General features: G+C 29.3%; 46 protein-coding genes and 1 tRNA gene (1 of these 47 running past the window's edge). 30 read left to right on the forward strand and 17 right to left on the reverse strand.

Annotation, left to right across the window (positions count from 1 at the left end; genetic code table 11):
• The 10 genes from mnmG to glmU all read left to right on the forward strand — a co-directional run bounded on the left by mnmG (position 1) and on the right by glmU (position 10,689).
• Entirely contained in the window at positions 1-1,899 is a 1,899-nt protein-coding gene (gene mnmG, locus Bamer462_RS00005) for a tRNA uridine-5-carboxymethylaminomethyl(34) synthesis enzyme MnmG (RefSeq protein WP_500837675.1), read from the forward strand.
• 696 nt (positions 1,900-2,595) lie between these two features.
• Positions 2,596-3,408: a F0F1 ATP synthase subunit A gene (gene atpB, locus Bamer462_RS00010; protein ID WP_500837676.1), complete on the forward strand. Its 813-nt coding sequence runs from the start codon at positions 2,596-2,598 to the stop codon at positions 3,406-3,408.
• A gap of 52 nt (positions 3,409-3,460) precedes the next feature.
• Positions 3,461-3,700 carry a F0F1 ATP synthase subunit C gene (gene atpE, locus Bamer462_RS00015; RefSeq protein WP_500837677.1) on the forward strand — a complete coding sequence of 80 codons (240 nt, stop codon included), beginning with the start codon at positions 3,461-3,463 and terminating at the stop codon, positions 3,698-3,700.
• Between the two features lie 59 nt (positions 3,701-3,759).
• On the forward strand, positions 3,760-4,242 hold the full coding sequence (gene atpF, locus Bamer462_RS00020) for a F0F1 ATP synthase subunit B (protein WP_500837678.1): 483 nt from the start codon (positions 3,760-3,762) through the stop codon (positions 4,240-4,242).
• Entirely contained in the window at positions 4,243-4,788 is a 546-nt protein-coding gene (gene atpH, locus Bamer462_RS00025) for an ATP synthase F1 subunit delta (RefSeq protein ID WP_500837679.1), read from the forward strand.
• Positions 4,789-4,837: 49 nt separating this feature from the next.
• Positions 4,838-6,379 (forward strand): F0F1 ATP synthase subunit alpha, encoded by a 1,542-nt coding sequence (gene atpA, locus Bamer462_RS00030; protein ID WP_500837680.1) that lies wholly within the window; start codon positions 4,838-4,840, stop codon positions 6,377-6,379.
• 33 nt (positions 6,380-6,412) lie between these two features.
• A complete protein-coding gene (gene atpG, locus Bamer462_RS00035) occupies positions 6,413-7,279 on the forward strand; it encodes a F0F1 ATP synthase subunit gamma (RefSeq protein WP_500837681.1) in 867 nt (288 codons plus the stop codon).
• A gap of 32 nt (positions 7,280-7,311) precedes the next feature.
• Positions 7,312-8,703 carry a F0F1 ATP synthase subunit beta gene (gene atpD, locus Bamer462_RS00040; RefSeq protein WP_500837682.1) on the forward strand — a complete coding sequence of 464 codons (1,392 nt, stop codon included), beginning with the start codon at positions 7,312-7,314 and terminating at the stop codon, positions 8,701-8,703.
• A 35-nt stretch (positions 8,704-8,738) separates the two neighbouring features.
• Positions 8,739-9,179 (forward strand): F0F1 ATP synthase subunit epsilon, encoded by a 441-nt coding sequence (locus tag Bamer462_RS00045; RefSeq protein WP_500837683.1) that lies wholly within the window; start codon positions 8,739-8,741, stop codon positions 9,177-9,179.
• 121 nt (positions 9,180-9,300) lie between these two features.
• Positions 9,301-10,689: a bifunctional UDP-N-acetylglucosamine diphosphorylase/glucosamine-1-phosphate N-acetyltransferase GlmU gene (gene glmU, locus Bamer462_RS00050; RefSeq protein WP_500837684.1), complete on the forward strand. Its 1,389-nt coding sequence runs from the start codon at positions 9,301-9,303 to the stop codon at positions 10,687-10,689.
• A gap of 236 nt (positions 10,690-10,925) precedes the next feature.
• Here the strand turns inward: glmU and mnmE are convergent, their stop codons facing one another.
• From mnmE to rpmH, 4 genes are all read right to left on the reverse strand, one after another.
• On the reverse strand, positions 10,926-12,353 hold the full coding sequence (gene mnmE, locus Bamer462_RS00055) for a tRNA uridine-5-carboxymethylaminomethyl(34) synthesis GTPase MnmE (RefSeq protein WP_500837685.1): 1,428 nt from the start codon (positions 12,351-12,353) through the stop codon (positions 10,926-10,928).
• 77 nt (positions 12,354-12,430) lie between these two features.
• Positions 12,431-14,350, reverse strand: coding sequence for a membrane protein insertase YidC (yidC, locus tag Bamer462_RS00060; protein ID WP_500837686.1), 1,920 nt, complete (start codon positions 14,348-14,350; stop codon positions 12,431-12,433).
• On the reverse strand, positions 14,329-14,676 hold the full coding sequence (gene rnpA / locus Bamer462_RS00065) for a ribonuclease P protein component (RefSeq protein WP_500837687.1): 348 nt from the start codon (positions 14,674-14,676) through the stop codon (positions 14,329-14,331). Before rnpA ends, yidC begins: the two co-directional genes overlap by 22 nt.
• 31 nt (positions 14,677-14,707) lie before the next feature.
• Positions 14,708-14,848 (reverse strand): 50S ribosomal protein L34, encoded by a 141-nt coding sequence (gene rpmH, locus Bamer462_RS00070; protein WP_500837688.1) that lies wholly within the window; start codon positions 14,846-14,848, stop codon positions 14,708-14,710.
• Positions 14,849-15,151: 303 nt separating this feature from the next.
• Between rpmH and dnaN the strand changes: the two genes are divergently transcribed.
• The 3 genes from dnaN to Bamer462_RS00085 all read left to right on the forward strand — a co-directional run bounded on the left by dnaN (position 15,152) and on the right by Bamer462_RS00085 (position 19,563).
• The gene (gene dnaN, locus Bamer462_RS00075; RefSeq protein WP_500837689.1) at positions 15,152-16,261 is read left to right on the forward strand and encodes a DNA polymerase III subunit beta; all 1,110 of its coding nucleotides are present in this window, start codon (positions 15,152-15,154) and stop codon (positions 16,259-16,261) included.
• A gap of 293 nt (positions 16,262-16,554) precedes the next feature.
• Positions 16,555-18,969, forward strand: a complete 2,415-nt coding sequence (gyrB, locus tag Bamer462_RS00080; protein ID WP_500837690.1) for a DNA topoisomerase (ATP-hydrolyzing) subunit B — start codon at positions 16,555-16,557, stop codon at positions 18,967-18,969.
• Positions 18,970-19,152: 183 nt separating this feature from the next.
• On the forward strand, positions 19,153-19,563 hold the full coding sequence (locus Bamer462_RS00085; RefSeq protein ID WP_500837691.1) for an Hsp20 family protein: 411 nt from the start codon (positions 19,153-19,155) through the stop codon (positions 19,561-19,563).
• 164 nt (positions 19,564-19,727) lie between these two features.
• On the opposite strand, the gene Bamer462_RS00090 is transcribed toward Bamer462_RS00085, so the two are convergent.
• Positions 19,728-20,735 carry an AI-2E family transporter gene (locus Bamer462_RS00090; RefSeq protein ID WP_500837692.1) on the reverse strand — a complete coding sequence of 336 codons (1,008 nt, stop codon included), beginning with the start codon at positions 20,733-20,735 and terminating at the stop codon, positions 19,728-19,730.
• Between the two features lie 419 nt (positions 20,736-21,154).
• Here Bamer462_RS00090 and glyQ point away from each other — a divergent pair, with 419 nt between their 5' ends.
• On the forward strand, positions 21,155-22,069 hold the full coding sequence (glyQ, locus tag Bamer462_RS00095; protein ID WP_500837693.1) for a glycine--tRNA ligase subunit alpha: 915 nt from the start codon (positions 21,155-21,157) through the stop codon (positions 22,067-22,069).
• On the forward strand, positions 22,051-24,174 hold the full coding sequence (gene glyS / locus Bamer462_RS00100) for a glycine--tRNA ligase subunit beta (protein WP_500837694.1): 2,124 nt from the start codon (positions 22,051-22,053) through the stop codon (positions 24,172-24,174). The genes glyQ and glyS overlap by 19 nt, the downstream gene beginning before the upstream one ends.
• A 210-nt stretch (positions 24,175-24,384) precedes the next feature.
• Here glyS and Bamer462_RS00105 read toward each other — a convergent pair whose 3' ends face one another.
• Positions 24,385-25,002, reverse strand: a complete 618-nt coding sequence (locus Bamer462_RS00105) for a Fe-Mn family superoxide dismutase (protein WP_500837695.1) — start codon at positions 25,000-25,002, stop codon at positions 24,385-24,387.
• Positions 25,003-25,467: 465 nt separating this feature from the next.
• Here Bamer462_RS00105 and Bamer462_RS00110 point away from each other — a divergent pair, with 465 nt between their 5' ends.
• Together Bamer462_RS00110 and Bamer462_RS00115 are read left to right on the forward strand one after the other, a co-directional pair.
• Positions 25,468-25,596 carry a hypothetical protein gene (locus Bamer462_RS00110; RefSeq protein WP_500837696.1) on the forward strand — a complete coding sequence of 43 codons (129 nt, stop codon included), beginning with the start codon at positions 25,468-25,470 and terminating at the stop codon, positions 25,594-25,596.
• 122 nt (positions 25,597-25,718) lie between these two features.
• Positions 25,719-27,794, forward strand: coding sequence for a M3 family metallopeptidase (locus tag Bamer462_RS00115; protein WP_500837697.1), 2,076 nt, complete (start codon positions 25,719-25,721; stop codon positions 27,792-27,794).
• 436 nt (positions 27,795-28,230) lie between these two features.
• On the opposite strand, the gene Bamer462_RS00120 is transcribed toward Bamer462_RS00115, so the two are convergent.
• Positions 28,231-29,859, reverse strand: coding sequence for an inorganic phosphate transporter (locus tag Bamer462_RS00120; protein WP_500837698.1), 1,629 nt, complete (start codon positions 29,857-29,859; stop codon positions 28,231-28,233).
• Positions 29,860-30,211: 352 nt separating this feature from the next.
• Between Bamer462_RS00120 and ubiA the strand changes: the two genes are divergently transcribed.
• The gene (gene ubiA, locus Bamer462_RS00125) at positions 30,212-31,084 is read left to right on the forward strand and encodes a 4-hydroxybenzoate octaprenyltransferase (RefSeq protein WP_500837699.1); all 873 of its coding nucleotides are present in this window, start codon (positions 30,212-30,214) and stop codon (positions 31,082-31,084) included.
• Positions 31,085-31,396: 312 nt separating this feature from the next.
• On the opposite strand, the gene zur is transcribed toward ubiA, so the two are convergent.
• A complete protein-coding gene (zur, locus tag Bamer462_RS00130) occupies positions 31,397-31,870 on the reverse strand; it encodes a zinc uptake transcriptional repressor Zur (protein ID WP_500837700.1) in 474 nt (157 codons plus the stop codon).
• Between the two features lie 531 nt (positions 31,871-32,401).
• Between zur and dnaB the strand changes: the two genes are divergently transcribed.
• The 4 genes from dnaB (at position 32,402) to gltP (ending at position 38,874) form a co-directional block, all read left to right on the forward strand.
• On the forward strand, positions 32,402-33,802 hold the full coding sequence (gene dnaB, locus Bamer462_RS00135; protein WP_500837701.1) for a replicative DNA helicase: 1,401 nt from the start codon (positions 32,402-32,404) through the stop codon (positions 33,800-33,802).
• A gap of 397 nt (positions 33,803-34,199) precedes the next feature.
• On the forward strand, positions 34,200-34,661 hold the full coding sequence (ssb, locus tag Bamer462_RS00140; protein ID WP_500837702.1) for a single-stranded DNA-binding protein: 462 nt from the start codon (positions 34,200-34,202) through the stop codon (positions 34,659-34,661).
• A gap of 508 nt (positions 34,662-35,169) precedes the next feature.
• A complete protein-coding gene (locus Bamer462_RS00145) occupies positions 35,170-36,816 on the forward strand; it encodes a Na+/H+ antiporter (RefSeq protein WP_500837703.1) in 1,647 nt (548 codons plus the stop codon).
• A 765-nt stretch (positions 36,817-37,581) separates the two neighbouring features.
• Positions 37,582-38,874 carry a glutamate/aspartate:proton symporter GltP gene (gene gltP, locus Bamer462_RS00150; RefSeq protein ID WP_500837704.1) on the forward strand — a complete coding sequence of 431 codons (1,293 nt, stop codon included), beginning with the start codon at positions 37,582-37,584 and terminating at the stop codon, positions 38,872-38,874.
• A 248-nt stretch (positions 38,875-39,122) separates the two neighbouring features.
• On the opposite strand, the gene Bamer462_RS00155 is transcribed toward gltP, so the two are convergent.
• From Bamer462_RS00155 to Bamer462_RS00175, 5 genes are all read right to left on the reverse strand, one after another.
• Positions 39,123-39,527, reverse strand: a complete 405-nt coding sequence (locus tag Bamer462_RS00155; RefSeq protein WP_500837705.1) for a Rid family detoxifying hydrolase — start codon at positions 39,525-39,527, stop codon at positions 39,123-39,125.
• An 88-nt stretch (positions 39,528-39,615) separates the two neighbouring features.
• A complete protein-coding gene (gene argF / locus Bamer462_RS00160) occupies positions 39,616-40,638 on the reverse strand; it encodes an ornithine carbamoyltransferase (protein ID WP_500837706.1) in 1,023 nt (340 codons plus the stop codon).
• Positions 40,639-40,930: 292 nt separating this feature from the next.
• Complete coding sequence (locus Bamer462_RS00165) at positions 40,931-43,786, reverse strand: valine--tRNA ligase (RefSeq protein WP_500837707.1); 2,856 nt, start codon at positions 43,784-43,786, stop codon at positions 40,931-40,933.
• Between the two features lie 7 nt (positions 43,787-43,793).
• Positions 43,794-44,249, reverse strand: a complete 456-nt coding sequence (locus tag Bamer462_RS00170) for a DNA polymerase III subunit chi (RefSeq protein ID WP_500837708.1) — start codon at positions 44,247-44,249, stop codon at positions 43,794-43,796.
• A 115-nt stretch (positions 44,250-44,364) separates the two neighbouring features.
• Positions 44,365-45,879, reverse strand: coding sequence for a leucyl aminopeptidase (locus Bamer462_RS00175; RefSeq protein ID WP_500837709.1), 1,515 nt, complete (start codon positions 45,877-45,879; stop codon positions 44,365-44,367).
• Positions 45,880-46,125: 246 nt separating this feature from the next.
• Between Bamer462_RS00175 and lptF the strand changes: the two genes are divergently transcribed.
• The gene (lptF, locus tag Bamer462_RS00180; protein ID WP_500837710.1) at positions 46,126-47,247 is read left to right on the forward strand and encodes an LPS export ABC transporter permease LptF; all 1,122 of its coding nucleotides are present in this window, start codon (positions 46,126-46,128) and stop codon (positions 47,245-47,247) included.
• A gap of 5 nt (positions 47,248-47,252) precedes the next feature.
• On the forward strand, positions 47,253-48,326 hold the full coding sequence (gene lptG / locus Bamer462_RS00185) for an LPS export ABC transporter permease LptG (protein WP_500837711.1): 1,074 nt from the start codon (positions 47,253-47,255) through the stop codon (positions 48,324-48,326).
• A gap of 29 nt (positions 48,327-48,355) precedes the next feature.
• On the opposite strand, the gene Bamer462_RS00190 is transcribed toward lptG, so the two are convergent.
• Positions 48,356-49,255 carry a LysR family transcriptional regulator gene (locus tag Bamer462_RS00190; RefSeq protein WP_500837712.1) on the reverse strand — a complete coding sequence of 300 codons (900 nt, stop codon included), beginning with the start codon at positions 49,253-49,255 and terminating at the stop codon, positions 48,356-48,358.
• A 475-nt stretch (positions 49,256-49,730) separates the two neighbouring features.
• On the opposite strand from Bamer462_RS00190, the gene Bamer462_RS00195 reads away from it, so the two are divergent.
• The 4 genes from Bamer462_RS00195 to Bamer462_RS00210 all read left to right on the forward strand — a co-directional run bounded on the left by Bamer462_RS00195 (position 49,731) and on the right by Bamer462_RS00210 (position 51,834).
• Positions 49,731-49,813: transfer RNA gene (locus tag Bamer462_RS00195), tRNA-Leu, on the forward strand.
• A gap of 273 nt (positions 49,814-50,086) precedes the next feature.
• Positions 50,087-50,227, forward strand: a complete 141-nt coding sequence (locus Bamer462_RS00200; RefSeq protein ID WP_500837713.1) for a hypothetical protein — start codon at positions 50,087-50,089, stop codon at positions 50,225-50,227.
• A 17-nt stretch (positions 50,228-50,244) separates the two neighbouring features.
• Positions 50,245-50,889 carry a metal ABC transporter ATP-binding protein gene (locus Bamer462_RS00205; protein ID WP_500837714.1) on the forward strand — a complete coding sequence of 215 codons (645 nt, stop codon included), beginning with the start codon at positions 50,245-50,247 and terminating at the stop codon, positions 50,887-50,889.
• Positions 50,890-50,973: 84 nt separating this feature from the next.
• Positions 50,974-51,834: a metal ABC transporter permease gene (locus Bamer462_RS00210; RefSeq protein WP_500837715.1), complete on the forward strand. Its 861-nt coding sequence runs from the start codon at positions 50,974-50,976 to the stop codon at positions 51,832-51,834.
• 423 nt (positions 51,835-52,257) lie between these two features.
• On the opposite strand, the gene lptB is transcribed toward Bamer462_RS00210, so the two are convergent.
• From lptB to lptC, 3 genes are read right to left on the reverse strand one after another with little or no spacing between them, the layout of a single operon-like run.
• Positions 52,258-52,983, reverse strand: a complete 726-nt coding sequence (gene lptB, locus Bamer462_RS00215) for an LPS export ABC transporter ATP-binding protein (protein WP_500837716.1) — start codon at positions 52,981-52,983, stop codon at positions 52,258-52,260.
• Between the two features lie 48 nt (positions 52,984-53,031).
• Positions 53,032-53,484 carry a lipopolysaccharide transport periplasmic protein LptA gene (gene lptA, locus Bamer462_RS00220; protein WP_500837717.1) on the reverse strand — a complete coding sequence of 151 codons (453 nt, stop codon included), beginning with the start codon at positions 53,482-53,484 and terminating at the stop codon, positions 53,032-53,034.
• Between the two features lie 34 nt (positions 53,485-53,518).
• On the reverse strand, positions 53,519-54,070 hold the full coding sequence (gene lptC / locus Bamer462_RS00225; protein ID WP_500837718.1) for an LPS export ABC transporter periplasmic protein LptC: 552 nt from the start codon (positions 54,068-54,070) through the stop codon (positions 53,519-53,521).
• A gap of 2,154 nt (positions 54,071-56,224) precedes the next feature.
• On the opposite strand from lptC, the gene Bamer462_RS00230 reads away from it, so the two are divergent.
• Both Bamer462_RS00230 and murA read left to right on the forward strand, forming a co-directional pair.
• On the forward strand, positions 56,225-56,479 hold the full coding sequence (locus Bamer462_RS00230) for a BolA family protein (protein WP_500837719.1): 255 nt from the start codon (positions 56,225-56,227) through the stop codon (positions 56,477-56,479).
• A 48-nt stretch (positions 56,480-56,527) separates the two neighbouring features.
• Positions 56,528-57,671, forward strand: partial view of a UDP-N-acetylglucosamine 1-carboxyvinyltransferase gene (gene murA, locus Bamer462_RS00235; protein ID WP_500838014.1) — the 5' portion only. The gene runs 143 nt beyond the window's last position; only the first 1,144 of its 1,287 coding nucleotides appear in the window; it begins with the start codon at positions 56,528-56,530; its stop codon lies beyond the right edge, outside the window.

Genomic DNA, 57,671 nt, shown 5'->3' on the forward strand with positions numbered 1-57,671 from the left:
ATGTTTTATTCTGCTCATTTTGATGTTATTGTTGTTGGTGGAGGGCATGCTGGAACAGAAGCGGCGTTAGCTTCTGCTAGGATGCAATGTAATACGTTATTGATTACTCATAATGTTGATACTCTTGGGCAAATGTCTTGTAATCCAGCTGTTGGCGGGATAGGAAAAGGTCATTTAGTAAAAGAAATTGATGCGATGGGTGGAGTTATGGCTTATGCTGCAGACAAAGCAGGGATTCAATTTAGAATACTTAATAGTAGTAAAGGAGCTGCTGTTAGGGCAACACGCGCTCAGGCAGATAAAATATTATACCGCCAAGTAATACGTAGCGTTCTTGAATATCAAAAATTTTTATCGATTATTCAGGCTTCAGTTGAAGACTTAATAATCGATAAAAATAAGATTATTGGAGTTGTTGTTCCAAAAATAGGAATGAAATTTAGTTCTACATCTGTTGTGTTAACGACAGGGACTTTTCTTAACGGTAAAATCCACATTGGAATGAAAAATTTTATCGGAGGTCGTGCTGGAGATGTAGAGTCGTCATCGTTGTTATCAGAACGATTGAAAGGATTATCTTTGAGAGTTAATCGTTTAAAAACAGGTACTTCTCCTCGTGTTCATGCTAATGGAATAAATTTTGGTTCTTTAATTGCGCAGTATAGCGATAATCCTATTCCTGTGTTTTCTTTTATGGGGTCTACGGAGCAACATCCTGCACAGGTTCCTTGTTATATTACCCATACTAATGATAATACACATGAAATAGTTAGGTCAAATTTGTATCAGAGCCCTATGTATACAGGTTTAATAAAAGGAAGATCTCCTCGTTATTGTCCATCAATAGAAGATAAAATAACACGTTTTTCGGATCGTGATGCTCATCAAATTTTTTTAGAACCTGAAGGTTTAACGACTCCTGAAATATATCTTAATGGTATTTCTACTAGCTTACCGTTTTATGTGCAAATACAGATGATTCGATCAATTCGGGGATTAGAGAATGTTCATATAATCAGACCAGGTTATGCTATTGAATATGATTTTTTTGATCCTCGTGACTTAAAGTTAACATTAGAGAGTAAATTTGTTTCCGGATTGTTCTTTTCTGGTCAAATTAATGGTACTACTGGTTATGAAGAAGCAGCTGCTCAAGGATTATTAGCCGGAATCAATGCTGCCAGATTTTCTCAAAATAAAGAGGGATGGTACCCTAGAAGGGATCAAGCATACTTAGGGGTACTTGTAGATGATTTATGTACGCATGGCGCTGAAGAACCTTATCGTATGTTTACTTCACGTGCTGAATACCGTCTGTCTTTGCGCGAGGACAATGCGGATTTAAGATTGACTGCAATTGCGCAACAGTTGGGTTTAATAGATAAGACAAGATGGAAAGCTTTTTGCTTAAAAAGAGAAAATATTGAAAAAGAACGTCAAAGATTACGTGATACTTATATTTTTCCATATAGTTCAGATGTTGTGCAATTAAATAATTTTTTGAAGACGCCTTTAATGCGTGAAGCAAATGGTGAGGAATTATTAAGAAGACCAGAAATTGATTATACAAAATTGTCTCAATTAAGTACTTTTGGTCCGTGTATGTTGGATCGTCAGATATTTGAGCAAATTGAAATTCAAATAAAATACGAAGGTTATATTCGTCATCAACAAGAAGAAATAGAAAAATATATTTGTAACGAAAATACATTGTTACCAACTGATATAGATTTTAAAGTTGTTTCTGGATTGTCTAAAGAAGTAATTGATAAACTTAATAATTGTCGGCCTTATTCAATTGGACAAGCTTCTAGAATTTCTGGTATAACTCCTGCGGCTATTTCCAATTTGTTAGTTTGGTTAAAAAAACAAGGTTTATTGGGTTATAGTGTATGTTAGTGATGTTAAATATTGAGCTTTTTAATATAATTAACATTGCCGATTGTACTGCAGTATTGAGTGTTTTTTATGGATTATATTCAAATATATGTTTAGTGATGTGTTTGTATTTTATTGATAAATCATGACATAGAGGTATGAATTTCATATGCTTGTAAGTTTGTTATATGTGGAAGTTAATGGATACATGTAAATGGTGTTTTTATGTTCATACAATTATGTTTAAATGAGTTTAAAAAAGTAGAATTTTAGGAATTTTTTACTTCGGTTGTATTTAGGTGTGGTTCATGCGTAATCTTTATCAAATTTGTGTTGTGTTAAATTTGTTAATTGGAAAACTTAACTATTAGTTAATCAATTAGACATGTATGTGTATGATGTATATTTATTTTTACAATGCGCAATTATTATATAAAAATTCATTAATTTATGGCATCATTCACAATTTACTGTATTGTGATGATATGTAAATTATATGAAAAAAGGGAGTGGTCTTTTTATTTGTATTGGTTTTAGTCTTTTTACAAAAATTAATTGAGGTTATTAAATTATAAATGAACATATCATTTTGATCCGTGTGTATCGGAGTATGTTAAATAACATGATATGTTATATGTTACAAAATGTACTATTAATTGCAGCAATGGATGTTATGTTATCTTAATATATTGCAAGTAATGTTTTTGAAGGACGGTAATGTCAGTAATTAAGAATACGACTCAGGGGTATATTGAACACCATTTATCTCATCTACAGTTTGATTTGAGTACTTTTTCGTGGGTAGGGTTAAAAAGTGTTTCTTCTTTTTGGGTATTGAATGTGGATTCGATGTTTTTTTCAACATTACTAGCCATTTTATTTTTATTAATTTTTGGTAAAGCAGCTAAACTGGCGATTTACGGAGTACCCACAAAATTACAAGCATTTATTGAATTGGTGATATTGTTTGTTGATAGTAATGTGAAAGATATTTTTCATGGTAAAAATAAATTAATCGCACCGTTAGCTATAACAGTTTTTGTTTGGATTTTTTTAATGAATTCTATGGATTTATTCCCTATAGACTTATTCCCTGTGTTAGCTCACTATGTGTTAGGATTGCCTGTTTTACGTGTTGTGCCTACTGCTGATATAAATATCACGTCTTCGATAGCTTTAAATGTGTTTGTGCTGATTATATATTACGATATCCATACCAATGGTATCTTTAGATTTATCAAAAGGTTAGCATATCATCCATTTCATCATCCAATGTGTATTCCGGTCAATTTTGTACTTGAAGTGATCGGGTTGCTATCTAAGCCAGTATCGCTTAGCCTTAGATTGTTTGGTAACATGTATTCTGGTGAGCTAATTTTTATTCTGATATCTGGTTTATTACCGTGGTGGGGACAATGGGTTTTAAATTTGCCATGGGCTATTTTTCATATTTTAATCGTTGTATTACAAGCTTTTATTTTTATGGTTTTAACAATAATTTATTTGTCTACAGTCCATGATTCAAGTTAAAATGAAAAATATGATATAGAGCACTAAATACTATAGATAGAGGAAGGGTATTATGGAACATTTAAATTTTGATATGTTGTATATAGCTGCAGCGATAATGATGGGTTTAGCAGCAATTGGCGCAGCTGTTGGTATTGGTATTTTAGGGAGTAAATTTTTAGAGGGGGCTGCTCGACAGCCAGATCTTATTCCTATTCTTCGTACTCAGTTTTTTATTGTTATGGGATTAGTTGATGCGATACCAATGATTACTGTAGGTCTTGCGTTATATGTGATGTTTTCTGCGGTTTAACGATTAAAATTAATAAAAAATGTATTTATTATTGATTATTAGATGTCAGGATTTGTACTGTGAGTCTTAATGCGACAATATTAGGCCAAACTATTTCGTTTATTTTGTTTGTTTGGTTTTGTATGAAATATGTATGGTATCCATTTATGTCAATTATTGAGAAGCGTCAAAAAGAAATTTCTGATGATTTAGCTTCTGCTGCACATGCTAAAATAGAATCGGAACGTGTTAATGCTGAGGCTTTACTTTGTTTGACAAAGGCTCGGCTTAAAGCTCAAGAAATTATAAGTCAAGCAAATCAATGTAAAATTCAAATAATTAATGAAGCGAAGTATGCAGCAGAAAGGGAGCAGAATAGAATTCTGTCTCAAGCACGAGAACAAATTGTTTGTGAAAGAAAATATGTGACTGATGAATTAAGAAAACAAATTAGTAAGCTTATAATTGAGGGTTCAGAGAAAATTATAGAACGTTCTATCAATGAAATAATTGATGTAGATCTGATAAATAATATCATTAATACGTTGTCGTATGAGGACTAAATGTTTAATATTTTTGCAGTGGCTCGGACATATGCTCAAGCTATATTTGATGTAGCAATAGAACAGCAAAATATAGGTAAGTGGCAATCAGTTCTCAGTTTATTTTCTAAGATAAGCGAACAGAGCTTAGTACGGTCTTTATTTTTTAGATATTTGGCTCCGGAAAGATTATCAGATATATTTATCACTATTTGTGAAGATTATCAAAAAAAGAATATTGATATGTATAGTAAAAATATAATTCATATTATGGCAGAAAATAATCGTTTATTATTATTACCAATGGTTTTTAAAGAGTTTATTCATCTGTGTTCTATACATGGGTGTACTGTGAAAGTAGAAGTTATCTCTGCTTGGCCTTTGAATCATAGACAATTAAGAAAAATTACTGATATGATGGCTAAGCGTTTATCTAAAACAGTGACTTTAGTACACAAAATCAATACAGATATACTAGCTGGTATAATTATTCGTTTTGGAGATACCGTGATTGACGGAAGTATACGTGGACGTATTTTGCGTTTAAATAATATATTACAATCTTAAAATTTTGATGTTAGCAGCTTAGCTGAGTTTCTTAGGTGCAAATAAGATTATGCAATTAAATTCGAACGAAATTAGCAAATTAATTAAACGACGTATTGCTCAATTTGATATACAGTGTGAGATTCGTAATGAAGGTACTATTACTTCTGTAGGAGATGGGGTCATCCATATACATGGATTAACAAATGTCATGCAAGGTGAGATGATTGCTTTGCCATCGGATCAGTTTGCTGTAGCTCTAAATTTGGAACGTGATTCTGTTGGTGCCGTAGTTATGGGCTCATATTTAAATTTATCTGAAGGAATGGTGGTAAAATGCACAGGAAATGTATTACGTGTTCCTGTTGGAAGAGCATTGTTGGGAAGAGTAGTGAATCCATTAGGTATTCCGGTAGATAACAAAGGAACATTGCAATGTTCCTGTTATCTACCGGTAGAAGCCATTGCCCCTAGTGTAATCGATCGTAAGTCTATAGATGAGCCAATTCAAACAGGATATAAGTCTGTTGATTCCATGGTACCTATTGGACGTGGTCAACGTGAATTAATTATAGGAGATAGGCAAACTGGTAAATCTGCATTAGCAATTGATACCATTATTAATCAACGTTACAGCGGAGTTAAATGTATTTATGTTGCTATTGGTCAAAAAGCAACAACTGTAGCTAATGTTGTAAAAAAATTAGAGGAACATTATGCATTGACTAATACTATTGTAGTGCTTGCATCTGCTTCTGAGTCTGCTGTATTGCAATACTTAGCGCCTTATGCTGGGTGTGCTATGGGGGAATATTTTAGGGATCTTGGAGAAGATGCTTTAATTGTATATGATGATCTTTCTAAACAAGCAGTAGCTTATCGCCAAATTTCCTTATTACTACGTCGCCCTCCTGGAAGAGAAGCGTACCCAGGAGATATATTTTATTTGCATTCTCGTTTGTTAGAACGAGCTTCCAGAGTTAGTTCTGACTATGTGTCACAGCGTACTCATGGCAAGGTAACAGGGAGAACTGGTTCTTTGACCGCAATGCCTATTATTGAAACTCAAGCCGGGGATGTTTCTTCGTTTATTCCAACTAATGTTATTTCTATTACTGATGGACAGATTTTTTTAGAATCTCATTTATTTAATTCTGGAATTCGTCCTGCAGTAAATCCAGGAATTTCAGTATCTCGAGTTGGCGGAGCGGCTCAAACTAATATTATGAAGGTGTTGTCTGGTGGCATTCGTACTGCTTTAGCTCAATATCGTGAATTAGCTGCTTTTTCTCAATTTGCTTCAGAATTAGATGAGGTTACGCAGAAACAATTGAAACATGGTCAAAAGGTCACTGAATTATTAAAACAGAAACAATATGCTCCTATGTCTATTTCGTATCAATCTATTATTCTGTTTGCAGCGATACATGGGTATTTAGAAGATGTTGAAGTTTCAAAAATAAGTGATTTTGAGTCTGCATTAATATTATATATGGCTTATGCGGAAAAAGAACTAATTAAAATAATTGATCGCGATGGTATGTATGATATTAATATTGAAAATAAATTTAAAAGTATTTTAGAAACTTTCAAATTAAACCAATCTTGGTAACTTAAGCGCTTTTGTTATTAATGGAATTAAAATATGTCTAGTTCAAAAGAAATACGCGAGAAAATGGATAGTATTCGTAATATACAAAAAATTGCTAAGGCTATGGAAATGATTTCTGCTTCTAAAATCCATAAAACTCAGAGACGAATGTTAATAAGTAAACCGTATGCAGAAACTATTCGTAAAGTAATTAATCATATTTCTTCAGGAACATTGGAATATAAACACCCTTATTTTTCAGAACGAAAAATTAAATCTGTTGGGTATTGGGTGATCTCAACAGATAGAGGGTTAACAGGAGGGTTAAATATTAATTTATTTAGAACGTTATTGTGTGATTTTAGTAAATGGCATAATACAGGAGTAGTTATTAAATTAGCTGTTATTGGATCAAAAGCTGCTTCTTTTTTACGTTATATAAGTCAAACAAAGATAGTAAGCTGTGTGTATGGAATCGGAGATACTCCTAAGATGTCGGCATTAATTGGTTCAGTGAGAGTGATGTTGCAATTATATAATGATAGTCAGATAGACAAATTATATTTGGCATATAATAGATTTGTTAACACCTTATCTCAAATTCCTCAAATTTTGCAGATCTTACCGATTACTGCTATAAATAACACTAATTTTAGAACTAAATATTGGGATTATTTATATGAACCGGATTCTAAAGTATTATTAAATAGTTTATTACAGAGATATATTGAATCGCAAGTTTATCAAGGAGTAGTGGAAAATTTAGCGAGTGAGCAATCTGCTAGAATGATGGCGATGAAGACGGCTGCAGATAATGGAGAAATTATTATTAATGATTTAAAGTTATTTTATAATAAAGTTAGACAAACTAAAATTACAGAAGAACTTACAGAAATTGTTTCAGGAGCTTCTGTGATATAAATGAAAAGATAGTTAGTAGAGGTATAATTAATATGAGTTCTGGAAAAATTATCCAGGTTATTGGCGCAGTGGTTGATGTAGCGTTTCCTCAAGATATAGTGCCTACTGTGTATCATGCGCTTGAAGTACACACTGATGATAATTTTAATAAAAAATTGATATTAGAAGTAGCACAGCAATTAGGTGGAGGTGTAGTGCGTTGCATTGCTATGGGAAATACAGATGGATTACGTCGTGGATTAACAGTAATTAACTTAAGACATTCTATTGAAGTTCCAGTAGGACAAGAGACTTTAGGGCGTGTAGTGAATGTGTTGGGCGAGCCAATTGATATGAAAGGACCGATTAAAGAAAAAGAAAAGTGGGCTATTCATAGACCTGCTCCGCGTTATTCTGAATTGTCTACTAGCCAAGATCTTTTAGTGACTGGTATTAAAGTTATTGATTTAATGTGTCCATTTTCTAAAGGAGGGAAAATTGGTCTTTTTGGAGGGGCAGGGGTTGGAAAGACTGTAAATATGATGGAACTCATTCGTAATATTGCCGTAGAACATTCTGGTTACTCAGTATTTATTGGGGTTGGTGAACGTACTCGTGAAGGTAATGATTTTTATCATGAAATGATGCACTCTGATGTGATAAGCAAAGTTGCTTTGGTATATGGTCAAATGAATGAACCGCCTGGTAATAGATTACGAGTTGCTTTAACTGGTCTCACTATGGCTGAAAAATTTAGAGATGAAGGACATGATGTGTTATTGTTTATAGATAACATATATCGTTATACTCTTGCTGGAACTGAAGTTTCTGCATTATTGGGTCGTATTCCATCGGCGGTTGGATATCAATCTACATTATCAGAAGAAATGGGTATGTTACAAGAACGCATTACTTCTACAAAATTAGGTTCAATCACTTCTGTGCAAGCAGTGTATGTTCCTGCAGACGATCTGACAGATCCATCTCCTGCTACTACTTTTTCTCATTTAGACGCAACTATAGTTTTAAGTAGGCAAATTGCCGCTCTTGGTATTTATCCTGCGGTAGATCCATTAGATTCTAATAGTCAACAATTAAACCCACTTATTGTAGGACAAGAACATTACGATGTGGCTCGTGATGTTAAATCTATTCTACAACGTTATCAAGAACTTAAAGATATCATTGCAATTTTAGGTATGGATGAATTATCTGAAGAAGATAAATTAATAGTATTACGTTCAAGAAAAATTCAGCGGTTTTTATCACAGCCTTTTTTTGTTGCTGAAGTATTTACTGGATTTTCTGGTTCATATGTTTCCTTAGAAGATACCATTCGAGGATTTAAAGAGATCATAGAGGGTAAATATGATCATATTCCAGAGCAAGCGTTTTATATGGTAGGTGCTATTGAAGAAGTTGTAGAAAAAAATAAAACACTTTAAGTTTTTATTTTATTAATATAGATCAAGGTATATTAATGTCAGTGCGTACTTATTATTTAACTGTTGTTTCTGTTGAAAGGCAGATATTTTCTGATGTGGTACAAAAAATCCAAGTAGCAGGCATTGAAGGTGAGATGGGGATTTTTCCAGCTCATGCCCCGTTGCTTACATCTATTAAGCCAGGGGTTTTGCGCATAGTGAAATCATGCGGTAATGAAGAATATGTGTATATATCTGGGGGTATAATTGAGGTTCAAGGAAATATAGTGACAATATTAGCAGATACAGCTATTCGTGCGGAAGAATTAGATGAAAAAAGAGCTAAAGAAGCTCAATATGAAGCTGAAGAACATATTAGGAACTTACATCATCATAGTGATGACGATATAGATTATATAAAAATAGCTGCAGATATATCTAAGGCTATTGCGAAACTTAGATTAATTGAATTAGCAAAAAAAAATAAACATTTGTAATAAATGAATACATATTTACATATTTTATATAAAAATTATTTATATAAAATATGTAAATATGTATTGTGATGTGATAAATAAAATACGTTAAAATAAAAAATAAAAAAGAGATATATAGGTTATGTCGCATATTAATTTTAGTGCAATTATTCTTGCTGCTGGTAGAGGTAACAGAATGTTGTCAGATACCCCGAAGGTATTATATAAAATTGGTGGTAAGTTTATATTGCAACATTTAATTGATTCTGCAATACAGGCAGGTGTTGGGTCCGTGTATGTGGTTTATGGTCATAAAGGAGATATGTTAATGAAACAAATCAATACGGATCAGTATAAAACTCCTGTGCATTGGGTATTACAACATGAGCTTATTGGGACTGGAAACGCTGCGCAAAGAGCTTTGCTTGGTATCAACGATAGCGCAGTAGTTCTTATCTTGTATGGTGATGTCCCGCTTGTTTCATATCAAACATTACAACGATTGTATGCCATTAAATCGCAGTGTGATATTAGCATGCTGACAGCCATATTACCTAATCCAAATGGATATGGACGTATTATTAGGAATCAAGCAGGTAATGTTATTAGTATAATAGAACATGATGATATCATTAATAATGATGCTCAAAAAAAAATTAAAGAAATTAATACTGGTATTTTTATTGCAATTTCTGGGAAATTAAAACATTGGTTAAGTGCATTAAAACCTCATAGGTCACAAAATGAACTTTATTTAACAGATATAATTCATATAGCCCATCAATCTGGTTGTATTATTCATACTATGTATCCTGATGATATATTTGAAATAATAGGGGTAAACAGTAAATTAGATTTAGTTTATTTAAATAAACAATATCAACAAAGACAAATACAATATTTGTTATCGTCAGGAGTTATGATAACCGATCCGAATAGGTTTGATTTAAGAGGAACATTAGTACATGGAAAAGATGTATCAATCGATGTAAATGTAATCATTGAAGGAGATGTGGTTTTAGGAAATAGAGTAACGATAGGAGCGGGTTGTATATTGAAAGATACAGTGATTGAAGACGATGTCGTAATATATCCATTTTCAATTATTGAAAATACAAAAATAAATTTTCAAAGTACAGTTGGGCCATTTGGGCGATTAAGACCGGGAACTGAGTTAAAAGAAAAAAGTCATGTAGGAAATTTTGTTGAAATAAAAAATACTTCGTTGGGTGCACAATCTAAAGTCAGGCATCTTAGTTATTTAGGTGATGCAAAAATTGGAGAACAAGTAAATATTGGAGCTGGTACTATTATTTGTAATTATGATGGCATTAATAAACATAATACTATTATTGGTGACGACGTATTTATTGGGGCTGATAGTCAACTGGTAGCTCCAATAACTATTGGAAAAAACGTAATTATTGGAGCTGGAACTACAGTAACTAGAGATGTACCAGCTGGTGAAACCATTATTAGTAGAATACGACAATTTTCTATTTTAAATAAGAAGCGAAAAAATATAAAATAATCCTATGTTATATTTTTATATAAGAATTCAATTTCATATTGAAAGATAATTTTTTTGTTGTGGTTGTACGTGATAATTAATTTAATATATCTCTCTACATGAGATGTCTTTGTTTATTTAAATACATGATACCGTTTGCATTAGGTTTTTATATCGGTTAAATATATTATTATCAATATAAAAGTGAATTTTTTATAGTTCATGTTAATAAGATTTTTTTTTGCAATTATAAATAATTATTTTCCAATACAAAATGTGGAAAATATTCTTTGTAATAAATCTGAGGGAGTAAATTGTCCAAAGATTTTACTTAATTCGTTATGTGCTAATACAAGATCTTCAGCAAAAAGTTCATTTATCACCATCATGGATGGTGATAGTTGTTTTTGAGCAGATATAAGGTATTTGTACGATTTTTCAAGTGCGTCTATATGACGTCTACGTGCAATAAAATTTCCTTGATTTTCAGATAAACTGTGATAAAAATCTTTTTGTTTTTTATTTTTTACATTGTTACTTAAATGCTCTCTTAATAAGTCTATTCCATCGTCAAATAAAGCTGATAATGTAACAATTGTGTAATTGTTTATTGTGTTGTTTATTCCAGTTTTATTTTTAGTTAAATCAGATTTGTTATGTATAATTGTGATAGGTGTCTTTTTATGTTCACGACGTAACATTTTTTCTACATGTTGTAATGTGATGCTATCGTTATTTTTTTTATTATTTGTGTTTTCATTGGAGTCAATTACCCATAATATATGATCTGAATTACTTAATTCATCCCATGTACGTTTCATTCCAATTTTTTCTATTTCATTATCGCTGTTTGTTTTTAATCCGGCAGTATCGGTTAGATGGAATGTTATTCCATCTAACCGAATACATTCATGTAGTATATCTCTTGTAGTTCCAGATATTGAACTAACAATCGCTCTATCAATACCAATGAGTGCATTAAAAACACTAGATTTTCCGGCGTTTGGTTTACCAGCAATTACTATTTTAATTCCTTCACGCAGTAAAAGACCGTAATGAGCTGATTCGCATATTTGTTGGATATCATTGATAATATCTTCTAAATATCTTTTAATACCTTCATATGAGATGGTTTTAATTTCTTCTTCTGAAAAATCAATAGATGATTCTACGTGTGTACGTAGATTAGTAAGTTTTTCTAATATCGTATGTATTCTACGAGAAAAAGTTCCTTGTAAGGAATTTGATGCTGATTTAGCAGCTTGATATGAAGTTGCATCAATAATATCAGCTATTGCTTCTGCTTGAATGAGATCTATTTTATTATTTAAGAATGCTCGCTTGGTAAATTCACCTGGATGCGCAATTCTAATGTTAGAAGAGGTTTTTAAAATACGCTCTAATAATATATCTAGAATCATTTGACCGCCGTGCCCATGGATTTCCAGTACATTTTCTCCTGTAAAAGAATGTGGTTCAGGAAAAAATAAGGCTATTATTTTTTCTAATACGGATCCATCTATATCTAAAAATGGCAAGTATTCTGCTTTTCTAGGTTCAGGTATTTTTCCTAATAATTTAGGTATAATTTCAGGAACTGATTTACCTGATATCCGTATAACTCCAATACCTCCTCGTCCTGGAGGTGTGGAAATAGCAACCACTGTATCTACTATATAGTTCATGATTTTTTATGATTTAAAATATATTGGTATATAACAAAAATACACTTTTCCTATAATTATGTTGAATTACTATCAAATTATTTTTTATTATGTAATCCTTTTTTTTCTAATCCTTGGTAAATCAAGTATTGTTGAATCATAGTAATCACATTGCTTGCAATGTAATATAATACTAAGCCGGATGGGAACCACAAAAAAAATATAGTAAAAATTATTAACATGATAGTCATCATTTTTTTTTGTATCGCATCAGTAATTGTGGTAGGTGACATTTTTTGTATAAAAAACATGGTAATTCCCATTAATACTGGTAATATGTAATAAGGATCTTGAGCAGATAAGTCATGAATCCAAAAAGCAAATTTAGCATGCCTCAATTCTACAGACCCTGATAACATATAATATAAAGCTAAAAATATCGGCATTTGGATGAATAATGGTAAACATCCTCCCAATGGATTCACTTTTTCTGATTTATATAATTCTATAGTTTTTTGATGATATTGATATTTATCGTGTTTATATTCTTCTTGTATTCTAGATAATTTAGGTTGTAGCATGCGTATTTTTGCCATAGAAGTATATTGTGACTTAGTTAAAGGATACATGGTTAGTCGTATAATTAATGTTATAACAATAATAGATGTACCCCAATTTCCTACGTAGCTGTAAATAAAACTTAATAATTTAAATAATGGTTGAGAAATAAACCATAACCACCCATAATCAATTATTAGATCTAAATTTGGAGCTATTGATTTCATTTGTTCTTGGATTTTTGGTCCTATCCATAATATAGATTTTAATTCACCTTGTTTTCCTACCGGAATATATATTGAATCAGATTGGAAACCTATAGAAACATTATTGTTATCATGATAGTTCGTGTAAAATGTAATGTTTCCTTGAGTCAAAGGGATCCAGGCTGTTGCAAAATATTTTTGTGACATTGCTATCCAACCTGTAGAGGTGTTGACTTTTAAGTTCATATTTTTTATGTCTTTAAAGCTATATTTTTGGTATTTTTTTTTATCGGTAGAATATGCTGTTCCTCGATAAGAGTATAAAGGAAAATTATCTCCGTTATTATTATCATGCGATTTAGAGCAATGTACAGATTGTATTAGATTACCAAACAATTTAATTTTTAATGGCTTGTCATTTATATTATTTATGATATAATCCACGTGTACTGAATAGTTATTTCTATGAAAAACGTAGTTTTTGGTATATATAATTCCATTAGATCCGCAATGTGTTAAAGTTAATTGCAATTTGTTTGCGTTTTTTGGTAAAACGTATGTACTTTGATCAGTTGCTGTGGTGTATAAAAATTTTTTATTATTGAATGGTTTATCTGGTGTGCTTTCGTTTATTAGTCCGCTGTTCGTCTGATATATAAATTTTTGTGAAGCACTTAATAAATGAAATGGTTTCTTAGAATTCAAATTCTCTAAATAATTTATTAGATATGCTTCTTCGATGTCTCCTCCGTAAGTATTTATTTTTAGTAAAAGTACATCTGTTTTGACAGTAATAGTATAATTTGTATCGTGAATATGTGTAACTGCATCGTTATTTTCAGAATGAATTAGAGAATGTGTATTTTCGTGTTGTGTATCTGTTTTTATAATATTGTATTTTTGATTATTTTCCGTTTGCCATGTTTGCCATAGTAAAAACGACATAATTAAAAATGCTATCACAAAGAAATTACGTTGCGAATCCATGTTGATTATGCCCTGAATATGTGAATGTGAGTAATATTTAAAATCTTCATTATTATGTTGTAAATTTAAAGGATGGCATTGCAATATGCGAACGAATGTTATCCAGCTACCTCGTAATATTCCAAATTTACGTACCGATTCGATCCCATATTGGGAACATGTTATTTGAAAACGACAATGATGACCTAATATAGGACTAATACTGATTTGGTATCCATATATTAACCATATTATGCTTTTTTCTATTAAAACAAATGGTGATACCATAATTTTTCAAGCTCTTTTATCAACGTTTTGTTTTTAAAGTGCATAATTTCTTTTGATCGAATAGTTAGAATAAAGTCTTTAGCTAATAAATTATGTTGAATTTTACGAAAAGTTTCACGCATGTGCCTTTTTATCCTATTGCGTTCATGCGCGAACTTAATGTATTTTTTCGAAACAGCTAGTCCAATACGAGGATATTTTAACTGATTAGCTCGACTAAACAAAGTAATTGTGCTTGTTTTAATACGTTCTGGTTTTTGAAATACAAAAACAAAATCATTCATAGTTAACAATCGCGCTCGTTTAGGTAAAAATTTTCTATTCATTTGGTTGGACTGATATGGGTTTATTGACTATTTAAACAGATACAACCAATCGAATGCGTCCTTTAGATCTACGTCTTGATAATACTTGCCGACCTTGTCTAGTGGACATTCTTACTCTAAATCCGTGTGTTCTGTTGCGTTTTAATATGGAAGGCTGAAAGGTGCGTTTCATATTTAAATTTTTGTATATTTATTTAATAATAAAAAGTATTTTTAATTGGGTTGTTTGTTTATTTGTACACAAATTACGTACGTATGATATAGGATAGAATACATAAAGTCAAAAATATTTGAGAGCTTGCTTTATTGTTTCTTAATGGTAATTCACTTAATCAAAATAGTTTTCAAAGTTAACGCTCATCTTCTATACAGGTCTTAATGTATTAATTCATTTATATTTTATATATAATATACTATATTTGTTATAGTATGTACTTGAAATAATCGCTTAAAATGTACTTAAATAAGTCTAACTATGAATTTTTTAATAGACAGAAAATCATTATATCAACCCTTACAAAGAGTCGTAAGCATTATCAGCGGACGACCTAGGATGCCTATCCTAACTCATATATTATTAGAAGTCAATGATAACTATTTATTTATTACCGCTACAGATTTAGAAATAGAGATAACAGTTCGAGTGACATTAATGGATCAATATCCTATTGAATCTGTGACAGTACCAGGACGTAAGTTTTTTGAAATTTGTCGCAGTTTACCTGAATCATCAAAAATTGATATAATATCAAAAGATAAAAAACTGATTATTTGTTCTGGATATAGTAAATTTTATTTATCTACGTTTTCTGCATCAGATTTTCCTAAATTAGAGAAATGGGATAATAAATTAAAATTATTGATATCCCAAGCTACTTTAAAGAAAATGATTGAATTAACTCAATTTTCTATGGGTCGTCAAGATGCGCGTTATTATCTTAATGGTATGTTTTTTGAGACTACAGAACGTATTTTACGTATTGTGGCGACAGATGGGCATCGTTTAGCAAGTTGTGAATCCATTATGGATTCATCATCATCGCTACCTTGTCAATCGGTTATCGTGCCCCGTAAAGGGATTATTGAAATCTTGCGGTTATTAAATATTACAGAAAAATTAGTTAATATTCAAACGAATGGGAACAGCATTCGTATTAATACAGATCATTATACTTTTACTTCTAAATTGGTTGATGCTGTATTTCCAAATTGTCATGATGTCCTTTTAAATCGTTCAAAAAATATTTTGGAGGTAGCATGCGATATTTTGAAGCATGCGTTAAGACGAGCAGCTATTCTTGCTAACGAAAAACTTCGTGTCGTTCAGTTTTCATTAATTACTAACCAATTAAAAATAACTACACATAATTTCGAACATGAAGCATCAGAAGAAATTTTAGATGTGTTATATTCAGGTCAGAATACTGAAATATCTTTCAATGTAGATTATTTACTTGATATTCTTAATGTCATGGATACTCAGATTGTACGTTTTTTTTTGAAAAATGCAGTATCTGGTGTTCAGATTGAGGGTGTAGATAGATGTTATGGCGCGATATACATCGTTATGCCAATCCGGATATAATAATAATTTACAGATTCTAATTGAATATGTATTTTAATGTAAAAAATATATATTGAATTTTGTGGCGTGAAATTAATAGTAAAATTAAAGCAAATGATTTAGACACGTGATTATACATTTAAAAAATCAAAAAATATATTTGTAATATATTATATTTCATATAAATCAATTTTTGGAGATATGATTTAGTCAAATGTAACAGTTCTGTTTAGATTATCAGAGATATATATATGTTTGAAAAAAACTAATTTAAATTATATGTGTACTATTATTATTATTATGGGAATAAGATCATGTTGAGTGCTTATGATTCTTCAAGTATTAAGATCTTAAAAGGATTAGATGCAGTACGAAAACGTCCTGGAATGTATATTGGAGATACTGATGATGGAACAGGATTGCATCATATGGTATTTGAGGTTGTGGATAATGCTATTGATGAAGCTATTTCGGGGTATTGTCAGAAAATAGTAGTGATAATTCATCAGGATAATTCTGTATCGGTACAGGATGATGGACGTGGTATTCCTACGGGTATACATGAGGAAGAAGGAGTATCTGCAGCTGAAGTTATAATGACTATACTGCATGCTGGAGGTAAATTTGATAATAGTAATTATAAAATATCAGGCGGATTGCATGGTGTTGGAGTATCAGTAGTAAACGCGTTGTCGGAGCGATTAGAATTAGTAATAAAAAGAGATTTTAAATTATATAAACAAGTATATTGTGAGGGAAGACCACAATCACCTTTGGAAATTATAGGTACTAGTGAAAAAAGTGGCACTACGGTACGGTTTTGGCCAAGTCTTAAAACCTTTACAAATAAGACTGAGTTTCAATATGATATTTTAGCTAGGCGTTTTAGAGAGTTATCATTTTTGAATTCTGGAATTGTAATTATTTTATGTGATCATCGTAATAATAAAGAAGAAAATTTTCATTATTCAGGAGGAGTGAGAGCTTTTGTAAAGTATTTGAGTCTCAATAAAGTCTCGATTCATCCTAATATATTTTATTGTCTAGGAAATAAAGGAGGGATTAATATAGAAGTTGCATTACAATGGAACGATAACTTTCAAGAAAAGATATATTCTTTTACTAATAATATTCCTCAAAGAGATGGAGGAACTCATTTAGCGGGTTTAAGAGCTGCTATCACAAGAACAATGCATTTTTATATGGATAAAGAAGGATATAATAGAAAAGCTAAGGTTGTTACTATAGGAGATGATGCTAGAGAAGGCCTGGTTGCTATATTATCCATTAAGATACCGGATCCAAAATTTTCTTCTCAAACTAAAGATAAACTGGTTTCGTCAGAGGTGAAAACTGCAGTTGAGTCATTAGTTTATGAAAAATTAATAGAATTTTTTTTGGAAAACCCGGTAGATTCTAAAAATGTAATAAATAAAGTCATAGGAGCTGCCCGTGCTCGGGAAGCAGCAAGAAAAATTCGGGATTTGACGCGTCGTAAGGGATTGTCAGATTTTTCAACACTTCCAGGTAAGTTGGCTGATTGTCAAGAAAAAAACCCGGTTTACTCTGAATTATATTTGGTAGAAGGAGATTCTGCTGGTGGTTCTGCAAAACAGGGTAGAAATCGTAAAAATCAGGCAATATTACCACTAAAAGGTAAAATTTTAAATGTAGAAAAAGCACGTTTTGATAAAATGTTGAGCTCTCAGGAAGTAATGACATTAATTACTGCTCTTGGATGTGGTATTGGTCCAAATGAATATAATCCAGATAAGTTGAGATATCATAATATTATAGTTATGACAGACGCAGACGTTGATGGTGCTCATATTCGTACTTTATTATTGACTTTTTTTTATCGCCAGATGCCAGAAATTATTGAAAGAGGTCATATATTCATCGCACAACCTCCTTTATATAAAGTACAGAAAGGGCATCAAGAACGATACCTTAAAGATGAAGCAGCAATGAATAGATATCAAATATCAATAGCGGTAGGAAATGCTCGTTTTCATGTTAATCCCGATACGCCTCCTTTGATTGGAAAAAGATTGGAACAATTGATTTTTGAATATTATTTAATACAAAAAATTATTGTTCGTATGGCACGTCAATTTCCTAAAATATTGCTTAACAGGTTAATTTATCATTCAGTTTTATCTGAAGAAGCATGGTATCACTATAAAAGTGTTGAGATATGGATGACATCTTTAGTGGAGTCTTTGAGTTATTTCGAAGAATATGGTAGCAGTTACAATTTTATTATTTTAAAAAATTATGAGTATAAATATTTTGAGCCGATATTACGCATACGAACGTACGGTGTAAGTACAGATTATGTATTAGATATGGATTTTATTAAAAGTCATGAATATAAAAAATTAGTATCTTTTGGAATGAGAATGAATGAATTGTTATTTTCGGATGCATATATAGAGTACGGAATATATCGAAAGCAGGTAAATTCTTTTGATCAAGCTATAGAATGGCTCATGCAAGAATCTCGAAAAGGGTTAATAATACAACGTTATAAAGGACTAGGAGAAATGAATCCGGATCAATTATGGGAAACGACTATGAACCCAAAAAATAGATGTATGTTTCGAGTAACAATAAAAGATGCGATAGAAGCTGATCATTTATTTACTACACTTATGGGTGATTTAGTTGAACCAAGACGCGCCTTTATTGAAGAGAATGCGTTAAAAGCAACAAATGTAGATTATTAAACCTGCAGATAATTTTTATATGAATCGGTAGATTATTACTGATTAATATAATCATGTAATTGATAGTAAAAGTACATATTATACTATAATATAGGTGGTGATATCAGTAGCAAGACACAATAATTAAACGTTATTACTTTTAATTTTATACAGTTAATAATCATTATATTAGGAGTATTAAATATGCGCAATTTTGATTTTTCACCGTTGTATGGTTCTGTCATTGGATTTGATAGATTAGTTAATTTTTTGGAGATTGGACAAAGCAATGGAAGTTATCCGCCTTATAATGTTGAGTTAGTCAGTGAACATAAATATTGTATTTCTATTGTAGTAGCTGGTTTTACGAATAGCGAGTTAGATATTACAATGCATGATAATATGTTAGTAGTAAAAGGAATACATATTGATTCTCATCAAAATTCTAAAAATTACTTGTATCAGGGTATTACTGAGCATAATTTTGAAAGAAAATTTCAATTATCTGAACACATTCAAATAACCGGTGCAAATTTGGAACATGGAATTCTTTATATACATTTAGAAAGAATATTACCAGATACATTGAAACCAAGACGTATAGAAATTAAATAGTGATTATATTTTATTGTTAATTAATTTATCTTAATGTATGCGAAGTGAATCATATCGAGCTTTATAACCTCATAATGCACAAATATGAAGCTCGATTTGATTGTGTGTTTTTTAATTAATTGGTTATATTATTTATGTGGTGTGTCAATTTTAAAATTAAAATATTAAATTAATTTTTTTAAACGTAGCTCGGTTTTTAAATATGCATAAAAAATTGGAGCTGCTATTAAACCTTCTAACCCAAATATTGATTCTAGTAAAAGCATTGACAGTATCAATTCCCAAGGATTAGCGTTGATTTTGTTTCCAATGATTTCAGCATTAAGAAAATATTCTAATTTATGAATTAATACTAAATACACAAACATCATTACACCGATGCTTAGGGAGACAGATAAAGCAGCAATAGTAATCATAAAATTGGAAATAAGATTTCCTATAATTGGTAACATACCAAAAATGAAAGTAATAACAATTAAAGTTTTTCCTAATGGTAAAGATTCTCCAATTAATGGTAATATAATAAAAATTATAATAGATGTTAATAATGTATTTACTGAGGAAATTTTAATTTGAGCAAAAACAATATTACGAAATGATTGAGAAAGATTGTATATGCGTTCTAATAATTGGATAGTAAAAAATGTATCGTGGATATATTTTTTTTTAGTTTTAGTACAAGATATCAAAATGCCTACTATTAGGCCTACTAATAAAGTAATAAATCCGTGCAAAAAAGTATGTCCCATATTTCGAATAAGAATTAGGTTTGACTCAATCCAGGTGAATATTTGATCTTTTAGTTCTTCGGTGGTATTCGGTAAAAAAGAAGGTAAAAAATTAGGTAGTCTTTTTTTAAAATCAGAAAAAATTCTATTAATTTCAATGGTAATACTAACTGTATTAATATCTTCTGTGATAAAATTAGTGCAGCTAACAATGCCTATAGTTATAAAAACAGTGATACTTAAAACGATGAGTATCACTGCCATCCAACGAGCACGACTTATTCCAATAAAACGTTCAAAGTAAGATGCAACAGATACTATAATTTCGTAAGTTAAAAATCCAGAAAAAAAACAAGGAAATAAACCTAATGGTATCACGGTTATTATACAAATAAACATGAGTAGATAAGAAATTATTATGATGGGGGTTTCTTGGGAAATCATTCTTTATATCCTAATGCATATAGACGTTGTTAACATGCAATTTCTAATGAATATTAAGAATAAATTAGGGTTTGCATAATTTTACATATAAATTTTTTATTTCGTTATATAGCATATTTATAAATCCAATTGTAGAATTAATGTATTTTAAAGAGTTTATTCATGTAATTATATAATTATATGCGTATGTGTGTTAATAGATATACAATATATAAGTATTAATGACTTATACTGGTCTATGTATTTGTATATGTTAATTTTCAATTTAAAATGTTTATATGATTATATGATAGCAATTAATTTTTGATAATATATGTATCTATGTTTTATTCTATTGTAGTATTATCAAATAATATTTTGAATAATTGTATTATTGCAGTAGATCTGCAAACACAGCGATTTTAAATAGATAAGATAAAATGCACGGTAACAACAATTCAAAAACTTTTCAAGGCTTAATACGAGTATTAGAAAAGTATTGGGAAGGTTGTGGTTGTATTATAGTTCAACCATTAGATATAGAAGTTGGAGCAGCTACTTCACATCCTGTGACTTTTTTTAATGCTATTGGTCCGGAGCCTGCTTCTGTTGCTTATGTTCAAGCATCACGGCGTCCCATGGATAGTCGATATGGTCAAAATCCAAATAGATTGCAGCGATATTATCAGTTTCAAGTGATTATAAAGCCTTCTCCGAAAAATATGCTGAAATTATATTTAGATTCCTTAAAAGTGCTTGGATTAAATCATATGGAAAATGATATTTGTTTCATCGAAGATAATTGGGAAAACCCTACGCTTGGAGCATGGGGATTAGGGTGGGAAATTTGGTTGAATGGTATGGAAATAACACAATTTACCTATTTTCAGAAAATAGGCGGATTAGAATGTAGACCAGTGACCGGAGAGATAACCTATGGCTTAGAGCGTTTAGCTTTGTTCTTGCAAGGAGTAAATCATGTTTATGATTTAGTTTGGGGTTATGGCGCCCTAGGGTCTGTGACGTATGGAGACTTATTTTGTCAAAATGAATTGGAACAGTCAATGTATAATTGTGAATATACGGATATTAAATTTTTATTTAAAATTTTTAGTCAATATGAAAATGAAATAAGATATTTAATTACTATGGTACAACCATTAGTAATTCCAGCATATGAACGTGTTTTAAAAGCAATACATATTTTTAATTTGCTAGATACTAGAAAAGTAATTTCTATTACAGAAAGAAAAAATTACATTTTACGTATTCACAAATTAGCAAAAATGATAGCAGAAACTTATTATGCATCTCGTAAAAAATTAGGTTTTCCTATGTGCACGAGGAAATTATAGTATTAAGTCAGGATAATTGTACAATGAAAGTATGTACTTTTTTAGTAGAGATTGGAACTGAATCATTACCATCTAATATTTTAAAAAAATTAGGAAAAGATTTTTTTTATCAGATTATTAGTGGTTTTAAAAAAAATAATATTGCTTATGATAAAGCGCACTGGTTTGCATCTTCGTGTCGTTTAGCAGTTAAAGCTAATATAATAACAGAAGGTATTAATACTAATATTGCATGTGTTAATCAATTAATCAGTAGAGACATGCATGATGAAGATATTAGAAATACACATACCGAAATTAATTCTACGATTACTAAGATGAATATTAAAAGCAGTATATGCGTTAATAATTTTCAAGAACCGTTGAAATGTGATGAAAATATAATAATACATAAAAATTTAAAATATTTGTTATGCAGAATAATTAATTCTGCTTTAGAAAAGTTGAATAATTATGAAATGATGCGTTGGGGCGATTTGGACAGTCCATTTATTCGACCTGTTCGTACTGTGACAGTATTATTAGATGAACATCTTATTTCGGGTTGTTTTTTTGGCATAAACACAGATAGAGTATTGTATGGCAATAGATGTATGGAAAAAGATAAAATTACTCTTAAACATGCAGATCATTATCCAGATTTTTTGACTAAAAACGGTTGGGTAATAGCAGATTACGCTGAACGTAAACATTCTATATGTGTAGAATTAGAAAAAGAAGCTAAAAAACTTGGAGGGATTGTAGATATTCAGAATGAGAGTTTATTAGAAGAGGTCACTGCTTTAGTAGAATGGCCTGTAGTTCTTTCTGGTCAATTTCATAGGAAGTTTTTAGTATTGCCACGTGAAGTAATACTTCATATTATGAGGTACGATCAAAAGTATTTTCCAGTATATAATCCTCTCGATGGCGAGCTATTACCCCATTTTATTTTTGTAGCGAATACGATTTCGGATAACTATAAACAAATTATTATTGGGCATGAAAATGTAATAACTCCGCGTTTAATGGATGCAGAGTTTTTTTTGATAAAAGATAATCAATATCGTTTGGAGGATTATATATCTAAATTAAATTCTGTATTGTTTCATAGAAGACTTGGTACTTTGCGCGATAAAAGTTGGCGTATAGAAAAATTATCTGGATGGATAGCTCATCAAATAGGTATAGATATACAAAAAACAAAACGTGCCGGATATTTATGTAAATGTGATCTTATGAGTAATATGGTATTTGAATTTCCTTCAACTCAAGGAACTATTGGTATGTATTATGCTCGTCGGGATGGTGAATCAGAAGAAATAGCATTAGCGCAAAAAGAACATTATCAACCATGTTTTTCTGAAGATAAATTGCCTACGACTCATATGTCTTGTGCTGTATCTATTGCAGATAAAATGGATACTATATCGGGTATATTTGGCATTAAAGAGTTACCAAAAGGTAACAGTGATCCATTTGCTTTAAAAAGATCTGCAATTGGAATTCTTCGTATTCTTATATATGAAAAGTTGCCAATAAATTTATTTGATTTAATACAAGAGTCAGTAAAATTGTATAATTCACAATTAATTAATGCAACAGTTATTAATGATGTTTATAACTTTATGTATAATCGTTTATTTTCTTGGTACTCCTCAAGAGGGTATAAAGCTAATATTATTCGAGCAGTTTTAAACGTTAAAACTGTTAGTGTAGTAGATATCGATAACCGAATAGAAGCAGTATCTGATTTTTTCAGATTGAAAAAAGAGGAAAATGTTAAATTAAATTTCATTTATAAACGTATATCAAATATTTTGTTAAAAAAACAAATATCTTATAATAATGATGTGCAGTATTTTTTATTAAAAACACCAGAAGAAATGTGTTTAGCTACGGAGGTGATTTCTATAGAAAAGAGATTGCAGGTATTATGCGCTCAACATCGTTATTATGATGCGTTAACTGTTATTATGACGGTTTCCGGTGCAGTTAATGCGTTTTTCGATAATGTTATGATTATGGATACAAATGAAGATATAAAAATTAATAGATTAACTTTGTTAAATAAAGTTAAAAATTTATTTTTACAGGTGGCAGATTATTCTTTATTGCATGTTTAATCGCATGTTGCGTGATTGCTTGGAATTTATAACAGTTCATTATTTTTTAATACCTTATAGAAGGTTGCTACTGGGAAACAATTTTATGTTATGTATGAGTCAACATGATTGATATGTCAATCCCAATTTTTAGAATAGTTAGCATAGGATCAAATCTTTTAACATAATGTGAAAGTGATAATATGCTAACTATGAGTTAATAATTATATTTTATACATGATTAAATTGCACATGCACCTCATCCCAGTTGACTATATTCCAAAACGATTTAACATAGTCTAAGCGACGGTTTTGATATTTTAAATAGTAAGCATGTTCCCATACATCTAATCCTAGAATTGGGTACCCATTTGAGCCAGAGATATCTGTTCCCATCAACGGATTATCTTGATTAGAGGTAGATACTATAGATAAAATATTGTTTTGTTTTATTAGCCATACCCAACCAGATCCAAAACGACTTATAGCGGTTTTTTCAAAATGATCTTTAAAGGAAGAGATGCTTGAGAAGTTGTATTCTATTGCATTTTTTAGTGATCCTTGAAGTATAGTATTTTTTTTGAGATATTTCCAGAATAAACTATGATTGATATGGCCTCCGGCATTGTTGCGTAACACAGTTTTTTTATGATCGGGTAAATGATTCAGTTTTGTTATTAATTCTATAACAGGTAGGTGGGAAAATTCAGGTAGATCAATTAATGCTGCATTAGCGTTATCAATATATGCTTGATGGTGTTTTGTATGATGAATTTTCATAGTGTTTTCATCAAAAAATGGTTCTAGAGCATCATATGGATAAGTCAAAGAAGGTAATATAAAACTCATAATAAAATTTCTCCATACTTAAGGAAACATAAGGTAATATAATAATTGAAAAATAATTAAAATTATATATTTATTAATACATAATGCATTATAACAGATTATTGATTAACAGCTATAATTCGTATATATGACTTTGCCTCTTTATTTGATAGTAGATATAATGTATCTATCTTATTTTACATTTTCTATGTAAAATAAGATATTGAAATAATGGCATTATTAAGTGATGTTATTTATATTTTTCTAATTTTTGATACAACACATGATATTATAAGGTATAAATGATGTAATTAAAATATTCATTTAGTAGGATTATTATTAATAAGGCAAGATTAATAATGTTTATAGTTTTATGTGTTGTTGTGTAATTAATAGGGATAAGAATGTTTATATTCTATCGAAAGTGTAGGTTAAGCGTACGATAGAGAATAAGCGCGGCCCAGATCGGGGAGAGCGTAATTGTTCTTGTTTGAGTGGAGGATAGATCGGCAAGGAAGGTTTGAAACCATTCTTGACGATCTATCAGCAAGCAATGGTATGTCTTTATTTAATATTTTATGTAATATGATAAATGATTATGATGATATTTTGTAATATTACGTAATAAATCAGGTAAAAATGTTTATGCTTTTGATGTTTATATTTAATTTAGGTATATGAAATAATGAAAGGTCTTCAGAATTAGTATATAACTATAAATTTTATAGGTTTACTGTATGGAAAATAATCCGTTATTAACTTATTCTATATTTCCTTCGTTTTCTTCTATTGAGACAAAGCATATAAAAGAAGCTGTTCAAAAGGTATTAACCAATTGTTATAATACGGTAGATCAGATTATATCTGCAAAACGTATAAATTGGGATACGATATATTATCCGTTGATGATTTCAGAAAATGAATTGCAACGTGTTTGGTCTCCGATAACACATTTAAATTCTGTAAAGCACAGTTTAGAATTACGTGCAGTTTATGAAGAAAGTTTGTTATTTATTTCTGAATATAGAAGTTGGATCAATCAACATAACGGATTATACCAAGCTTATCAGTCATTGCGGCATGGAGATTCTTACCAAAAATTAAGTATAATACAAAAAAAAGTATTAAATAATGTGTTACATAATTTTAAATTATCAGGGATTTATTTATCTCCGAAACAAAAAAAAAAATATATGCATATGATGTTTAGATTATCGCAGTTAAGCTCAGATTATGCGAATAATGTATTCGATGCAACGCTAGGTTGGAGTAAATTAATTACTGAAAAACATTTATTATCTGGTATACCAGATAATCATTTAGATGTTGCCCGATTAGAAGCACAATCCCGTGGAGAAAAGGGATGGTTATTTACACTGCAATACTCTAGTTATTCCTCAGTTCTTGCATATTGCGATGCTCAAGAGCTTAGAGAAGAGTTATATTGGGCTTTTCATACTCGTGCTTCTGATCAAGGGCCTAATAGAGGAAAGTGGGATAATACTTTAATAATGGATGAAATTCTTGCATTACGTTATGAGTCAGCACAAATATTAGGATTTCATACTTATCTTGAAAAATCTTTAGTGAAACGCATGGTGCAAAGTTCGAGACAAGTATTTAATTTTCTTATTAATTTATCTACCCAAATACGTTGCTATGAATATGATGAATTTTTAAAAATACAAAATTTTGCTAAAAAAAAATATTCCCGTATATCTTTAAATCCGTGGGATATTGAATATTATAAGGAGAAACAGAAAAAATATCTTTTTTCTATTACAAATGAAACGTTACGTTACTATTTCCCTTCAGAAATAGTGCTTCGAGGAATGTTTGCAATTGTAAATCGTATTTATGGTATCTTCATTAAAGAACGTTTTAATATAGATGCATGGCATTCTGATGTACGATTTTTTGATATTTTTGATGACGAGGATGAGTGGATAGGAGGATTTTATTTAGATCTCTATCTTAGAGATAATAAACGCGAAGGCGCTTGGATGGATGAGTTAGTAGGTAGGATGTATCAACAAAATACTACTATTGTTCAGAAACCTATCGCATACTTGATTTGTAATTTTCATCGTTCAGACAATCAACATGCATCATGTTTACTTACACATCATGATGTGTTGACTTTATTTCATGAATTTGGACATGTACTACATCATATTATAACATACATCGATATTCCAGAAATATCTGGAGCTCATGGAGTGCCTTGGGATACGGTGGAATTACCTAGTCAGCTTATGGAAAAATTTTGTTGGGAACCTGATGTATTACAATTAATTTCTATGCATTATCAAACAGAAGCACCTATATCTGATCATATGATAAGTAATTTATTAAAAACAAAAACATATCGATCTTCATCTTATCTTTTACATCAAGTGATGTATGGGTTATTTGATTTACGTATACATCATGAATATCCCCTAAAAGGCCAGGGGAGTGTATTAAAAATGTTTAAAGAAGTAATTAATCAAACGTCAGTACATCATTTATTGAAGGATTGGGATCGTTTCCCTAATTCTTTTTTACATATTTTTTCTGATGATTATGCGGCGGGGTATTATAGTTATTTATGGGCAGATATGTTAGCATCTAATGTTTGGTGTCGTTTTCAAGAATCAGGTATTCTTAATTCAAAAATAGGCAAATTATTTTTTAATGATATTCTTGCATTAGGGGGGGCTATTGATTTGAAAAAATGTATTATAAAATTCTGTAAACATGCTGTGACAGTAGAGCCGATGTTACGGTACTATGGGATCCCTGTATCTATTAATGATGCTGTATTGGCATAATAATATATGTACATATGGTTATAAAAACATAAATTTTTAATCTATGAATAATTTGTAAAATTAATCATAAAGAGTTATTTTTTGGTGAAATGTATTCATGAATAAATATGGAGAATTTTTATTGTTTAAGATAGAACATGTGTTCTTTGTAGATAATTTGTTAAAAAAGTTATCGATATATTGATGGTGAGGTTCTTTATTTTTATATTAGTTTTTATGAATAAGCATTTTGATAGCGATGTATAAGTAATTAGATTAGGTGGTTTATATATAAATTAAATTTATTAATTAAACTAAGCTAATAGCACTGTTTTTAGTGGTCTACAACATTGTTTAATTATAACAATATTTTTTATGGAGAGGATAAAAATTTTTTTGATAAAATAGAGAGAAATTTAAAAAAATGTTATTTTTATTTTATTTATACTTATTTAGTTTATATTTGAATATATTTATGTAATAATTTTAATGTCATCCAATAAAAACTGCCACTTAATATGATAGAAATAGGTAAAGTCAACGACCAGGTTATTAAAATGTTTTTTATTGTTTTCCCTTGCACTCCCCAACCGTGGATTAACATGCTCCCCGTGATGGAAGAGGACAAAACATGAGTAGTGGAAACAGGCATGCCGGCATAACTTGCTGTACCTATGGATATAGCCGTAGTTAGTTGAGCTGATAAGCCTTGAGCATAAGTCATTTCTTTTTTTCCTATTTTTTCACCAATAGTAGTAGCAACTCGTTTCCAACCAATTATCGTTCCTAAAGATAATGATAATGCAACAGCTAAAATAATCCAAGTTGGTGCGTATTCAATTGTATTGAGTAAATGTTCTTTTAAATGTTTAAGAAAATTTTTATTTTTATATGAAGTTTCTGGAAGTGCTATGATTTGATCTAGAACGTCTACTATATAGACGAGCAATTGTCTCATTTGGGAGCGTTGATCTATATTTAGCTGATTATAACTATCTAAATTTTCAAGCAATAATGAAGCGTTATTAATAATAGTAAGAGTTAATGATAAATCATGAAAAATTTTTCTCATCTGTATTTCTGTTTCTGGAGAAGATTTATTTTTATTAAAACACGTCATATTAGTGTTATTTATAACAATCTGTGTAGAGTCTTTGATAGAGGCAGAAGGAGCAATAATTTTTAATTGATTTAATGCTATTGATATAGGCATGGATGTTATTTCTGATGGCATGATAGTTTTAAAATTGTTGTAATGTTGAGTATAATATTCATAGAAATTATTAACAGCATTTCGAGTACGGGATATATCATGATTATTGGCATGCATATTAAGCATAAAATTTGCCGGAGCTACTCCTATTAAAAGCAACATAATGAGCCCAATTCCTTTTTGACCGTCATTTGCTCCATGAGAAAAACTGACTCCAGCCGCAGATAAAATTAATATAATACGAGTCCATAATGATGGTTGAGGTCTGCCATATTTTTGTGTTTGTTGAGTTGGAGTTATATGAATGTTTTGATATTTTTTGTTATTGTTCCAATATCGACATAATATCAACATTATTATTTTAGCTAATGATAAACTTATTATCGGTGATATTATTAGTGATAAAAAAATATTAACTAATTTTTGAATATTCAATCCCTGTATCATTGGACACTGTGTAATCATTGCGTGCACTAATCCGATTCCAATTAATGTGCCAATTAGAGTATGAGAACTAGAAGTAGGTAATCTGAAATACCACGTTCCAAGGTTCCATAGTATTGCTGCAAATAACATCGAAAAAATCATAGCTAGAATATGATTAGCATTTGCATTCATAAAAAAATATGTAGGAAGTAAGTGAATAATTGTATATGCAACACTTAAACCGCTTAATATTACTCCTAAAAAATTAAATGTTCCTGACATCAATACTGCGCTGTGCGAGCGTAGAGCACAGGTATAAATAACAGTGACTACAGAATTAGCGGTATCATGAAAACCATTAATAGCTTCATAAACAAATACTAGAATTAATGCAAGAACCAACATAATACTGACATGTATTTCTAAGTTGAATAGAAAGTGCGACATAAGAAAATACGCCATTATTAAAATGATAAAAATTCGTATTATCTAAGAGAATCTATGTAGAGAAAAAGAAAATTATATTTTTTATGGCGATCATATATATACATGATAATATTTTGTTATTGTATGATCATTTTTTTTATAAAAATATTTCATGTCTAGTTCCTATTGTATGTAATATGATATTTATTGTGTGTAATTAATTGTAATAGATACGGTATGGTAATATGTAGCTATTTTATTAAATATAAACGAAATGAACGTTTTTAATGCCATTACATGTACCATGATCAAGATATCAATCTTGAACAGTGTTATTGGTAACGTCACAACAATTATATTATTTATTAATTTTATGTCAAATAGGCTTTTTTTTATTGAAAAGTGCTATAATCTAGCACAGTTAATGCGTATTAATCAACCTATTGGGTTTTTTCTGTTGCTGTGGCCTACTTTATGGGGACTTTGGTTATCACATAGAGGCATACCTAGTAATACTGTTTTTATAGTATTCGTTGCTGGTGTATTGTGTATGCGATCTGCGGGTTGTGTAATAAATGATTATGTTGATTATGATATAGATGGTTGTGTTCAACGTACTAAATCGCGTCCTTTACCATTTGGTACAATTACAAAAAAAGAAGCATTAGTGGTATTAGTAATACTTCTTATTGTTGCGTTAATATTAGTTTGGAGTTTTAATTTCATTACTATTTTATTGTCTGTAATAGCTCTTATATTATCTGGGATATATCCGTATCTTAAGAGATATACTTATTTGCCTCAAGTAATGTTAGGAATATTGTTTAGTTGGCCTATTTTGATGACGTTTACTGCAATTGATTGCCCTATAAGTGGTACTGCTTGGTTATTATTTGTGATGAATACTACATGGGCAGTAGTATATGATACACAGTATGCTATGATAGATCGAGAAGATGATATATATGTTGGTATAAAGTCAGCCGCTGTGTTATTTGGAGACATGGATAAGTTTGTGATAGGAATACTTCAGTTATTTATTATGTTTATATTAGGAATTGTTGGATGGAAGGAGCGATTCCCCGCGGTATTTTATGTTTTTTCGTTATTCGGGGTTATTATAATATTTGTGTGGCAACAAATATTAATCAGTAAAAAGAAACAAACAAGATATTTTAAAGCTTTTTTGAGCAATAACTACGTAGGTATGTTGATATTCATGGGTATCGCTTTTAGTTTCTATTAGTGTGAATATAGTAGATTTTATTTCCAAATAACAACACAGTATTATTATTATAGAACAGATGTGTTTATATCTAATTATAAAGATATGTCTTGTTAAGACACTGATCTTAACAGTAGGTGTATTATTTATAAATTAATTTATATAATATCATATATAGATGATGAAATATATTATCTATTTTATGGAAATTAGTATGAGGATATAACTGTAATTATAACAGTATGATAAGTTAAGTAGCGCAGTATTAATACTGCGCTACTTAACAACATATATTTAAAAGATTTGTTTTATTATGTTTATTAGTACAAATAATTAGAGTCTAAAATGAGAATGTAATTCGATATTAATACATTTTGGGCATAGTCCGTGTGCTTCAATAATGTTATCAAACATAGTAAATCCTGTAATTTTAGCCATATTTTGCAAAATTTCTTCGATGCCTTTTGTTGTTTGTTCAGTAACTTGTTTGCAACTGTTACAAATAAAGAAAGCAAAATTATGTGATAACTCAAAAAAATAATGGCATAACATAAAACTATTGGTAGATTCAATACGATGTATAAATCCTTGTGCTAAAAAAAAATTTAAAGCACGATAAATAGTTGAGGGTTTTGCATGGGGCAATGCGGATTGTCGCAGTAAATGTAGTAAATCGTAGGCACTTATAGCTCCTTTATGTTGAGATATTAATCGTAATACTGCCAAGCGTTGCGGTGTTAAACGCACACAACGTTGTTCGCAGAGTTTTTGAATTTGAGTTAATATTTTTGGGATATTAGTGTTCATATTCTTTTTAGTTATTAATGATAAGTCATGTCATTATCAACACAGGAGATATAAATCAAAATATATTAGATATATCTTGAAAAAGAAGATGATGCTAAAAATAATTATATATTATATAAAGATCAGGGATCCATATAATTAATTACGTTTTTTCAAGAATGTAAGTATACAATATATATTACATAAATGTTAAGGAATATTAGAAAATAGTTATACACGAATACGTTATTGGTTATATATAATGGGATATTATTTATTTATGTTGAGATGATTTAATACATTCTAATTATTTGAGAAATAAAAAATGAAAATACCAAAACAATTTAATGTGAAAGTATATTTGCATAGGTTTATTTATAATATTTTAAGCAACTGAAGTATATGTATCGCTTGATATCCTCAGGTGTTATTTTACGATCTTCATTAGATTAAATATCTTAGGTATTTTGCATGGTATTATTATAATGAAAAAGATGTGATGCTTAATATTTAACCATTTAGAATATCTATTGTTAAAAAAAATGATAGTTTATGCTGAAAAAAAATACTAAAACAATGCATATTTCGCATGATCAACAGGTAAGTAATATAAAAATACCACCGTATTCACTAGAAGCTGAGCAATCGGTATTAGGTGGGTTAATGTTGGATAATACTCAGTGGGAGTATATATCAATACAAATAAATGCTGATGATTTTTTTAATTATGCTCATCGAATTATTTTTAATGAAATGAAACGTTTGTTAGAGATAAACAAGCCAATTGACTTAATAACGTTATCAGAATCTTTAGAAATTCAAGGAAAATTGGAATTGGTAGGGGGATTTGCGTATTTAGCGGAATTATCAAAGAATGTTCCTAGCGCTTCCAATGTCACAGCATATGCTGATATCATATACGAACGTTCAGTAGTACGTTCTATGATAGCTGTAGCAAATAAAATTGCTGATGCCGGATATAATCCTCAAGGTCGAAGCAGTGATGAATTATTAGATTTAGCAGAGTCTCTTATTTTTCAAATTTCTCATAATAAAAGTAATCATAATACTAACCCAAAGGGAATAGATTTTATTTTAGAAAGCACAGTTGCTCATATTGAACAGGTGTGTAATAGGCCGGAATATGCGAGTGTTACAGGAGTATCTAGTGGATATAAAGATCTTGATAAAAAAACTGATGGTTTACAAAAATCTGATCTTATTATTATTGCAGCGCGTCCTTCTATGGGAAAAACTGCTTTTGCTATGAATTTATGTGAACATGCCGCAATGACTGAAAAGAAACCAGTATTGATATTTAGTTTAGAAATGCCTGTTGATCAAATTATGATACGTATGTTAGCTTCGTTATCTCGGGTTGATCAAGTACGCATTCGTACGGGAAGATTGAATAATGAAGACCGAGAAAGAATTACTAGTGCAATCGAACTTCTTTTAGAAAAACGTAATATATATATTGATGATTCGTCATATTTAACTCCTGCTGAAGTGCGTGGCCGTGCTCGTAGGTTATGTCGTGAACATGACGGTTTAAGCTTAATTATGGTTGATTATTTGCAGTTAATGAGAGTACCGTCTTTATCTAATAATCGTACATTGGAAATTTCTGAAATTTCTCGATCGTTAAAAGCTTTAGCTAAGGAGTTAAAAGTACCGGTAGTAGCAATTTCTCAGTTAAATAGAGGTTTAGAACAACGTACTGATAAGCATCCCGTTAATTCAGATTTGCGTGAATCTGGAGCAATTGAACAGGATGCTGATTTGATTTTATTTATTTATCGTGATGAGGTGTATCATGAAAATAGTGATATGAAAGGTATTGCTGAGATTATTTTAGGAAAACAACGCAACGGTCCTATTGGTACTATACGATTGATTTTCAATGGCCAATGTTCACGATTTGATAATTACGTCAAATCCGGTAAATATTGACTGATATTAGTGATGTGGTTTTAGTATATATATTAGAGTTACATCTTGTTAAGATGATGTCCGTGATTTATATGTATTGTTTATAATAATTTTTTTATGCTATAACAAAATATAATAAGATTGAAATGAACTGATATTTATAAAATACATCTAATAATTTAAAATTATTGTGTTCATATATTGTATATAACATAAATGGCATTAATTCAGTATAGTAAATTACATTTATTATTATACGGGAGTTTTATAAAAAAAATTTTGGTTTAATGGTATTGAGATATACAGGTATGTTCATAACATTAATTGATTATATCATTGTATTAAATAGTTTTGTGTAATAATACATCAATACTTTTTATAATTACTATATATTAATTTGGTATTTAATGGAGGAACTGTGGCTAATAGGGGAATTAATAAAGTTATTGTGATTGGGTATCTTGGTCAAGAGCCAGAGGTCCGTTATATGCCTAATGGTAACATGGTTACTAATATTTCGGTAGCCACTACTGAATCTTGGAAAGATAAACAAACCAATGAATTTAAAGAAAAAACTGAGTGGCATCGTGTGGTGTTATTCGGAAGATTAGCAGAAATTGCTTCAGAATATCTTCATAAAGGTTCTCAGGTATATATTGAAGGATCGTTAAAAACTAGAAAATGGCAAAATCAAAACGGACAAGATCGGTATGTTACCGAAATTATTGTTAATATTGGAGGTACAATGCAAATGTTGGGTGGTCGTCATACAGAAGAAAATGTACCATTAAAGGATCAGAATGTAATAAATAGTGGAGATAAAATGATATCGGAGGATGCATCTAATATTAATTTTGATGAGGAAGATATTCCTTTTTAGAGAGTTTGTATTTTTAAGGATTGATTTTCAGCTACTTTTATTGTGTGCAACGTGTATGTATGAGTATTATATTTTCAATAATTATTTCGTTATTTATATAAAATTATACATTTAATATTTATTAATCATGTCATATTTGATTTTATAAGTGACAATTGAAAATTCCAATTATTATTATTTTATTTTTTAATTGTAAAGTCGATCGGATATGTGTTTATATTTTTGAATTACTATTTAATTAATTTGATGACATTAAATACTGTTAAATATTCTGATAAAGACTATCATAATAAAATATAGCTAGTGTATATGAAAGTTTATGTTGTTAGAATAAATATAAAAATATGTCATTTTTTTGTAAATAGCTAAAAATAAAATTTATATATTCATTGCCTGATTAATACGTGATAAGTGCATTATATTTGTACGAAATATGAAGTAAATATAAAAACTAATACTATATCTGCAGATATAGTATTTATTTTGGAATACAGTTGAGATTAAAAGTATGGAGATTTTTTTTACGATTCTTATTCTTATTTTGGCTGTCTCCATTTCAGGAGTGATAACACGAATTTTTCCGTTTCAAATGCCATTACCTTTAATGCAAATTGTATTAGGAGCTTTATTAGCTTGGCCTAGATTTGGATTGCATGTAGATTTTAATCCTGAATTATTTTTATTGCTTTTTATTCCTCCATTATTATTTTCTGATGGTTGGAAAACTCCAATGCGTGAATTTTTACGTCATGGAGGAGAAATTGTTATATTAGCATTGGTGTTAGTGATCATTACTGTGGTTGGTATTGGATATTTAATTCATTGGATAATACCAGATATGCCGCTTGTCGCAGCATTGGCGTTAGCAGCGGTTTTATCTCCAACTGATGCAGTAGCACTTTCAGGTATTGTAGGAGAGGGACGTATTCCTAAAAAGCTTATGGATATTCTTCAGGGAGAAGCTTTGATGAATGATGCATCGGGTTTAGTATCTCTTAAATTTGCTATTTCAGTAGCTATGGGCACTATGGTATTTAGCGTAAGCGGAGCTTCTATAGAATTTATCAAAGTATCTATGGGGGGGTTATTGGCAGGCGTAGCTATTACTTGGGGATATAGTAAATCGTTAAGATTTATCACTCATTGGAGTGGCGGTGATCCTGCTACTCAAACGATGTTTCTCTTATTATTACCTTTTGCAGCATATTTAGTTGCTGAACATGTTGGAGTATCTGGAATATTGTCTTCAGTTGCTTCAGGTATGACTATTGGCCAATCTGGAATAATTCGTAATGCACCGTTAGCTATGCGTTTGCGGGGAAACAGCGTATGGACAATGTTAGAATTTGTATTTAATGGTATGGTATTTATTATGCTAGGATTGCAATTACCAGATATTTTATCAACCTCTATTTCGCAAGCAGCAATGGATCCAACTATTACAACATGGATGTTATTTGTGTATGTAATTTTTATTTATACTGCATTAATGGCACTTAGATTTGGATGGTTATGGTTAATGAAGAATATAAGTTTATATTGTATGACTAAACGGCCCATGGTGTTTAGCGAATATAGTATAAGAGAAATTTTAATCGCTTCTTTTGCTGGAGTGCGCGGTGCTATTACATTAGCAGGAGTGCTGTCAATACCACTTTTTTTAAGAGATGGGGCTGTTTTTCCGTTTCGTTACCAATTAGTTTTTATTGCTACTGGTGTTATTTTATTTTCTTTATTATGTGGTGTAATTGTTCTGCCGTGGTTATTACAGGGAATTATAGTATCTGATAAATTACTACAACGAAAAGAAGAGAGAATGGCAAGAGTTATAGCAGCGGAAGTAGCTATTGAGAGCGTGTATAAACTTGAAGAACGGTTAATACATCATAGTCAAGAAGAAAACATTGATAGCCAAATTATCAGTGAAGTAAGCGCACGTGTTATAGGTAATTTGCGTCGTCGTGTAGATGATAATAATGATGTGCATTCTATGCTAACTGAAGAGTTAGAGAGACGGATGAGATTAAATGCATTACGTGCTGAGCGAGGGGAATATTATCATTTACGTGCGCAACAAAAGATTAGTAACGAAACATTAACGAAATTGTTACGTGACTTAGATTTCTTAGAAGCTTTGTTAGCGGAACATGAATAAATTAATATTATTTCTGGTTTTTGTCTAGATGGTACAGATATTAGTTGCTTCTTATAAGGATCATTTTATAATTTTGTTTGAAAATTGTATAATGTCATTGACCAGAAGAATTTCATAAGAGCTATAAGGACGGATGTGATAGTATCGTACGTATTTTACGATACTATTATGGTTTTTGATATAGTAAGGAGTATTATTTATATTAATTATGGATTTTATATTATAGTAGTAGAGTATGATGTGTTATGATTTACTCGATTTATCAATTGCGAATAAAAATAAAGTCAACTTAAATGATATTTAATTGTGTAATAGTTGACTTAAGCAATAGATCGCATTATCCTTTTGTGAAAGGAGTATAAGGCAATTATATGTATCTTTTATTTTTGGAAAGTATAAAACATTAATATATAAATTATATTATGATATATAATTATATGTTTTCATAAATAGTTGATATGTAATTTTAGATGTTAAATTTATACATTGCTCAATGCACATGAAGAGATGTTGCGTTGAGTTTTGTTTTTTTAACAGTGATATAATTTTAATAAATAATTTATGACTGTGCGGTCTTTTTGATATAGAGATTAAGTGTTTTTATGCATTGGTGTATACTTTTATGATGAGTATTTTTTTAGTATGTATTTTTTAATTTTTAATGAGGATTTATTAGAATTAAATCATTTCAATTGATTTAAATGATTGTTATGAATTAACGGGTTAAATAATAACAGAATAATTTATTTTAATTAAGGGGTAACTATGATGGTTAAAAAGTTTAAAATTACCCTTGCTTGGAAAATCTTTTTTGCTTTAAACTTGGGTATCGTTTTAGGGATTGTATTGCATAATCAGACAGAATTAAAAGATTGGATGATTACCACATTCCTTTCTCCAGCTGGAGAAATTTTTATTCGTATGATAAAAATGATTGTAGTTCCCATTGTGATGGCTACATTAGTAGTTGGAATTGCTGGGATCGGAGATGCTAGAAAGCTTGGAAGTATTGGTTTGAAGACCATTGTTTATTTTGAAATTATTACAACACTTGCTATAGTGCTTGGAGTAGCTTTTGCCAATTTATTTCATCCTGGTTATGGAATTGACATGTCTGTACTTTCTAAAACAGATATTTCTATGTATGAGAAAACTACATCTGAAATACAGTCAAGTTTAGTAAATACTGTGTTATCGTTGATTCCGTCTAATATTATTGACTCTATGGCTAGAGGAGATATGTTACCAGTTATTTTCTTTTCAGTAATTTTTGGACTTGGACTGACTACATTGCCAGATAAGACTAAGAATCCATTATTAGATATTTTTAATTCAATAGCTGATACTATGTTTAAAGTAACACATATAGTGATGCGTTATGCTCCCATTGGAGTGTTCGCCTTGATTTCAGTTACAGTTGCGACTTTTGGGTTTAGTTCTTTATTGCCTCTTACTAAACTTGTATTATTAGTTTATGGTTCTATTGTGTTTTTTGCATTAGTGGTATTAGGTATAGTAGCGCGTATATGTAATCTTAGAATTTGGAAATTAATTTGTATTTTAAAAGAAGAACTTATTTTATCTTTTTCTACTGCCAGTTCAGAAACTGTATTACCGCGTATTATAGAAAAAATGGAATCTTATGGAGCTCCATCAATTATTACTGGATTTGTGGTGCCAACTGGTTATTCTTTTAATTTAGATGGATCAACTTTATATCAAAGTATTGCTGCTATTTTTATTGCACAATTGTATGGTATTGAATTGTCTATAAGTCAGGAAATTATTTTGGTATTGACTCTAATGATAACCTCTAAAGGCATCGCTGGTGTCCCTGGAGTTTCTTTTGTAGTATTACTAGCTACGTTAGGCAGTGTAGGTATTCCATTGGAAGGATTAGCGTTCATAGCAGGGGTGGATCGGGTGTTAGATATGGGTCGTACCGCGTTAAATGTTATAGGTAATGCTTTAGCAGTATTAGTGATTGCAAAATGGGAAAATCAATATAATACAGAACAGGCTCTTATATATGAATCAGAGATGTTATCTAATAAATAATAAATAAACAGTATGTTTGTTTCATAAATGCTGCATGATCTTTATCATGCAGCATTAGTAGTAGTATTAAATATTTATTTAAAAAATAATATGCGATATTAGTGATGAAAAATTGTTTTAATATGAGATAATATTGCTGTATTAAACAGATAAAAAGGTGATATAGTTTACAACTATATATACAAAGATATTTGTATATTTTTATTTTGATAGAAAATAGTAAGAGATGTTTGTGCGATATTATCTATTTATAAAAAACGTATTGCGATAGCTTCAATTTCTATCTTGGCATCTTTTGGTAATTTAGAAACTTCTATACAGGAACGTGTCGGTAAAATTATATCTTCATCAGAAAAGGATGAAGTATTAAAAAATTTAAAATAGCTATTATTTATTATAGATACATCGTTGATATTAACGATAAATAATGTAGTTTTAATAATATTATTTATTTTCAGGCCATCAGATTCAAGGATATTTTTGATATTTTTTAATGATTGATATGTTTGATCGTAGATGTTATCAGGCATAATATTTGTATCCGGGCAAATTCCTATTTGCCCGGATACAAATATTATGTTGCCTACATCTATCGCTTGAACATAAGGCCCTAGAGGGATAGGAGCTTTTTTTGTACTGATGACACGGCGCATATAATTAATTTTTCTACTAATATAGTTGTGTAAGAACAAGGTATAAATTTAATGTTGATATAACATAAAAATGATAACCTTTTTGTGCTTATAGAAAATTATTTGAATCAGGAAGTAGTGTAGCCATAATCAAAGCTTTTATGGTATGTAGTCGATTTTCAGCTTGATCAAATACTACACTATATGGGGATTCAAATATGTCATTTGTTACTTCTAGTCCATTATTTAAATTATATTTTCTTGCTATTTTTTTTCCTATAGTGGTTGCATCATCATGTAATGCCGGTAAACAATGTAAAAATTTTACATTAGGATTATCGGTCTTTTGGATCATATGATGATTTACTTGATACGGAGATAATAAAGAAATACGTTTTTCCCACACTTTTTCATTTTCTCCCATAGATACCCATACATCAGTATATAAAAAATCTACATTTTTTATTCCTCTGGATATATCTTCAGTAAGTATAATATTCCCATTATTACGTTGTGCTAGATTTTTACAATCCTGAAAAAATTCTTGTATCGGCCAGAATGTTTGAGGTGATACTAGTCTTAAGTCGAATCCCATTATTGCTGCGGCTTCTAATAAAGAATTGCTGATATTATTTTTTGCATCGCCTATGTAGGCTAACTTCATCTGATGAAACGTTTTATGTGGTAGTTGTTCTTGCATAGTCATTAGATCAGCAAGTAATTGTGTTGGATGAAATTTTACGGTAAGTCCATTCCATACTGGGATTCCAGAATATCGTGCAAATATGTTCACGATATCTTGACTGTAGCCACGATATTGGATGCCATGATACATGCGCCCTAATATTTTAGCAGTATCTTTAATAGATTCTTTATGTCCAATTTGACTAATATTTGGAGTTAAGCAGGTTACACATGCGCCTTGATCAAATGCTGCTACTTCAAAAGCACATCTTGTTCTAGTTGAATGGTTTTCAAAAATAAGTACAATATTTTTTCCGTTTAATTTTTGGATTTCAGTTTGTGCATTTTTTTGATGTTTTAAATAACTTGATAATTGTAATAGATATTTAATTTCATTCATTGTGAAATCTATTAATCGTAAAAAAGATCGTTTATATAATTGATTCATGTGATTTTTACCTAATGTATTGATACATGGATAACGTGACTTTCTTTATATAAATAAAAAGAATTAATTTTAAAAAAAATAAGTCTTAATTGTAATATAAAAATCTTTTAAATAGGTAGAAATTAATTTTTATTAAAACATAATATAGCGTAAAAATGATTTATAATTATCAAAAAATAACGAAATAAAATTATTGTTTAATTTTTTATATCCATATTTATACATATAAATATGGATATAAAAATGTGTTTTTGAAATTGTTGTTGTATTTAAATATTATAATATGTAAGAGTTATAATTTTTCTATAATAGCATATTGATTCATCAATTTATTTTGAATTTGTTCATATGAATCTAATAGTTTTTGTTTATTTTTTATGACGGATTTTGGAGCACTATTTTTAAAATTATTGTCATGTAATAGCTTTTGCGTTATTTCAATTTTATGATTTATCGATTCTAATTCTTTTTTTAATCTATTTATTTTCATCTCTTTATCGAATGTTCTTGGGATACGTATTAATAATTCTGATGAATCTAAGGGTACTGTTATCGATTTTGGATAGATTTCGTTGTTTGATATAAAGTTAATACTTTTTAATTGTGCGATTTTAGATAAAATATTAGAGTTTTCTGTAATACGTTTTTTAACTTCTAATGCAGTATCTCTAAATGCTACTTGTATAGGTGTACTATATTTTAAATTCATATTTATACGAATAGCACGTATTGCCATAATAGTGTGTTTAATCCATTCTAAATCTATAATAGATTTAGTGTCAATCATGGATGCATCATATTTTGGAAACGGTTGTAACATGATAGTTTCTCCTTTATTTCCAGTAATTACTTTAACTTCTTGCCAAATTTTTTCTGTAATAAAAGGAATAATTGGATGCGCTAATCTTAGTAATGATTCTAATAGTGTAATTAATGTGTAACGTGTACCGCGCAGTTCTAACGTATTTCCATGATAAAGTATTGGTTTAGTAAATTCTATGTACCAATCACAGAACTGGTGCCAAATAAATTCATGTAAAATGTTTGCTATTTTATCGAAACGATACGCTTTTATTTCTTTATGAAAAATTTTTACTGTTTGATGAAATTTTGTAACGATCCAACGATCTGATAAGGAAAATGATTTTTCCTTATCAGATATACCACAATCTTGATTTTTGGTATGCATTAGGACAAATCGACTGGCATGCCATAATTTATTACAAAAATTCCGGTAACCTATTAGTCGTTTCATATCCCAGTGTATATCACGCCTGGATGACGCTAATGCTATGAAATTAAATCTTAAAGCATCAGTGCCATGAGGTTGAATGCCATTAGGAAACTGTTTTTTAGTATATTTTATAATTTGTTTATCTAATTGTGGCTGTAACGTGTGTTTTGTACGTTTTTTTAACAAATTTTCTATTGAAATTCCATCTATCATATCTATTGGATCAATAATGTTACCTTTAGATTTAGACATTTTTTGACCAAATTCGTCACGTATGAGGCCAGTAATATATATAGTTTTGAAAGGAATTTGAGCTGATCCGTTATCATTTTTAATGAAATACATGGTTAACATAATCATTCGAGCGATCCAAAAGAATATGATATCAAATCCACTGATTATAATGTTAGTAGGGTGGAAAATATTTAACAAATTAGTATTCTTAGGCCAACCTAAAGTTGCAAACGTCCAAAGACTAGAAGAAAACCATGTATCTAATACATCTGTATCTCTATGCAATATTATATCATTACTTAATTTGTTTTCTGTCCTGATATCTTGTTCGCAGCGTCCTACGTATATTTTGTTATTATTATCGTACCAAGCAGGGATTCTATGGCCCCACCAAATTTGACGAGAAATACACCAATCTTGTAGATTATTCATCCAACTAAAATATGTATTTTGATATTTTTTTGGAATAAAATTAATTATATTTAGTTCTACAGCATTTATTGCTTGTTGCGCTAAAAATTTAGCGCGTATGTACCATTGGCTGGTTAGCATGGGTTCAATTATAGTTCCGGTGCGATCGTTATATGGAATGATTGAATCATGAGGTTTTATATTATGTAATAATTTGAGTGTGTTACATTCGGAAATTATTTGTTTTCGAGCGCTATAACTGTCAAGATCATGGAATACTTGAGGGATACAATAGCATGCTTGATGATTAGGTTCTCCATAACTGTTAAATGTTTCTGGTTTTTTAAGAATTTTTCCATCACGTGAAAAAATATTTATCATAGGTAATGCATGTCTTTGTCCTATAATATAATCGTTAAAATCATGGGCAGGAGTTATCTTCACACAGCCGGTGCCCTTGCGCATATCTACATGCTTATCAAAAATGATAGGAATACGTCTATTAGTTATTGGTGTCACAACATATTGTCCGATCAAATTTTTATATCGAGGATCGTCTGGATGTACTGCAACAGCAGTATCTCCAAATATAGTTTCTGGGCGTGTTGTTGCGACAATTAAATGATTTGGATTTGAAGTGTTAGCAGCAGAGCTATCTAACTTATAGCATAAATACCACATGAAACCTTTTGTTGATTTATGTATAACCTCTAGATCGGAAATTGCAGTTTGTAATTTATAATCCCAGTTTACTAATTTTTTACCTTTATAAATGAAATTATCGTTGTATAAACGAATAAAAGCCTCTTTTACCGCGTAAGACATTTCTGTATCCATAGTGAAACGCTTTCGTTTCCAATCAACTGAATTTCCTAATCGTTTCATTTGATAAATAATAAATTTTTCGGATTGATTCTTCCATGTCCAAATTGTTTTTATTAATTCATCACGTGTGTAATCACGCTTAGTTTTACCTATATCATTATAAATTTTATGTTCTACTAGCATTTGTGCAGCAATACCAGCATGGTCTGTACCTGTTTGCCATAAAGTATTTTTCCCGAGCATTCTTTGATAACGAATTAAAACATCCATAATAGTTTGTTGAAATGCATGACCAAGATGTAATTGACCTGTAATATTAGGAGGAGGCATCATAATACAATAACTTTCTTGAGATACATCTCCATGGGGATCAAAGTAGCCTCCTTGTTCCCAAAATTTATAAATTGGTTCTTCTATTTTTTTAGGATTATATGTTTTTTCCACGATATAATTACTCAGAAGTTGACGTGTTAACAATATTCATCTGAAATCCGTTTCTTTTATAGGCTTTATATCTATGCCTTGCCCATTTTTTTAAAATTTCAGTTATGGGTACAAAGTCTATTATTTCGTTAAAGTTGAAAAAAAAGTTCATATTTTTTTTCATAAGATTTATTAATAAATCTCTTGGTTTATTGTCATAACAACATTGGTTCCAATATATGATTATTGGAGCATGGTGGATAGTGTTACCAAATAGGTTATGAGGTAAAAATGTATTTTGATCAAACATCCACAATATTTTGTCTATTTTTGTAGCTTGATGTTTATTTTCACAAGTGATTAAGATGTTTTTTCCGGATCTCCATTGTGTATGTGTTAACTTACAAACAAGTTGTTCTATGTAGCTAAGTCCATTTTTTTGTTTCAAATTTTGAGATAATAAATAAAAAGTGCTATGTTTCATATGTTATTAAGTTTTATTAAGTTTTATGATAAAAAATTATATGTTTTATTAAAATCAAATATAAATTATTTTTATGTAATATCAGTACAGAGCTAATTTAATTAACAAAAATAGTTTAATTTTTATGAAATGCGTTTGCTCTATTAATTAGATATTGCAATAAAAGCGATACAGGACGCCCCGTTGCGCTTTTATTGCAATAATTTGATACCCATGCTGTTCCGGCAATATCTAAATGGGCCCAATGATATTTATAAGCAAATTTTTGAAGAAAACAACCGGCTGTAATAGCACCTCCAGATTTACCTCCCACATTTGTCATATCCGCGCATGTAGATCGTAGTTGTTTTTGAAAGATATCGTCTAATGGTAATCTCCAAACATAATCTTTAGATTGTTCTGCAGCTACAATTAATTCGTTAGCTAAACTTTCATGATTAGACATTAAACCGCTAAAATGATGTCCTAAAGCAACAACACAAGCTCCGGTTAATGTAGCTATATCTATTACAACATCAGGTTTATAACGTTCTGCATATGTTAATGCATCACATAGTACTAAACGACCTTCCGCGTCGGTGTTCAACACCTCTACTGTTTGTCCTGATAATGTAGTTAGGATATCGCCTGGCCGAAACGAAGTATGACTTATCATATTTTCACAAATGGCAAGTATTCCGATAATATTTAACGGTAAATTAAGTTCTATAGCTACGCACATAACCGCATATACTACAGCAGCTCCACACATATCATATTTCATTTCATCCATTTTATTTGATTCTTTAATAGAAATTCCGCCAGAATCAAAGGTTAGCCCTTTTCCTATAAACACAATAGGAGGTACCTTGGGTCCATCAGGATGTCCTATATATTGAATTATAGGCATTGTCGGAGCGTAGTGAGAACCTTTTCCTACTGCTAAGTAAGCATTCATACCTAATTTTTTCATTTCTACAGCACTAATTATATTTGTTGTGATATTATCATGATTAGATAATTTATTAACTTGATCGACAAGATAATCAGGCGTGCAAAAATTAGGAGGCATGTTTCCTAGGTCTTTAGCTATTTTTATTCCGTGAGCGATAGATAACCCATCTTTAATAGATTTTTTGCAATATTTTAGTTCGTTTGCGTTAGGTATATATAATACTATTTCATTCAATGTCTGATTTGATTCATTTTTTTTGTTTTGAAATTTATTAAAAACGTACAATTCTTCGTTAATGATTTCTATGGTTTGCCTGATTTTCCAATAATTATCGTATCCTACTATATTTAATTCACTTAAAAAAAACAATATCTTATTTATAGAGATCTCTTTACATGATGTTATTGTTTTCCTAATTAATTTGCGATAACAATTTTCATTAAACTTAGATTCTTTACCGCAACCAATTAATAAAATTTGTCTGTTAGGTAAACGAGGCACATCGTATAAAAAGAGTGTTTGTGATACTCTTCCATGTAGCGCTCCACGATGTAATAATGAACTGATATATCCATCGCTGATGTTATCAATTTTTTTTGTTGAAGGAAACAAACGTGATTCTTCAAATATACCAGTAACAATACAACTATTAGGATACGATTCTAGATGATTGTTAGTAATGTTAAATTTTGTCATAATCTTTTCCGTATATAAGTATGTCGAAGAATATATCTAAAAAAATAGATTAGTTATTATGTTTATGATTTTTCATTTTATATGAGATATTTAAGTATACTATTACATAATATAGGTGTATTTAAAACTTAATGATAAATTTTTAATATCATAATCAAATCAAATATGTATTATTCTTTAATATTATAATTTATTCCCATTACGATACTTATTTTTTATGCAAAAACAAGTTTTTTAGGTAAAATAATGATATTTACTAAATACATATTAAAAGAAACATTTAAGAATCAGCTAATCATTTTAACATTATTGTTTTTAGTTTGTTTTTGTCAAAAATTGATTAAAATGTTGGGCTTAGTAATAGATAGCAATGTTTCTATGTGCTTGATTTTTTTATGTCTTGGATTAAATATGCCAGAAGCTGGAAAATTACTTATTCCTTTTAGTGTATTTTTGAGTGTATTAGTAACTTTTTATCGATTACATGTTCATAATGAAATTATGGCTATGTATTCTTGTGCTGTAAGTAAATATATTCTTATAAGAAGTATGTTTTTTTTTAGTGGGATCGTCGTGATATTTGCTGCGATTAATGCCGCGTGGTTATCTCCTTATTGTTCTAGTTATCAAAATAGATTATTAAATGAAATTAAGGAAAATATTAATTTAGTTGTTTTATCTGAAAGGAAATTTCAGCCATTGGCTACTAAATATTTAACTTTATTTGTAGATAGTATTCAGGGAAATCAATTAAAGCATGTATTTTTATCAAAAACAAATCAGGATCAAGATAGTAGTATGTTTACAGTTATTACTTCAGATCAAGGAAGTATTTATCAAAATCCTGATAGGTCCCGATTAATTATTTTAGAAAAAGGTACGTATTATGAAATTTATAATAAATATAAATTATGTAAAGATGTGTTTATTACCGATTTTTCTCAGTATCAGATGATTATTGGTAATACTTTTAAGACATTATTGAAAGAGAATGAGTCTGTTGATCATATGTCTATCTATCAATTATGGTGTTCTATTAAACCAGAGATGCATGCGGAGCTGCATTGGCGTTTAACTTTGTTAGTTTCTATTTTTATTATGCCAATAATTACGACATTGTTAATTGCTACTACTTCATATAATTATTTAATAAATTTTTTAATAACAGTTTTTTTATATACATTTTTTTTTATTTTACATATTTTATTGCGTTCCTATGCTCTTTTAGAGAATATAAATTCTATGGTATGGATGTGGATTATTAATAGTATTTATTTATTAATAGCTTTGTTACTTAATGTACGGGATACTTATTATATTAAAAAATTAGTTTTAATGGTATGTTATCGTAATCGTAGAAAAATATAGTGTATATGTACAGTATTTTAAATTATTATATTAGAAAAGTAATGGTGTTGAATACAACAGTGGTATTTTTAGTATTGTTATCTTTATCTAGTGTAATTAGATTAGTTGATGAATTGCATAAAATAGGAGAAGGAAATTATTCCATTGTTTCAATTATTGTTTATATTGTTTTAAGTTTACCAAAAGATTTTGAATTATTTTTTCCTACAGCTACTTTGTTAGGTGGTCTTGTAGCCTTAAGTATGTTAGAAATACATAATGAATTTATCGCAATGCAGGTTTTTGGATTTAGTAAGTTACAAATTGCTGTATCAGTTATGAAAGCTTCTATTCCTGTGTTATTATGCAGTATAATCTCTAGCGAATGGGTGGTACCTAATAGCGAAAAAATAATGTGTATATATCGTAATCAATCGCAACATGATACTCCTATATTGCCGATAAAAATTAAAAATTTATGGTTCATAGATAACAATGATTTTGTTTGTGTTGAACGTGTAGTAGTTTATAACGAATTATTAGGGGTAAGGCTATATAATTTTAATGAAGAAAAAAAATTAAAAAAGATATTTTGTATTGAACGAGCAGTGTTTATTAATAAAGTTTGGCATTTGATTAATGTACATGAATTGGACATTTCTTCAGAAATGCAGGTGATTAATAAAAAAATACTATATTCTGAATGGCATACTACATTAACTCCAGATAGATTATTCATGATGATAAGTCATCCAAATGTTTTATCTATCTCTAATTTATATCGTTGTGCTAAATATTTTAATCAGATCGGTCAAAGTTCTAAGTATTATAGGATGATGTTTTGGAATAAAATATTATCCCCTATCTCTGGATCGGCTATGACTATTATGGCGTTGGTGTGTACTTTTGGTCCATTATACAAAAAAAAAATAGGTGTTAGATTATTTATAGGAAGTGTAGTGGGTTTTTTATTTTATATTTTGAACCAAATATTTGGAATATTAAGCGCTATGCATAGTGTATCGCCAATAGTTGGGTCAATATTGCCTAGTATAATATTTTTGGTGATTGGTGTAATTATTATGCGGATATATTCATGATTTTATTAAATTTAAAGTTGGAAAATTTTTTATGTTATTTTAGTTAAAAAAATGTTTTTAGTAAATTCACGTAACCATTTATGTGCAGCAGAATGGTTATGTTTAGAGTGCCATGCTTGAATGATGTTTCTTTTTCCTAAGTTAAAATCAGTATTAAAATGTGTTATTGGTATGTTTAATTTTTGTGCGATTATTAATATAAATTCCGGAATGATCGCTAATGCATCTGAATGGGCGACAGTATTTACAGTAGTAATATATTCTGGAGTAATACCAATTATATTACGTTCTGACCAAAAATATTTATTACATTCATCGGAATTAGTTATATATTCATGTTTGGTTTTAATGAATTGATATTTTAATAAATTATCCATATTTTTATTTTTAGTTAAAATAGGATGATGATTCCGACATATTAAACAGCATTTAGATACGTAGATAGTTCTAATGGTGATTTCAGGATTAAGTGCTCGCATTTCTCCTATATATAAATCTATGGTATGGTTGCGTAAAAAATTATCGTCATAATCTGAGTCGTTTACTAAGTTAATGAATACGTTGGGAGCGTTATCTTGAATTTCTTTAAACAAGATAGTATTAAGGATAAAAAATATGGCATTATTTGATGCAATAGTAGATGATATAGTAGTGATTTTAGGTTCAAATACTACGTTACTACTGAATATTGATTCAATGCGATTCACTAATTCTTTAATGTTTTCTTTTAGAGAAACTGCTTTAGGTGTTGGGATTAATTTAGTGCCACTACGAACTAAAATTTGATCATTAAATAGGATGCGTATTTTATTGAGGGATTTGCTAATAGCTGGAGCAGTGACGTGTAATTTTTTCGCTGCTAAGTTGACGCTATTATCTTCTAGTAATGCATTAAGAACTATCAGTAAATTAAAATCAAAATTATTCATATAAAAGAACTTTCATAAAATAAATATTTTGTCAGATATTATAATGTATAAATATACAAGAGTAAAATATATTAATGTAATCAATCATAATATTCTTGTTGATAATAAATGTTTCTACTATAAGTAGAATAGTGAATATTTGTATGACATTATGATTATAAATGATGCATATAGTTGATATGAAAAAAAATTTTTGATATATTTCTATTATTGTTATTAATGCATGACATTAATAATATGTATTTAGTGATTACTTATTTAAGAATGAGTAAATTCATAGATGATTTTATGAATGATTTGGGTATTTTAATTGTACTGTATGAATAATGATATAGTGTTGCATTGCAAATGTGGTTTAAATTTGATGATTAGAAGAAATTGATTATTTGTGTTCAGCAAAATCTTTTAAAGTTTTATAAATTTTAATGGTTGCGTGGTGTTGTAGATAACAGAGTTGTGTATATGTGTTTTTTTTGCCGAAGTGGTGAAATAGGTAGACGCAATTGATTCAAAATCAATCACCTTCATGGTGTGCCGGTTCGAATCCGGCCTTCGGCAGTTTTATGTCAATTAATTATGAAAATAATTTAAATACACAAACGTTTTAAATTTTAATTGTTTAACGTATAGGATTATGTGTACAAGAAATAAACGTAAATGTATTTGTAATAATGAGTTTTGTGGGTTAATTAAAAATCAGGTAAATTTTGTTTACAATGAGGGGTGTAACTATGATGAGATTAGTGTTTTAAGTTGGCAAATTCAACTTAAGTAGTTTTTTTTATTGATGGATGTTATGTTATAACATAACTAAATTATTAAGATAATTTTATGTGGGTATTTTATTCTAAACAGCGTTTATCTATTGGTATGAGATTATTTATTGCTTCTGGATTAGCTCGAATGCTTATGGTATTGGTTATATTATTATGTTTATGGGTTGCTATTCTTTGGTCTTCTTTATTACCGTGATAATAATATGTAAAGATATGATAACATTATATAATTTGATAGCAGGTTATTGCGGTTGTAATGCGAGTCCTTCTGTAAGTGGTCGAATTAAGTATGGTAGCATGATTGCAATCATAGGCCCTAATGGAATAGGAAAATCTACTTTGTTAAAAACATTAGCTGGGTTGTTGCCCCCGATTTCTGGTCGATTAGAATTTGGAATAAAAGGTAGACCTCGCATGGGTTACTTACCTCAGGATAAAAATATAGATTATCGTTTCCCATTAACTGTATTCGATGTGGTGTCTATGGGATGTTGGCCGAGAATAAACTTATTAAAAAGACTTAATCAGAGTCAAATAGCAGTGATTTGGCGTTCTTTAGAGCAAGTAAAATTATTAGATGTATTAAATAAATATATAGAAACCTTATCAGGTGGACAAGTGCAACGTATGTTATTTGCTAGAATATTGGTACAGCAAGCGTCACTAATTTTACTTGATGAGCCATTTCAAGGCATTGATACCAATACTTGTAAAATGATGATACATGCTGTAAGTCAATTGTGTAAACGTGGATGTACTGTGATTGCTGTGTTACATAATAATGAATTAGTAACTGAATATTTTCCTCACACATTGTTGTTAACTCATTCTTGTAGTATTTGGAATGTATCTGAATAAATATTAGAATTTATTTTTATGAAATTTTAGGTAATAAAATATGTCTAAATATATTATTTTTTTTGATGAAAGACAAAGTTTTTAATGATTATTAATATGTTATTTGATCCTTTTATTAATTATGGGTGTATGCGTAGAGCAATAGTCGCTTGCTGTGTATTATCCATTAGTACAACGCCAATAGGTGTTTTTTTGATGTTAAGACGTATGAGTTTAGTGGGGGATGCATTATCTCATGCGATATTACCAGGCGTAGCTATAGGTTATTTTTTTTCGGGTATGTCATTTATTATCATGAGTATAGGGGGATTCATTTCTGGATTAATCGTAGCGATATTATCTAGTTGGATCAGCGAAAAAACATTGTTACAGCAAGATGCTAGTTTTGCTGGACTTTATCTTGGATCTTTAGCGTTAGGGGTCATACTAATATCGTTACATGGTCCTAATGTAGATTTGTTGGGTTTATTATTTGGATCTATTTTATCTGTAAATTTGTTAAATTTAGAGTGCATTGGAGTAATTAGCACAATAACTGTATTGATTGTTGCATTACTTTATAGAGCTTTGATTATTGCAATATTTGATCCAGATTTTTTAAGGGATAATGATATCGAGATATCGAGATTTATTCAGATAATTTTTTTATCAATAGTTACATTAAATTTAGTAGCAAGTTTTCAAGTCACTGGTACCTTGATGTCTGTTGGGCTAATGATGTTACCTGGTTTATCAGCTCGATATTGGGTTAAGAGTTTAATAAATATGTTATTGTTATCGGTATTCATTGCTATGTTGTGTTCATGGATAGGGTTGCTCGGAGCATTTTATATGTCTTTGCCAGCAGGTCCTACTATAGTGTTATGTGGCAGTATATTTTTTGTGATATCAGTGTTGTTTGGAAGAAATAAAGGTATTTTATTTTCTGTGTATCAGAAAAGATGATATTTTTATGTTATTTATTTAATTGATTATTTTTGTATTGAAAAAAGAATTAACTGTGTTTTTTTTAAAATCTATTTTTAGATGTAAATGATTGATTATTATCTATTTCATATAGAATAATATTATTCTATATGAAATAGATAATAATATTCTGTAATATATATATATTTAAATTGATGTGTCTATGCAGATAGAAATGATAACAGTATATTTTAATTAGGTTTAGAAATAGAGAGGATAAAAATTTTACCTTTGTTCAAATTAGTATACGATAGTAATCAATATAATTAGTTGTAAATGAAAAGAGAACAATTATAAGATATGCAAAAGATAAGTTATTTATTCTTTTATAAAGAATATAGTTGATAATATTTCTTATATTTTATTTTTTAATTAATATATTTTATACATGGTGTATCATTATTATAGTGTGAACATGTTTCCTAAATATATTTGCTGTACATATTTATTATTCAATATTTCATCGGGGGATCCATGAGCAATTGATTTTCCTTGATTAACTATATATGCTCTTTCACATATACGTAACGTTTCTCGAACATTATGATCGGTTATTAATATGCCAAGTCCTTGACTTTTAAGTTGTGTAATGATTTTTTGTATATCTATTATTGCAATTGGATCTACTCCAGAAAAAGGTTCATCAAGTAATATAAATTTAGGATTAGCAGCCAATGCTCGTGCAATTTCTACGCGTTTCCGTTCCCCTCCGGACAACGTTTGACCAATATTATTTTTTAGATGACTGATATGAAAGTTGTTCATTAATTCTGTGATTATTTTATTTCTTTTTTTTGTATTAAGATTTTTTTGGGTTTGAAGAATAGCCATTAAATTATCGAATACAGTTAATCGACGGAAAATTGAGCTTTCTTGAGGTAAATAGCCTATTCCCAATCGAGCTCTAAGGTAAATTGGTAACATACCGATATCTTGTTTATTCAGAGAAATACTACCGGAGTTATGTTGAGTGATGCCTAATATCATATAAAATGTTGTGGTTTTTCCTGAGCCATTTGGACCTAATAATCCAACAATTTCTCCAGAAGTTATGTATAAACTTATATTTGTAACTACATATCGTCCTTTATAAATTTTAGATAGATTTTTTATAGTAAGTGTTGCCATGAAATTAAACTATAATTAGTTGTTTAGCGTTATATATAAATATATTTTTCAGGTTAATTTTGTTAATAAAGTTGTTAAAATCTTATTGCCTTGATTGGAAATAGCTGTTATTTTTTTATTTTTTATTGAGTATGTGATCCTATCGCCTTGTATAGAGTTTCCTGATCGTTCTATATAAGCGTTACCAATGAAAGTAATAGTGTCATTATTAGTATTATAATTTATTGTTAATGATCGAGCAAATATCATATTTCCTATGTCTTGTATTTGAGTTAAAGTGACAGGATTGCCATATGCTTCTATTGTAGATAGATGATGTGTGTTTTCTATGTGAGAGATTAATATTTTATCTGCATGAAGATCAATATTTTTATATTTCAGTATAACTTGTCCCGTGAATACAATTGTATTGGTTAGCATATTAATCGACTGACATGCAGAATAAATTTGAATTGTTTGTGTTTTTGTGTGTGTTAGAGCATGAGAACGCGTAACAATCAAAAATATATTGATGCAAATAAATATTATTTTGTATTTACCGCGTATGTTGGATTTCATAATAAGTTTGTGTGTTATCAATTAATTTTGCTGTTTGTGTATGTAAATTAGCATGCATTTTCATTCCAACAGAATAAAAACAATGGCCATGTATAATTACTTTTTCGTTTGCAATGATATCTTGAGTTATTAAGTTAACTGTTGCATGGTTTGTAATGATGGATTGAAAGTGTGTGTTATTGGTTAAATTTTTAATATGTACATTTCCATATAGGTATATTTTTTTTTCATAACTTAATTTAGCTTGATTTGCTGTGATTTTCCATATGGGGGTGGTATTTTTTTTGTTAAAAGCAATGATGTTGGGACGTATAAAATGAGTTATCTTTTTATTTGAAAAATGTTGAATGCAATGTGCTGTTAATTTAAATTTAAGTTGTCCTGTTATACTGTTACTGTATACGTTAATCAATACATCATTACCTTGATAATCGCATATTTCTTTATTGGTCAATGTGTCTAATGATGTATTAAACATGATTAATGATTTTTTTGAAATAATCGATAAAAAGATGCTAATTAATATCAATATAATGAAAAGAAAACTATATTTTTTATTTTTTTTTTATATTTGATTATTTTTTTTATTAACTTTGATATATAAAACATTATACTGTATCTCATATTTAATGACTATAATTTAATATTTGTTTATGGTTTAGACAATAAAAAAATTTCCTTAAGGGAAGTAATAGAAATTAAAAACTATTGTCATGATTGTTGGTTTTAATATTTTCAGATAAAATATATGTAAAATACATAATATGATAGAATCATATAATTAAAATATTATAGATAATTATTTGTAGGATGATACATAATTAGATTGTTTTGATATATAAACTATATAATTTATTTATTAATATTTCATATGAATATTGATTATTATAGTATTATATTTTTTTTGTTTAGGTAATATATATAAGATATACGGTATTCATTCAATTTTTGAATCTTTAAAAATATTATAGATATCAAGTGTTTCTATTTGAAATTAAATAAATATTTCGTATGTAATATTTTTTTTAAAAAACATTTATTTTGTAACAATATTAACTAGTTATAATAACTACATATTTAATTGTATCGTATAAATAATCAAATATATTATTGATACTAAATTGGAAATTTAGTAGTTTTATTATAAATAGAAGTATAAGCATTATGTTATTTATTTTGAAAATAAGCATTTATTTTAAGAGCACATTAGAGACTTAATGTTATTTTTGACTCGTTTAAAAATTAGTTAAAAATGAATTTTTAAACGAAATTTCAATAGAAATTAAAATGGAAGATTCTAAATCTTTAACAAAAATGTCATTATAAGTGTATATAAATATCAGTATAAGACATGACTATCTTATCAGTTAGATTATCTGAACATTTGTATATACCTGATAGCCATGCTTCTCAATAATGAAAATTTTTTGTCAAAATTATTTTTGATAATGTTAGTGATTATAAATATGTATATTCTAAATATGGATATAAATATTCTATTGAGTGTAAAAAATATTGTTTGGAAATTATTAGTTATAGGGGATATTTTTTGTAGTCTATGGTTTATTAAAAAATATAATCATAATATTATTTATTTGAATTTTTATATAAGTTCATTAATAGTAATGTTTAATTTTACTTTTTATCTTTAATATTAGAATATATATTATTATAATCGTAGGATGTAGTTAAATTACTTCAAATGAATAACAAATTACATTATAGAAAATTAGATTAAAATCTATATGTGTAATCTATCTATGATAGAAGAAATAATTTTTATATAATAATATGAAGTTATTTATTTTAATTTTTCAATTAAAATATAACGTTTTTGTATATAAAGATATGAAGTAGTAGCATTTTTTATTGTTTTTTAGGTTTTTACTATTACAATTATGATTGTATATGTAATTGATCGTTAAATTCTATATTGTAATTGTATTGACTCGAGCGTGAATAGGATGGATTTTGTATGATTAATTAATAAAAAAAATTAGTTGTATGAAATGTTGTTGATTATTGATCGTGATGTTTAATGCGATATTATTATTCTTATATTAGTGAATGATTTTAAAAATTATATAAATAGTAAATTTTTATGTTTTATTATAAATAGGATGAATATCATTATATAAGGGATGTAATTGATTGTACTTAGTACATTTAATAAATCTTTTATTGAGGCATATTATAGTAATAACTACGCTAATAATACAAAAATAATATTTTTTAAAAAAAAATACTTTCAAATAAGTAAATACAATAAAAGATGTATATTAACAATAATAATAATTTATAGAGTTAATTGTTTCAACAATTACATTAGATCTTATTTTCTTGCATGTTATTTATAAAAAAGATATTGTCGCATATAAAATGATAAAAAATGTGTTATGTTAAGAACGTTAATAGTTGGAAGTAATTGGTTATTTTTTTAAAATTTTTAGTTTCATATTGTATTTATTTAATAAACAAGTTCGGATAGTAATAGTGATGACTGTATGTTATCTACAACAGTTTGAGTAGTAAATGTTTGGCATTTATAATAAAATATAAATTGTATGATTTTTTTTGACATACAAACAACAGTACAATAATTATTGTATGGTATAAAATATAAGAAATATAATGCTGTGTCGTGTTGTTGTTATGTTTTTTTCATTAAAATGGTTTGAAAATTATGAACGTAGACGAAGTTAAGAGTATTTTGTTAAAACATTTATCATTGGATGAAGCATATGTCTCACTTTATGAGAATAATTATCAAATTATTGCTATAAGTCATGTTTTTTATGGTATGAATGAATTAGAACGGCATAAATTTATATATGCTCCTCTTATGCAATATATATTAAATAATGAAATACATTCTATATCTATTCAAGCATTTAATCCTGAAGAATGGAATAAGCAGCGTCAATTGTGCAACGTATGAATCAGTGTTTAATTGCTATGATATTGATATATGATTGATGTTAGTTATATGATAAAGGATAGGTTTTATATTAGTGGTCCTACCCCTTTAAGTGGTGAGGTGAATATATCAGGCGCTAAAAATTCTGCGTTACCAATTTTGTTTGCTACGTTATTGACTGAAAAGCCAGTAGAAATTTTTAATGTTCCTAAATTAAAAGATATTGAAGTTACTTTAAAATTGTTAAAGCAACTTGGAGCAAAAGTGGAACACTGTGATGTAGTTTGTGTCGATGCTAGTAATGTGAATACGTATTGTGCTTCTTATGATTTAGTTAAATCTATGCGTGCTTCTATTTGGGCGCTAGGTCCGTTAGTAGCTCGATTTGGAGAAGGTAAAATTTGGCTGCCTGGCGGATGCTCAATAGGAAAACGATCAGTAGATTTACATGTTAATGGTTTAGAACGGTTAGGAGCAACAATTATCTTAGAGAAGGAGTATGTTACAGCTTTTGTGAATGGACGATTACATGGCGCTCATATTATAATGGATAAAATTAGTGTTGGAGCCACGGTTACTATTATGAGTGCTGCTGCATTAGCAGAAGGAATTACTATCATTGATAATGCTGCTCGTGAACCAGAGATTGTGGATACCGCTAATTTTTTGATTATGTTAGGAACTAATATTAATGGGGCTGGAAGCGATAGAATTATTATTGAAGGAACTCAAAAATTAGGCGGTGGAAAGTATTATATTATGCCAGATCGTATTGAAACTGGAACTTTTTTAGTTGCTGCTGCTGTTTCACGTGCAAATGTAGTGTGCTTAGGATCACGTCCAGATACTTTACGAGTTGTTTTACAAAAATTACGAGAATCTGGAGCTGATATTGACATCGGTAAGGATTGGATTAAGTTAAATATGCATGGAAAAAGACCGAAAGCTATTACTGTGTGCACTAGACCATATCCGGGATTTCCTACTGATATGCAAGCACAATTTACTTTATTAAATATAATGTCTGAAGGAATGGGTAAAATTACAGAAACTATATTTGAAAATAGGTTTATGCATGTACCAGAGCTTATTCGTATGGGAGCTCATGTTAAAATATTAAATAATATGATAGTTTGTTATGGGGTTGATTCATTAACTGGAGCTCGAGTTATCGCAACAGATTTGCGAGCTTCTGCAAGTTTAGTGTTAGCTG

It is taken from the genome of Candidatus Blochmannia americanus (nom. nud.) (assembly GCF_059934915.1).

Bases quoted from the DNA above. Each gene is read 5' to 3' on its own strand.
- atpB (WP_500837676.1), top strand. From the start codon at position 2,596: ATGTCAGTAATTAAGAATACGACTCAGGGGTATATTGAACACCATTTA.
- lptB (WP_500837716.1), bottom strand. From the start codon at position 52,983: ATGGCAACACTTACTATAAAAAATCTATCTAAAATTTATAAAGGACGA.
- mnmG (WP_500837675.1), top strand. From the start codon at position 1: ATGTTTTATTCTGCTCATTTTGATGTTATTGTTGTTGGTGGAGGGCAT.
- rnpA (WP_500837687.1), bottom strand. From the start codon at position 14,676: ATGAATAGAAAATTTTTACCTAAACGAGCGCGATTGTTAACTATGAAT.
- zur (WP_500837700.1), bottom strand. From the start codon at position 31,870: ATGAACACTAATATCCCAAAAATATTAACTCAAATTCAAAAACTCTGC.
- ubiA (WP_500837699.1), top strand. From the start codon at position 30,212: ATGTCAAATAGGCTTTTTTTTATTGAAAAGTGCTATAATCTAGCACAG.
- Bamer462_RS00200 (WP_500837713.1), top strand. From the start codon at position 50,087: ATGTGGGTATTTTATTCTAAACAGCGTTTATCTATTGGTATGAGATTA.
- atpA (WP_500837680.1), top strand. From the start codon at position 4,838: ATGCAATTAAATTCGAACGAAATTAGCAAATTAATTAAACGACGTATT.
- argF (WP_500837706.1), bottom strand. From the start codon at position 40,638: ATGAATCAATTATATAAACGATCTTTTTTACGATTAATAGATTTCACA.
- Bamer462_RS00085 (WP_500837691.1), top strand. From the start codon at position 19,153: ATGCGCAATTTTGATTTTTCACCGTTGTATGGTTCTGTCATTGGATTT.
- Bamer462_RS00045 (WP_500837683.1), top strand. From the start codon at position 8,739: ATGTCAGTGCGTACTTATTATTTAACTGTTGTTTCTGTTGAAAGGCAG.
- dnaN (WP_500837689.1), top strand. From the start codon at position 15,152: ATGAATTTTTTAATAGACAGAAAATCATTATATCAACCCTTACAAAGA.
- glyQ (WP_500837693.1), top strand. From the start codon at position 21,155: ATGCACGGTAACAACAATTCAAAAACTTTTCAAGGCTTAATACGAGTA.
- Bamer462_RS00190 (WP_500837712.1), bottom strand. From the start codon at position 49,255: ATGAATAATTTTGATTTTAATTTACTGATAGTTCTTAATGCATTACTA.
- atpG (WP_500837681.1), top strand. From the start codon at position 6,413: ATGTCTAGTTCAAAAGAAATACGCGAGAAAATGGATAGTATTCGTAAT.
- gltP (WP_500837704.1), top strand. From the start codon at position 37,582: ATGATGGTTAAAAAGTTTAAAATTACCCTTGCTTGGAAAATCTTTTTT.
- Bamer462_RS00115 (WP_500837697.1), top strand. From the start codon at position 25,719: ATGGAAAATAATCCGTTATTAACTTATTCTATATTTCCTTCGTTTTCT.
- Bamer462_RS00105 (WP_500837695.1), bottom strand. From the start codon at position 25,002: ATGAGTTTTATATTACCTTCTTTGACTTATCCATATGATGCTCTAGAA.
- Bamer462_RS00155 (WP_500837705.1), bottom strand. From the start codon at position 39,527: ATGCGCCGTGTCATCAGTACAAAAAAAGCTCCTATCCCTCTAGGGCCT.
- atpH (WP_500837679.1), top strand. From the start codon at position 4,243: ATGTTTAATATTTTTGCAGTGGCTCGGACATATGCTCAAGCTATATTT.
- Bamer462_RS00170 (WP_500837708.1), bottom strand. From the start codon at position 44,249: ATGAAACATAGCACTTTTTATTTATTATCTCAAAATTTGAAACAAAAA.
- Bamer462_RS00205 (WP_500837714.1), top strand. From the start codon at position 50,245: ATGATAACATTATATAATTTGATAGCAGGTTATTGCGGTTGTAATGCG.
- Bamer462_RS00120 (WP_500837698.1), bottom strand. From the start codon at position 29,859: ATGTCGCACTTTCTATTCAACTTAGAAATACATGTCAGTATTATGTTG.
- Bamer462_RS00145 (WP_500837703.1), top strand. From the start codon at position 35,170: ATGGAGATTTTTTTTACGATTCTTATTCTTATTTTGGCTGTCTCCATT.
- lptF (WP_500837710.1), top strand. From the start codon at position 46,126: ATGATATTTACTAAATACATATTAAAAGAAACATTTAAGAATCAGCTA.
- Bamer462_RS00230 (WP_500837719.1), top strand. From the start codon at position 56,225: ATGAACGTAGACGAAGTTAAGAGTATTTTGTTAAAACATTTATCATTG.
- Bamer462_RS00175 (WP_500837709.1), bottom strand. From the start codon at position 45,879: ATGACAAAATTTAACATTACTAACAATCATCTAGAATCGTATCCTAAT.
- gyrB (WP_500837690.1), top strand. From the start codon at position 16,555: ATGTTGAGTGCTTATGATTCTTCAAGTATTAAGATCTTAAAAGGATTA.
- Bamer462_RS00090 (WP_500837692.1), bottom strand. From the start codon at position 20,735: ATGATTTCCCAAGAAACCCCCATCATAATAATTTCTTATCTACTCATG.
- mnmE (WP_500837685.1), bottom strand. From the start codon at position 12,353: ATGAACTATATAGTAGATACAGTGGTTGCTATTTCCACACCTCCAGGA.
- atpE (WP_500837677.1), top strand. From the start codon at position 3,461: ATGGAACATTTAAATTTTGATATGTTGTATATAGCTGCAGCGATAATG.
- rpmH (WP_500837688.1), bottom strand. From the start codon at position 14,848: ATGAAACGCACCTTTCAGCCTTCCATATTAAAACGCAACAGAACACAC.
- lptG (WP_500837711.1), top strand. From the start codon at position 47,253: ATGTACAGTATTTTAAATTATTATATTAGAAAAGTAATGGTGTTGAAT.
- atpD (WP_500837682.1), top strand. From the start codon at position 7,312: ATGAGTTCTGGAAAAATTATCCAGGTTATTGGCGCAGTGGTTGATGTA.
- dnaB (WP_500837701.1), top strand. From the start codon at position 32,402: ATGCTGAAAAAAAATACTAAAACAATGCATATTTCGCATGATCAACAG.
- glmU (WP_500837684.1), top strand. From the start codon at position 9,301: ATGTCGCATATTAATTTTAGTGCAATTATTCTTGCTGCTGGTAGAGGT.
- yidC (WP_500837686.1), bottom strand. From the start codon at position 14,350: ATGGTATCACCATTTGTTTTAATAGAAAAAAGCATAATATGGTTAATA.
- Bamer462_RS00210 (WP_500837715.1), top strand. From the start codon at position 50,974: ATGATTATTAATATGTTATTTGATCCTTTTATTAATTATGGGTGTATG.